At 41.4% G+C, this 57671-nt stretch carries 55 protein-coding genes and 1 tRNA gene (2 of these 56 running past the window's edge); 23 read left to right on the plus strand and 33 right to left on the minus strand.

Going from position 1 to position 57671, the window contains the following annotated elements; translation table 11 throughout:
• Positions 1-1511: the 3' portion of a PD-(D/E)XK nuclease family protein gene (locus tag AAHJ11_RS00725; RefSeq protein ID WP_413578916.1), read on the plus strand. It extends 1369 nt beyond the left edge of the window; 1511 of the gene's 2880 nt are visible here — the last part of the coding sequence; the start codon falls outside the window, past its left edge; the stop codon is at positions 1509-1511.
• 97 nt (positions 1512-1608) lie between these two features.
• Here AAHJ11_RS00725 and AAHJ11_RS00730 read toward each other — a convergent pair whose 3' ends face one another.
• Both AAHJ11_RS00730 and AAHJ11_RS00735 read right to left on the minus strand, forming a co-directional pair.
• Entirely contained in the window at positions 1609-2742 is a 1134-nt protein-coding gene (locus tag AAHJ11_RS00730; RefSeq protein ID WP_148367175.1) for a hybrid sensor histidine kinase/response regulator, read from the minus strand.
• Positions 2743-2761: 19 nt separating this feature from the next.
• Complete coding sequence (locus AAHJ11_RS00735; protein ID WP_148367176.1) at positions 2762-3691, minus strand: UDP-glucuronic acid decarboxylase family protein; 930 nt, start codon at positions 3689-3691, stop codon at positions 2762-2764.
• 200 nt (positions 3692-3891) lie between these two features.
• On the opposite strand from AAHJ11_RS00735, the gene AAHJ11_RS00740 reads away from it, so the two are divergent.
• Together AAHJ11_RS00740 and AAHJ11_RS00745 are read left to right on the plus strand one after the other, a co-directional pair.
• Positions 3892-4851 (plus strand): hypothetical protein, encoded by a 960-nt coding sequence (locus AAHJ11_RS00740; RefSeq protein ID WP_148367177.1) that lies wholly within the window; start codon positions 3892-3894, stop codon positions 4849-4851.
• 237 nt (positions 4852-5088) lie between these two features.
• The gene (locus AAHJ11_RS00745) at positions 5089-6048 is read left to right on the plus strand and encodes a hypothetical protein (RefSeq protein WP_320978484.1); all 960 of its coding nucleotides are present in this window, start codon (positions 5089-5091) and stop codon (positions 6046-6048) included.
• Positions 6049-6145: 97 nt separating this feature from the next.
• Here AAHJ11_RS00745 and AAHJ11_RS00750 read toward each other — a convergent pair whose 3' ends face one another.
• The 9 genes from AAHJ11_RS00750 to AAHJ11_RS00790 form a co-directional block, all read right to left on the minus strand.
• Positions 6146-7102 carry a FimB/Mfa2 family fimbrial subunit gene (locus tag AAHJ11_RS00750; RefSeq protein ID WP_413578919.1) on the minus strand — a complete coding sequence of 319 codons (957 nt, stop codon included), beginning with the start codon at positions 7100-7102 and terminating at the stop codon, positions 6146-6148.
• Between the two features lie 132 nt (positions 7103-7234).
• Complete coding sequence (locus AAHJ11_RS00755; protein ID WP_148367181.1) at positions 7235-8881, minus strand: Mfa1 family fimbria major subunit; 1647 nt, start codon at positions 8879-8881, stop codon at positions 7235-7237.
• Positions 8882-8919: 38 nt separating this feature from the next.
• Positions 8920-10437, minus strand: a complete 1518-nt coding sequence (locus AAHJ11_RS00760) for a DUF3868 domain-containing protein (RefSeq protein ID WP_367745412.1) — start codon at positions 10435-10437, stop codon at positions 8920-8922.
• A 4-nt stretch (positions 10438-10441) separates the two neighbouring features.
• Entirely contained in the window at positions 10442-11014 is a 573-nt protein-coding gene (locus tag AAHJ11_RS00765) for a DUF3575 domain-containing protein (RefSeq protein ID WP_148367183.1), read from the minus strand.
• A gap of 11 nt (positions 11015-11025) precedes the next feature.
• Entirely contained in the window at positions 11026-12840 is a 1815-nt protein-coding gene (locus tag AAHJ11_RS00770) for a DUF4906 domain-containing protein (protein ID WP_367742863.1), read from the minus strand.
• Between the two features lie 425 nt (positions 12841-13265).
• Positions 13266-13808 carry an IbrB-like domain-containing protein gene (locus AAHJ11_RS00775; protein WP_148367187.1) on the minus strand — a complete coding sequence of 181 codons (543 nt, stop codon included), beginning with the start codon at positions 13806-13808 and terminating at the stop codon, positions 13266-13268.
• Positions 13805-15109 (minus strand): DUF3440 domain-containing protein, encoded by a 1305-nt coding sequence (locus AAHJ11_RS00780; RefSeq protein WP_148367189.1) that lies wholly within the window; start codon positions 15107-15109, stop codon positions 13805-13807. The genes AAHJ11_RS00775 and AAHJ11_RS00780 overlap by 4 nt, the downstream gene beginning before the upstream one ends.
• Positions 15110-15112: 3 nt before the next feature.
• Positions 15113-15520: a hypothetical protein gene (locus AAHJ11_RS00785; protein ID WP_148367191.1), complete on the minus strand. Its 408-nt coding sequence runs from the start codon at positions 15518-15520 to the stop codon at positions 15113-15115.
• Between the two features lie 112 nt (positions 15521-15632).
• Entirely contained in the window at positions 15633-16040 is a 408-nt protein-coding gene (locus tag AAHJ11_RS00790) for a hypothetical protein (protein WP_148367194.1), read from the minus strand.
• Positions 16041-16272: 232 nt separating this feature from the next.
• Here AAHJ11_RS00790 and AAHJ11_RS00795 point away from each other — a divergent pair, with 232 nt between their 5' ends.
• The 3 genes from AAHJ11_RS00795 (at position 16273) to dnaB (ending at position 18856) form a co-directional block, all read left to right on the plus strand.
• Positions 16273-16575 carry a DUF4248 domain-containing protein gene (locus AAHJ11_RS00795; RefSeq protein ID WP_148367195.1) on the plus strand — a complete coding sequence of 101 codons (303 nt, stop codon included), beginning with the start codon at positions 16273-16275 and terminating at the stop codon, positions 16573-16575.
• A 263-nt stretch (positions 16576-16838) separates the two neighbouring features.
• The gene (locus AAHJ11_RS00800; protein WP_148367197.1) at positions 16839-17456 is read left to right on the plus strand and encodes a hypothetical protein; all 618 of its coding nucleotides are present in this window, start codon (positions 16839-16841) and stop codon (positions 17454-17456) included.
• An 8-nt stretch (positions 17457-17464) separates the two neighbouring features.
• Positions 17465-18856 carry a replicative DNA helicase gene (gene dnaB, locus AAHJ11_RS00805; RefSeq protein WP_148367199.1) on the plus strand — a complete coding sequence of 464 codons (1392 nt, stop codon included), beginning with the start codon at positions 17465-17467 and terminating at the stop codon, positions 18854-18856.
• A 123-nt stretch (positions 18857-18979) separates the two neighbouring features.
• On the opposite strand, the gene AAHJ11_RS00810 is transcribed toward dnaB, so the two are convergent.
• Positions 18980-19198 (minus strand): DUF4248 domain-containing protein, encoded by a 219-nt coding sequence (locus AAHJ11_RS00810; RefSeq protein WP_148367201.1) that lies wholly within the window; start codon positions 19196-19198, stop codon positions 18980-18982.
• A 283-nt stretch (positions 19199-19481) separates the two neighbouring features.
• Here AAHJ11_RS00810 and AAHJ11_RS00815 point away from each other — a divergent pair, with 283 nt between their 5' ends.
• A complete protein-coding gene (locus AAHJ11_RS00815) occupies positions 19482-20486 on the plus strand; it encodes a beta-ketoacyl-ACP synthase III (protein WP_195649731.1) in 1005 nt (334 codons plus the stop codon).
• A gap of 74 nt (positions 20487-20560) precedes the next feature.
• Here the strand turns inward: AAHJ11_RS00815 and AAHJ11_RS00820 are convergent.
• Positions 20561-20634: transfer RNA gene (locus AAHJ11_RS00820), tRNA-Asp, on the minus strand.
• 152 nt (positions 20635-20786) lie between these two features.
• On the opposite strand from AAHJ11_RS00820, the gene AAHJ11_RS00825 reads away from it, so the two are divergent.
• Together AAHJ11_RS00825 and AAHJ11_RS00830 are read left to right on the plus strand one after the other, a co-directional pair.
• The gene (locus AAHJ11_RS00825; protein WP_320978472.1) at positions 20787-22103 is read left to right on the plus strand and encodes a pyridoxal phosphate-dependent aminotransferase; all 1317 of its coding nucleotides are present in this window, start codon (positions 20787-20789) and stop codon (positions 22101-22103) included.
• A gap of 94 nt (positions 22104-22197) precedes the next feature.
• The gene (locus AAHJ11_RS00830) at positions 22198-22788 is read left to right on the plus strand and encodes a YqgE/AlgH family protein (protein WP_234132232.1); all 591 of its coding nucleotides are present in this window, start codon (positions 22198-22200) and stop codon (positions 22786-22788) included.
• Positions 22789-22792: 4 nt separating this feature from the next.
• Here the strand turns inward: AAHJ11_RS00830 and AAHJ11_RS00835 are convergent, their stop codons facing one another.
• The 3 genes from AAHJ11_RS00835 to recR are packed head-to-tail and all read right to left on the minus strand — an operon-like array spanning position 22793 to position 24428.
• Positions 22793-23329 carry a GNAT family N-acetyltransferase gene (locus AAHJ11_RS00835; protein WP_195358045.1) on the minus strand — a complete coding sequence of 179 codons (537 nt, stop codon included), beginning with the start codon at positions 23327-23329 and terminating at the stop codon, positions 22793-22795.
• The gene (locus AAHJ11_RS00840; RefSeq protein ID WP_413578926.1) at positions 23326-23784 is read right to left on the minus strand and encodes a hypothetical protein; all 459 of its coding nucleotides are present in this window, start codon (positions 23782-23784) and stop codon (positions 23326-23328) included. Before AAHJ11_RS00840 ends, AAHJ11_RS00835 begins: the two co-directional genes overlap by 4 nt.
• Positions 23785-23810: 26 nt before the next feature.
• Positions 23811-24428 carry a recombination mediator RecR gene (gene recR, locus AAHJ11_RS00845; RefSeq protein WP_195649733.1) on the minus strand — a complete coding sequence of 206 codons (618 nt, stop codon included), beginning with the start codon at positions 24426-24428 and terminating at the stop codon, positions 23811-23813.
• 91 nt (positions 24429-24519) lie between these two features.
• Here recR and AAHJ11_RS00850 point away from each other — a divergent pair, with 91 nt between their 5' ends.
• From AAHJ11_RS00850 to AAHJ11_RS00880, 7 genes are all read left to right on the plus strand, one after another.
• Positions 24520-25971, plus strand: coding sequence for a sodium:solute symporter (locus AAHJ11_RS00850; protein WP_234132233.1), 1452 nt, complete (start codon positions 24520-24522; stop codon positions 25969-25971).
• 7 nt (positions 25972-25978) lie between these two features.
• Positions 25979-26584: a ribosome biogenesis GTP-binding protein YihA/YsxC gene (yihA, locus tag AAHJ11_RS00855; RefSeq protein WP_148367218.1), complete on the plus strand. Its 606-nt coding sequence runs from the start codon at positions 25979-25981 to the stop codon at positions 26582-26584.
• A gap of 15 nt (positions 26585-26599) precedes the next feature.
• The gene (locus tag AAHJ11_RS00860; protein ID WP_148367220.1) at positions 26600-27199 is read left to right on the plus strand and encodes a DUF4923 family protein; all 600 of its coding nucleotides are present in this window, start codon (positions 26600-26602) and stop codon (positions 27197-27199) included.
• A 98-nt stretch (positions 27200-27297) separates the two neighbouring features.
• Positions 27298-27693, plus strand: coding sequence for a DUF1573 domain-containing protein (locus AAHJ11_RS00865; protein WP_004300420.1), 396 nt, complete (start codon positions 27298-27300; stop codon positions 27691-27693).
• Between the two features lie 105 nt (positions 27694-27798).
• Positions 27799-29787, plus strand: a complete 1989-nt coding sequence (locus AAHJ11_RS00870) for an OPT family oligopeptide transporter (protein ID WP_004300419.1) — start codon at positions 27799-27801, stop codon at positions 29785-29787.
• 6 nt (positions 29788-29793) lie between these two features.
• Positions 29794-31350 (plus strand): N-acetylmuramoyl-L-alanine amidase-like domain-containing protein, encoded by a 1557-nt coding sequence (locus AAHJ11_RS00875; protein ID WP_322019735.1) that lies wholly within the window; start codon positions 29794-29796, stop codon positions 31348-31350.
• 2 nt (positions 31351-31352) lie between these two features.
• Positions 31353-32270, plus strand: a complete 918-nt coding sequence (locus AAHJ11_RS00880; RefSeq protein WP_148367224.1) for a PorV/PorQ family protein — start codon at positions 31353-31355, stop codon at positions 32268-32270.
• Here the strand turns inward: AAHJ11_RS00880 and lipB are convergent.
• The gene (gene lipB / locus AAHJ11_RS00885) at positions 32227-32910 is read right to left on the minus strand and encodes a lipoyl(octanoyl) transferase LipB (protein WP_074557218.1); all 684 of its coding nucleotides are present in this window, start codon (positions 32908-32910) and stop codon (positions 32227-32229) included. The two genes, AAHJ11_RS00880 and lipB, sit on opposite strands and share 44 nt — an antisense overlap.
• A gap of 66 nt (positions 32911-32976) precedes the next feature.
• Here lipB and AAHJ11_RS00890 point away from each other — a divergent pair, with 66 nt between their 5' ends.
• Positions 32977-33816: a helix-turn-helix domain-containing protein gene (locus AAHJ11_RS00890; RefSeq protein WP_074636520.1), complete on the plus strand. Its 840-nt coding sequence runs from the start codon at positions 32977-32979 to the stop codon at positions 33814-33816.
• 140 nt (positions 33817-33956) lie between these two features.
• Here the strand turns inward: AAHJ11_RS00890 and AAHJ11_RS00895 are convergent, their stop codons facing one another.
• From AAHJ11_RS00895 to AAHJ11_RS00910, 4 genes are all read right to left on the minus strand, one after another.
• On the minus strand, positions 33957-36167 hold the full coding sequence (locus AAHJ11_RS00895) for a heavy metal translocating P-type ATPase (protein WP_320974670.1): 2211 nt from the start codon (positions 36165-36167) through the stop codon (positions 33957-33959).
• A gap of 97 nt (positions 36168-36264) precedes the next feature.
• Positions 36265-36588, minus strand: coding sequence for a heavy-metal-associated domain-containing protein (locus tag AAHJ11_RS00900; RefSeq protein ID WP_074557212.1), 324 nt, complete (start codon positions 36586-36588; stop codon positions 36265-36267).
• Between the two features lie 73 nt (positions 36589-36661).
• The gene (locus tag AAHJ11_RS00905) at positions 36662-38884 is read right to left on the minus strand and encodes a TonB-dependent receptor (protein ID WP_195649738.1); all 2223 of its coding nucleotides are present in this window, start codon (positions 38882-38884) and stop codon (positions 36662-36664) included.
• Positions 38885-39008: 124 nt separating this feature from the next.
• A complete protein-coding gene (locus tag AAHJ11_RS00910) occupies positions 39009-39407 on the minus strand; it encodes a hypothetical protein (RefSeq protein WP_320978467.1) in 399 nt (132 codons plus the stop codon).
• 197 nt (positions 39408-39604) lie between these two features.
• Between AAHJ11_RS00910 and AAHJ11_RS00915 the strand changes: the two genes are divergently transcribed.
• The 6 genes from AAHJ11_RS00915 (at position 39605) to gcvP (ending at position 46368) form a co-directional block, all read left to right on the plus strand.
• Complete coding sequence (locus AAHJ11_RS00915; protein ID WP_234132235.1) at positions 39605-40690, plus strand: metallophosphoesterase; 1086 nt, start codon at positions 39605-39607, stop codon at positions 40688-40690.
• 74 nt (positions 40691-40764) lie between these two features.
• Entirely contained in the window at positions 40765-40998 is a 234-nt protein-coding gene (locus AAHJ11_RS00920) for a YecH family metal-binding protein (RefSeq protein WP_074557207.1), read from the plus strand.
• Between the two features lie 144 nt (positions 40999-41142).
• Positions 41143-41994: an RsiV family protein gene (locus tag AAHJ11_RS00925; protein ID WP_074557205.1), complete on the plus strand. Its 852-nt coding sequence runs from the start codon at positions 41143-41145 to the stop codon at positions 41992-41994.
• A 112-nt stretch (positions 41995-42106) separates the two neighbouring features.
• Complete coding sequence (gene rsmG / locus AAHJ11_RS00930; RefSeq protein ID WP_217722242.1) at positions 42107-42727, plus strand: 16S rRNA (guanine(527)-N(7))-methyltransferase RsmG; 621 nt, start codon at positions 42107-42109, stop codon at positions 42725-42727.
• 43 nt (positions 42728-42770) lie between these two features.
• On the plus strand, positions 42771-43409 hold the full coding sequence (locus AAHJ11_RS00935) for an MBL fold metallo-hydrolase (protein ID WP_004311627.1): 639 nt from the start codon (positions 42771-42773) through the stop codon (positions 43407-43409).
• 109 nt (positions 43410-43518) lie between these two features.
• Positions 43519-46368, plus strand: a complete 2850-nt coding sequence (gcvP, locus tag AAHJ11_RS00940) for an aminomethyl-transferring glycine dehydrogenase (protein ID WP_217722244.1) — start codon at positions 43519-43521, stop codon at positions 46366-46368.
• A 226-nt stretch (positions 46369-46594) separates the two neighbouring features.
• Here gcvP and AAHJ11_RS00945 read toward each other — a convergent pair whose 3' ends face one another.
• The 12 genes from AAHJ11_RS00945 to AAHJ11_RS01000 form a co-directional block, all read right to left on the minus strand.
• Positions 46595-47164: a nitroreductase family protein gene (locus tag AAHJ11_RS00945; RefSeq protein ID WP_413578929.1), complete on the minus strand. Its 570-nt coding sequence runs from the start codon at positions 47162-47164 to the stop codon at positions 46595-46597.
• Between the two features lie 67 nt (positions 47165-47231).
• Positions 47232-48317, minus strand: a complete 1086-nt coding sequence (locus tag AAHJ11_RS00950) for an HpaII family restriction endonuclease (protein ID WP_099145777.1) — start codon at positions 48315-48317, stop codon at positions 47232-47234.
• Between the two features lie 79 nt (positions 48318-48396).
• Positions 48397-49200, minus strand: a complete 804-nt coding sequence (locus tag AAHJ11_RS00955; RefSeq protein WP_254883833.1) for a C39 family peptidase — start codon at positions 49198-49200, stop codon at positions 48397-48399.
• A 41-nt stretch (positions 49201-49241) separates the two neighbouring features.
• A complete protein-coding gene (locus AAHJ11_RS00960) occupies positions 49242-49859 on the minus strand; it encodes an IMPACT family protein (protein ID WP_074636540.1) in 618 nt (205 codons plus the stop codon).
• Positions 49860-50109: 250 nt separating this feature from the next.
• Positions 50110-51357 (minus strand): DUF1015 domain-containing protein, encoded by a 1248-nt coding sequence (locus AAHJ11_RS00965; RefSeq protein WP_148367242.1) that lies wholly within the window; start codon positions 51355-51357, stop codon positions 50110-50112.
• A gap of 162 nt (positions 51358-51519) precedes the next feature.
• On the minus strand, positions 51520-52440 hold the full coding sequence (locus AAHJ11_RS00970; protein ID WP_099145779.1) for an NAD(P)-dependent oxidoreductase: 921 nt from the start codon (positions 52438-52440) through the stop codon (positions 51520-51522).
• A 98-nt stretch (positions 52441-52538) separates the two neighbouring features.
• Positions 52539-53606: a 3-phosphoserine/phosphohydroxythreonine transaminase gene (serC, locus tag AAHJ11_RS00975; RefSeq protein ID WP_099145780.1), complete on the minus strand. Its 1068-nt coding sequence runs from the start codon at positions 53604-53606 to the stop codon at positions 52539-52541.
• A 205-nt stretch (positions 53607-53811) separates the two neighbouring features.
• The gene (locus AAHJ11_RS00980; protein ID WP_320979365.1) at positions 53812-55140 is read right to left on the minus strand and encodes a DEAD/DEAH box helicase; all 1329 of its coding nucleotides are present in this window, start codon (positions 55138-55140) and stop codon (positions 53812-53814) included.
• Between the two features lie 4 nt (positions 55141-55144).
• Positions 55145-55324: a hypothetical protein gene (locus tag AAHJ11_RS00985; RefSeq protein ID WP_148367246.1), complete on the minus strand. Its 180-nt coding sequence runs from the start codon at positions 55322-55324 to the stop codon at positions 55145-55147.
• Positions 55325-55571: 247 nt separating this feature from the next.
• Positions 55572-56846, minus strand: coding sequence for an NADH:ubiquinone reductase (Na(+)-transporting) subunit F (nqrF, locus tag AAHJ11_RS00990; protein ID WP_148367248.1), 1275 nt, complete (start codon positions 56844-56846; stop codon positions 55572-55574).
• An 18-nt stretch (positions 56847-56864) separates the two neighbouring features.
• Positions 56865-57491 (minus strand): NADH:ubiquinone reductase (Na(+)-transporting) subunit E, encoded by a 627-nt coding sequence (nqrE, locus tag AAHJ11_RS00995; protein ID WP_148367250.1) that lies wholly within the window; start codon positions 57489-57491, stop codon positions 56865-56867.
• A gap of 30 nt (positions 57492-57521) precedes the next feature.
• Positions 57522-57671, minus strand: partial view of an NADH:ubiquinone reductase (Na(+)-transporting) subunit D gene (locus tag AAHJ11_RS01000; protein WP_148367252.1) — the 3' portion only. Its footprint extends 492 nt past the window's final position; only the last 150 of its 642 coding nucleotides appear in the window; its start codon lies beyond the right edge, outside the window — the gene reads right to left on this strand; the stop codon is at positions 57522-57524.

The following is a 57671-nucleotide window of genomic DNA, read 5'->3' on the forward strand; positions in this document are numbered from 1 at the left end:
AAGGAGAATACAGTGATATTTTCAATCAACTATATAGAGAATCGCTCTTTCAAAGCCATACCAAAATCAACCGTCTCTACAGTTTGATTGAAAGTGGAGAGTTAAATATACGCACCGATACTCTGAAACGACTGATTACCAAAGTACTGACATCTTCCAATATTCCTTTCCACGGAGAACCGGCTATCGGAATGCAAGTCATGGGAGTATTGGAAACACGTAATCTGGACTTCCGGAATCTCATTATATTGTCTCTCAACGAAGGACAACTTCCAAAATCCGGAGGAGATTCCTCTTTTATTCCCTATAATCTCCGGAAAGCATTCGGCATGACCACTATCGAACACAAAAATGCAGTGTATGCCTACTACTTTTATCGACTGATACAACGGGCAGAGAATATCACGCTACTCTACAATACTTCTTCGGACGGTCTCAACCGTGGAGAAGAATCCCGTTTCATGCTGCAATTACTTGTAGAAGGTCCGCATGATATCACTCGCGAGTATCTGGAAGCCGGACAATCTCCGCAAAGTACCCAAGAGATACGAGTAGAAAAAACACCTGAAGTACTAAGACGACTCTATCGTGCTTACGATAGCACTAATCCAAATTCAGTGATTCTCTCTCCTTCCGCCCTTAATGCTTATCTGGATTGCCGGTTGAGATTCTACTACCGCTATGTAGCGGGCTTGAAAACACCGGACGAAGTTAGTGCAGAAATTGATTCCGCCCTATTCGGAACCATTTTCCACCTCTCCGCCCAATTGGCATACACCGATCTGACCGCAGCCGGAAAAACGATACATAAAGAAGATATCGAACGCTTATTACGCAATGAGGTGAAACTACAAAGCTACGTTGACCAAGCCTTCAAAGAAGAATTATTCAAGGTCTCTCCCGAAGAAAAACCGGAATATAACGGCATACAACTTATCAACTCCAAAGTAATTGTTTCCTATCTGAAACAATTGCTGCGCAACGACCTTTTATATACTCCTTTCGAAATGGTCGCTATGGAAAAGAAAGTTTCAGAAGAGATAACTATACAAACAGGACAAGGACCGTTCACTCTCCGTCTGGGTGGCACAATAGACCGTATGGATGCAAAAGAAAGTACCCTGCGGATTGTTGACTACAAAACAGGAGGAAGTCCTAAAATACCTGCTAATATCGGGCAACTGTTCACCCCATCGGAAACACGCCCGAACTATATCTTCCAGACTTTTCTGTATGCCGCTATCATGAGCCGGAAACAATCATTAATGGTAGCTCCTGCCCTACTCTACATTCACCGGGCAGCATCGGAAAGCTATTCGCCTGTTATCGAAATGGGAGAACCCCGTAAACCGAAAATACCGGTAAACAACTTTGCTTTCTTTGAAGATGAATTCCGCGAACGCCTGCAAGCATTATTAGAAGAAATATTCAACGAAGAAGAGCCTTTCACGCAGACAGAAGATACTAAAAAATGTTCATATTGCGATTTTAAGGCTATCTGCAAACGATAGGCCGAAAACAGAGTATACCCAATAATAAGGGCACGGTTTACATATTCATGCAAACCGTGCCCTTATTAATTCTAATCCGTATTATCTATAGTTATTCTTATTTCTCCAACAATGGGATTGAGAAACTAAATGTAGACCCGTCTCCCTTTTTTGAAGTAAACCACAGTTTACCGCCATTCTTGACAACAAAGTCCTGGCACAATAATAATCCGAGTCCCGAACCTTCCTCATTGTTTGTACCAAAGGTACTGAAATGAGTATCGGTATGCAACAACTTCTTCTGATTTTCATCATCGATACCGCAACCGCTGTCTTTCACACTTACGATTGCCATACCGTCTTCTTCTGCCAATGACACCACTACTTCCGAACCTTCATTGCTAAACTTAATCGCATTACTGATTAAATTACGGATCACAGTCTTAATCATGTCAATATCAGCACGGACAGCCATATTTTCCACAGTCACATCCTGTACAATCTTAATATTCTTCAGACTGGCCACCATCGTAAAGATTTCGCTTACGCCCTCTACCACTTCTACCATATCAATATCCTGATAAACCACTTTCAGTTTACCAATCTGGCTCTTCGTCCATTTCAGCAGGTTATCAAGCAATGAGAATACATCTTCAGTTGTCTGATTGGCCATCGTTAGCAATTCATACATCTCCTCACCAATCGTTTCGCTTGGCAGATTCAGAATCAGCATATTCAATACCATCTTGATAGATCCCATAGGCGAACGCAAGTCATGCGCAATCACAGAGTAGAGCTTGTCACGTCCCATAATAGTCTTACGCAACTCTTCCGTTTGTGCAACAATGATTCTTTTCGCTGCGACTAACGAAATCTGGTGTGTCACACGAATAATCAGCTCTTCTTTGTTGAATGGCTTTGAGATAAAGTCGTTACCACCCACCTGAAATCCTTTGACGATATCCGCCGTACTGTTAAGAGCAGTCAGGAAGATAATGGGAATTTCAGCCATTTCGGGATCCGCTTTCATTTGTTGAGCCACCTCAAATCCACTGATATCCGGCATCATCACATCCAGCAATACTAGATCCGGATTTTCCTTCTTCACTTGTTCCAACGCCTGTGTCCCATTACCGGCAGTCACAATTTTGAATTTCTCGTTGGTCAAAAGTACCTTTAATAAAAGGACATTTGATATTACATCGTCCACAATAAGGACTTTATATTCGGAAGGATTAATTTCCATATTCATAATTTTCTTTTTTTATGCTTCAGACATTTTTAAAATATTCAATCATACGCTTCAGCCCCTCTTCCAGTTCAATGGTAGGCTGCCAACCCAGTTTCTCTTTAGCCAATGTAATATCCGGTTGTCGCTGTTTCGGATCATCATCCGGCAAAGACTTAAATACAATTTTCGAAGATGAGCCAGTCAGACTAATGATCCTTTCCGCCAGTCCCAACACCGGGAACTCATTCGGATTCCCCAAATTCACAGGTCCTGTAAACCCATCCTCCGTATTCATCATTCTTATCATTCCCTCAATCAAATCATCAATATATTGGAAACTACGTGTTTGTTTTCCATCACCATATATAGTTATATCCTCATTATTCAACGCTTGAAGAATAAAATTAGAAACAACCCGGCCGTCGTTCGGTAACATTCGCGGACCATATGTATTAAAAATACGGATAATCTTCACACGCACACTGTTCTGACGGTGATAATCCATAAATAACGTTTCTGCGCAACGCTTCCCCTCATCATAACAAGACCGGTAACCTACCGGATTCACATTCCCCCAGTAGCTTTCCGGTTGCGGATGAACGATCGGGTCTCCATATACCTCGCTCGTGGAAGCTTGCAAAATCTTGGCATCCAGCCTCATTGCTAATCCCAACATATTAATAGCCCCCATCACAGATGTTTTAGCTGTTTGAATCGGGTCATGTTGGTAATGGATAGGAGATGCGGGACATGCCAAATTATAGATTTCATCTACTTCTGCCGAATAAGGATAAGTGACATCATGCCTCACCACCTCAAAATGATGATTATCCATCAAATGAATGATATTATCTTTCGAACCCGTAAAAAAATTATCCAGGCATATCACGTCGTGACCTTCGTTTATAAGCCGAGTACAAAGATGAGAGCCTATAAAACCGGCTCCGCCACTTACCAATATTCTTTTCATTCTAAGTTTTTCTATTGTTTACTAAAGAGACGCTGTCTCTTCGTTTTGTTTATGGACACAAATGTAACCGATTTGCTTAAAATAAACAATTTTCGGAGAGGATATTTTAAAAAAAAGAAGATTTAAATAGTTTCAAATTCCGAAACAACTTGCCACAGTGAAATGTTTATAATACAAAAGTACATTTTATTTAGACTATTATGACGATAAATGACCCTAATACAAACCTGATAGAGGCGATGAAAGAAAAGCTTCCGGCAAAAGGTAAACTGGCAGATATACTAATGGATACACTATACATAGGCAAAGAAGCCGTATATAGAAGATTACGCGGCGAGGTACCTTTCACACTACAGGAAGCAGCCCTTGTTTCAAGGAAACTTGGCATATCGTTGGATAAGATTATAGGAACCAGCTTCAAATCGAATGCAATGTTCGACATAAACATCGTAGATTATGATGATCCGTTTGAAAGTTACTATAATATCTTATATAAATATGCATCATTGATCAATACGATGCAGGATGATCCGGAGTCTACCATGGGGACTTCTTCTAATATTATCCCCCAGACTTTCTATCTGAAATATGACCTTTTGGCAAAATTCCGTTTTTTCAAATGGATGTATCAAAACAAATATATTCAGTGCAACAATTTCGATGAACTGGAGATTCCGGTAAAATTACTCAATATCCAGAAAGACTATGTGGATATGACCCGTCATATTCATTCCATAGATTATATCTGGGACAGCATGATTTTCCAGCATCTTATCAATGATATCCAATACTTCTCTGATGTTCATCTCATTTCGGATGAAGCGAAAATGCAGATTAAAGAAGAGTTGTTTCTACTTACAGACGAATTGGAAGAACTCGCTATGCGAGGAAAAACCAAAGATGGCAATACAGTCCGTATCTATGTGTCTCACATCAATTTTGAGGCAACATACAGTTACGTGGAAACCAATTCGCTACAGCTTAGTCTGATACGCATTTATTCCATCAATTCTTTGACTACCCTGGACCATGAGATATTCCATAGTTTAAAAGAATGGATTCAGTCATTAAAGAAATTCTCTACCCTGATATCCGAAAGTGGTGAAATGCAACGTATCCATTTCTTTAAACAACAACGGGAAATCATTGATACTCTTTAATTTCCATTTTTTCGTAAAACAGAAGCAAATAAATTATAGAATTACAATAAATGAAAGTAGATAACCTCATTATCTACTTTTTTTCATTATATGCCCCCGCTCTTTTATTTTCTTTCCAATCAGAAAATAAGCATATAACTCATAGCCGTTTTTCCACACTAATCTTTCACTTACAAGCCTTAATTTTGCATAAAATGTATCACAGTGATTATTAATATTAAATGCGAGGAACAGACAATGAAAAATGGTATTCTAAATGAATTAATAACAGTTATGAAAGAGAGGGTTCCCAAAGGGCAAAATCTTGCCAGTAATTTGGCGGATATCCTATGTATGGGCAAAGAAGCTGTATACCGCAGACTTCGAGGTGAGGTGTCTTTTTCGATAGAAGAAGTAGCCATCATATCTCACAAATTGGGAATTTCTATCGATCAGGTAGTCGGCGATCACCATTCTAACAAGGTGACTTTCGACCTCAACCTGCATCATTCTTCTAATGCGATAGATAGCTATTACGAAATACTTAATCGTTATCTACAGATATTTGATTTTGTAAAAGAAGATAATAGCACGGAAATATATACAGCTTCCAACCTTTTACCTTTTACACTTTATTCTTCCTTCGAGAATCTGTCTAAGTTTCGTCTTAGCCGATGGATCTATCAGCACGGACAAATCAAGACTCCACACTCTTTGGCGGATATGCAGGTAGAGAAGAAAATCGTGCAGGCGCATAAGAAGTTGAGTGAAAGCGTGAAGCAATGTCCTAAAACCTTTTTTATCTGGGACACCAGTATTTTCCATTCTTTCGTCAATGAGATCAAGTACTTTGCCAGTTTGCATATGATTACCCCAAATGATGTAGCGAACCTGAAAGAAGAACTATATCAACTACTGACGTATATAGAAACGTTATCAAGTAAAGGTGAATTCAGCGAAGGACGGAAAGTGTATTTCTATTTATCCAATATAAACTTCGAAGCGACTTATAGCTACATCGAAAAACTGAACTACCAGATTAGTCTATTGCGGATATATTCGATCAATTCTATGGATTCACAAAGCCCGCATATCTGTCAGATGCAACGTGACTGGATTCTATCTTTGAAACGTCACTCCACTCTGATCTCGGAAAGCGGAGAATCACAGCGTATCATATTTCTACAAAATCAAGAAAGTATAATTGATACCTTGTAAAAAAGAACCGGCTAAGTTAATTAACTTAGCCGGTTCTTTTTTTTATCCCTTACTATACTTATGCATTCTTTCAGGGGTTTCTCTCTATTTGTTGATATTACAATTCTCCTTCTGTCTGCGAATAAACAGTCCATCCGTTAATCACGATTCTCATGGCAAGCCATGAATCAGAGATGAAGAAAACGATATGATAGTTACTTTGGCGATCAAAATATTCCTGCATTCCGATTTTCTTATCCTCCATATTAGTCATAGCAAGATAATCAATCAGATTAATATCGAATACCTTTTTTGCAGAAGATTTCTCCGTCACCACTAACCGGGTTTTCCGGTCCTTCATCAATCGCATCGTATTAAGGTCTACTGAAGCAGCAGCAGAATTCACCTGATCTCTGCGATAAGGCTGGAAGCTAAGCATATCATCCTCCAACAAAGAGTTATCATGCCCCAGATACCCATTGGATTCCCGAATCTCATAATCATAATCATCCACGTTGAGTTCCCAGTTATTGGTATAACCCTGGAATATAAAACGTACCCGTTTTGTATCCCTTATCAGGTTAACCGTCTCTGTCTGATGACTTTTTCCTGTAAAGTTTACATCGATAATCTCACCATACCAAAGCGTTTCCAACTCTTTATTGATGATAAGAGACTCTTCGCGTTTCAATTGCAATCTTAGATCGGAAATTGTAGAAACACCGGGAGTTAACGAAGTAATATCGTATGAATCACGTGCACCTGCCCATGCCATAAACTGATACTCGCCTACAGGCAATGCTACCCCCATCAGATAATTTCCCGTCGATAATGAACTTCCTTCTTCTGCCTGTTTAAATAAAAACTTTCCGTCCTTATTAAACACATAAAGCTCTACTTTATCAACCTGTGTATGGAAAGCGTCTGCAAATTCCATATTATAGTCATATTTGAACTTTACAAACAAACGGCATTCCGGCAAGTCTTCATTAAAGTTATCACAAGAAGTCATTATCCAGGAGCTAATGATGAGAATCCCGAAGGTGACATGGCGTACAAGGCTTTTTAGGTTCATATTTCTATTCTTCTAATTCTATCAAACTATAAAGTTTTCTATTGTTTGTTTTCTATTTTTTATTGTTTGTTTTGAAGGTAAAGAGAGTGTCCCCTCTTTACCTCAAATTATATTAAAACAATGAATTTCATATTATAGTGGTTCAACTTGACTGTACCAAGTCCATGGATTAACCTCAATCTTGATAGACAAGTAACGGTCTTCTTCTTCATCCGGTGCACTAGGATCCGGATCGGGGATGATTGGATATCCCGGATTATTTATTTTATTTACAGTAATATCATAAACAGAGTTACGAACGACACCAAACTCACCCAACTTATTCATGATGGTAGGACTATCATCATGCTTAATCATGACTTTATAGTAACAAATACCTTCTGAATAGTATTCAACACCTTTCAGATTCTTGCCCCCTTTACTTGCTGTTGAAATTTGGGTAGCAAGATTGCTAAACTCCAGTGTAAGTTCCTCTGCCATTTCTTCTGCTGTTTTAGCATCATCCTTATCAGCAGGAATCGTTACTTGGGTATTAAGAAGTGCGTTTATATACTCATTATAAGAATCTGTGATATCCGTAGCATATTCAGACGGTTTACCATGTTTATATTTACCGACCAATTCTTTTTCAATATAAGTCAATATCGAAGCTTGAGTATAGAATATACCATTCATGTTAAACCAATCCGTTCCGTTAGCTAAAGTCACCTTTGAACCATCCTCGTTAGTAATAGTAGTAGGAGCATAACCTACTTTCAGTAATACCTGCGTTGTATAGGCATGTACATTGAAGTTTACAGCATCAGTTTGATTCTGTGTATTTTCAAGACAGTATTTAACAGACGTATTTACTTTATTCCAATCTATATCCTCTTTTTTAGTAGCAGATGACACATAAAAATAGTTGCCAGCATACACCGTTTGATCATCATCATCCCATGCGCCAATGTCATTGACTACCCCAAAATTCGGATCTATTCTGTACGAACCGAGACTATACTGGTCATAAGGAGTCCATGTATTCATGGCTGTCTTCATTCTTTTTGATGCAGGATAGAATTTCTTGTTCGTCACGTTCAAATACCACTCTGTTTCATCCGAGTCTATAGTTGCCGTTTCACTAAGTTCTTCACCACTGTCAGGTTTCACATATACCCGCACTTTTGCCGATATACGGTCAATTCTAATTGCCAGAGGAGAGCTTGTTGCTGCTGTTGGCGTATTATACAAAGTCAATACTTCCGGATCTCCATTCGTTTTTGAAGGTTCCAGGTCACCTTTAGCATTTGTCATAACAAATCCGCCTGATTTTGCTACCCCAGTAGTCACCTCGGTTTCTGCCGTAAGCGTTATTACCTTATTTACATTCTCATAAGTATCACCTTCCTGAATGGTCCGACCCAGATTCTGCGGATTAGCAATAATCAATACAGCCTCCGAGCTAGAAGGTATTTTAAATGCATTTGTTCTGTTAGGCAGGTTATTGATGTCCTCTGTTCCAAAATCTATAATTTTCGTTACGATACTTGCATCAGTATGTCCATCAAAGAAAACCGCATAAACCTTAGTAATCGTACTTTCATCGGGCGTACCATTTTCTTGATTGGGGTTGTTCAGTGCACGTGTTTTGGTTGATTGTACACTTAAAGCCACCCATGCATCTCCATCAGAGTTAGTTACATCAGTCCCGTTTTCCCCATCAGGAACGATGTCCTCATTACTACATGCTGCAAATGCAATAGCAGCAAGTGCCAGCATAAAAAAGTTTTTTTTCTTCATTGTTTTTTTACAATTTAATAAAAGCGTTTGTAATTAATTTATTTATCCCTATTTTTATTTTCAATTTCAGCTGCATTTGTTCTCTTCCTAGCCAATTCTTCCAAATTATGTCCGGCAGCTTCCAGACCCGATCCGGCAGCTATTTTTAAATACTTTTCTCCTTTCTCATATTCTCCTTTTAATAACATTAGTACCCCGATGGCATTATTATATTCTGATAAATTAGTATTCGAGTATACCATACCCAGATAACGTTCTGCCGAAGACAGGTCATTACGCGACAAGGCGGCAGCAGCGGCATTCATATTAGCAATCTCATCTTTCGGATAGAGCCGGACAGCCGTCTCGAATATATCAATGAAATCTTGCGAACCAACCGGATAGGTATTAGCTACCAAAAACATCTCATTCAGACTTAAATTCTGCGGACGGCTTTTAATGACCTCTTTCGCTTCATCTATATTAAAATTCTTAACCTCATAATTCACTTTACAGATAGCTACACGAAGACTCGGAAAAATATATTTCAGCATATACCGGTAAGGCACTCCCCCATGAAGTTGCATCAACTTGGTCTCTCTTCCTTTCTCTATAGGTATATTCCTTATAATGTCCAGCACTTCATCTTTATATTCCATTTCCATTGTATTCAGCGCTTCTTCCAAACCTTCCCAGTTCTCACCGCCAAAGATGATATAATATTGGTTTCTTGGGAAGTCATATCTGGACGCCAGATACTCCCGGAGTGCCATGGCACGTCCTTCAGACAAGCGTTTGTTAGTTGCCAATGTCCCTTCCGGAGAAGCATAGCCTATGATGTCCAAACGATTAACCTTCACACTAGGATCAGACTTCAATTCGTCAATCATCTTACGAATTTTAGCCAACTCTTGAGGATTGTTCATATATTCGGGACGTATGTTCACCTTATTCACTTCAAAATCAAGGAAACACTCTGCCTGTATATCACGACGTTTGATCTCTTCAGCCTTTGGTTGCAAATATGCCAATTGAGGTGATACCACGTATGGCAACAATACACGTTCCAACGTAACCTTATCAAACTGCTCCACATCCATCAATGCTGTTTCACCACAACCACACTCATCACGCTGCACATCCAGACGCGCATCTTCCATCCAAGGTTCAAAACGCACCACATATCGATAGTGAATCGTATCATTTCTCAATTTGCTTCCTTTTTCCACCACATAAGGCTTCTCATAGGTCTTCTTCTCTTTGGCACTCATCACAGCAAGTTCACGTTCATAAGCCAGATATTCATCACGACCTTTAATAGATACCTTCGGAAGATTCAAAGTACGTCCCGGAGATACCAGTTGAGGAATAAAATCCACTCCGCGCGCCGATTTAACCTTCACATTATTCAAGCTAAAGTCTATATTGATATGAAGAAAGTTTCCTTTTTGTTCCAGTTGAACCGGCTTCACTGCAATGTTGCCCTCATAAGAGCGGGATTGTGCCATGACATTCTTTATATTCAGGCTGCAAACCACTAACATACATACGATAAAACCTATATTTCTTTTCATCATCATTCTATTTAATTATATAAATAAGCGACACACTTGCTTTAGTAGGTCCAAAGTAATTCTTACTACTTTCTTTCTCCTTCGTACCGCAAGTGGTACAGGGATATTTATCATATACAATATGGGCATATCCCACTCCAACAGATGCTTCAATACTCCATCGTTTTTTCAAGATCCAAGAGTGTCCCACTGAAAAACCGCCTCCATATAAATGTCCCTGATAGCGATTCTCTTGCATATTTTTGCTGATGAAAGACCAATTAGGCCACCCTCCCACATTGAAATCCGCATAATGCCCGTGTATTCCGATAAACGTACGGCGGAAGCGTTCGCAAAACCAATAACGAACTTCGGGTTGTATTCCCCAATGACGCAACCGTTTGCCATCGGAAGGTTTCCATGGATTATAGTTGACCGGGATATCCAGCGTCCATTTACGTGCCAATCCCAACTCCAGCCCTAAGTTCATGGTAGCGGTAGCGTCATACAAAAGGTTGCTTTTAAGAGCAACTTTTTGTGCCTTACTCTCGGAAAGAATACATCCGAGCATGAATAAAATGAGTAAACTTACTTTCTTCATTAACACCATGTTTACTTCCCTAATTGAGTAATATCTAATTTTATACGTTGCACGGAGTTTACACTAACACCACCAACAGACGCCATGGTAGTTAGATGCACAATGCCGGATCTGGGAGTTGCGCTTGTATTAGGTAACACTTCAACATATATTCTCCCGTCTTCTACGATAATATGATCTTCTCCTGTATGTCCTTCCGGCATTGCAGAAGAGTATAAACGAATCCACTCCTTAGGATTGTCAGTCCCCTCTTCTACCTGGCCAGTAAGACAGAAATAGTTTATTTCGCTTACTACCGGATCGGTATTATTAGTAGGCATAAACTTAAGCGTGCTTCCTCCTGCGGAAATCGCTTTTCTTTGTCTGATATGAACTTTTTTTTCCAAGTTTCCAAGTTTTAATGTTATATACGCATTTTTCTTATCATCAATTCCCTCTTCATAACCCATCAACTGGTTAGTGACTCCAACTGTTACCGGTGTTATTACCGGATTTGTTCCATTGGAAGTTACTATCGGCACTTTAAATGGTCCGCTTAGCTGAAAGGCTCCTGATACTTCCTGTTTATTATCTGTTATTGTCCGAGCATCCGGAAAATCCTTCGTACAGTCAGTAATCACACTAAAGGCATCATAATCCTTCACATTTTCACCACTGTAATAGGCTATAAAAACCGAGTTGCTCACACCCAGATAATAGTCATTATTGGCCAGGATCTCATAAGATTCACTATCATCTACCATAATCTCAAAATCAAGACCAGTATTAGACGGCTTCGCAATCTTCGCATCACTTACCGTATCGTAGCCGGGTCCTTTAGCTCTGTTAATCGTAAATGTGTATGAATGATTACGCTCTATATCCATCGCCTGCAGGCTACTATTGAGCAGTGACATCTTATAATAATAGTCTTTATTGTCATAAGTACCCTGAATAATAAGATATGTATTATTCTGCACATCGGACTCGTACATATATATGGGGAATTTCTCTGTACTCTGCACGTCAGTTGCAATCGTTTCCGCTTTTATCAAAGGAAGTGAGTAAGCAGCATCATATTGGTACTCTGTCAGATTGGCTGTATTATTCATTAATGCTCCATCAGCATCATGCAATTCACCCTGCCGGGGTACATTCATGACAGCAGTCACTCCTTTCAAAATAAAGTTAGATGCTTTATTGACAATGACAATCTTAGCAACCACACGGGTAAGCAATAATGAACTTCCATCAGTATTGGCTATCTTCGTGGTATTGTCTATTTGATCCACTTCCAATCGGTAACTCATCGGAATCGTCTCTTCATCACCACTATACGGTATAGTAGTAAGCGGATTACTATCCAATGGTTTAGTCAGTAACTTGCTACAAGCTTCCCCATAAGTAGTCACTCCCGGAGTTAACTTGGAAAGCAAAGCTGCCTGGTTAAAATCATATCCCGTAGATGCATTTCCATAATAGAACTGATCCAACGGATTAGCAAGTATTAGTAATTGGTATTTGTTACCAGCAGGCTGTCCAGTCAATAACACATATCGCTTGCTTATCATTTCAAAAGCCTGTACAGCTTCTATAAAGGTGGCTCCTGTCCCCTGTCCCTTAAAGACCAGTATCCATGGAGTTTTACCGACCTCACTTTCCAAAGCTCTGGTTGGAGGCAAAGAGTACGATTTTGCCCTGGCAAAAATCTCTATTTGCACTTTTTCTTTCAGTACTTCCTCTTCATTCTCTTGGCCCATTGTGCTTACATCATGCTCACACCCAACCATAAATAGAAGAAGAATCAAATAGAAAAAAACAGTTATATATCTCTTACTCTCTCTCATTACCTTATTAAACACCTCTTAAACACCTCATTCTTGGCGATATCAAATTTTATCCAAATCTCATATTGCAAATTTCGGAATATTAAAGGAGATACAAAATTGTATTCATTTCTGATACAGATAATCAGATTCCAGAAGTAAGACTATTAATGCTATTTACAGTCGAAGGGGTTACGCATTATAAAAGAAGAATGTTGATGGAAAGTATTTTTTGCGATATGCGTACCTTTTTAAAGAAAACAGTTTCGCTTATTGAAACTGCACTAACAAGATATGCTAATAGTTTTTTATGTCATTTAGATATAATTCAGGCACAAATTAAGCAAGATAAACGACCATTTTATACAATAAAACAGCTTAATAACTTGTATAATTTGTGCCTAAATGACAAAATGTCCAATTTCTGTATATATATAGCTATCAGATTATAAGCTTTTGCGTTCTGTTTCCGTAGGAGCCACCTCATCAGGAATACTGAATTCGCGATTGGCAAACAGATCGGCAAGTCCTGAAATTTGTTTCAGGCGCAACAATTCATCACGATCCATACCGATATTTTTCATAATCCATTGATCGGACATACCTGCCTTGTCAAGCTCTGCAACGATGTTGCACATCAATTCAATGTTATGCATTCCGCGGGCACGGTTGTGCCGGATTGTCGAACTCATACGGTTAGACAGGTCCTTGTCTATCACCACAATCGGCAATAAACCGTTTTCACGCTTATAGATTCGTTGGGAAGTTTTCAATACCGTATAACGATGGTAACCATCTACCAGGATATAATTGTCCGCCTCCTTATCATAATAACATACACAAGGCATCGTAAAACCATCTTCCCAAATAGAAAGTTCCAGCAACTTCATTTCGGGTGGTGCTACGACATTCGGATTATAATCGTTCGCACATACTTTTTCTACGGGTACCGCTTTTACCTCGTAAACAGGGCTTTTATCTACACTCATGATACTATGATTCTATATTGTTCCATAACTTGACTTCTTTTACTCATCTCCTCTTTTGTCGGTGAGAATCCCATGTATTTGCAAGCATGGTCATTCTTGAGGATACAGACACACATCCGCTTATACGTGGGTATTTCCTTGAACTCCGGAATATCAATATCATCCTGATATTCCATACGCACCGGTTTCTTCAATGTTTTGTAGTTGCTATTGTCCATAACGATGATCGGCACTTTCGCATCAATCAGCTTTTGGATAGTGGCATCACTTAGACATCCGCCTTTTGTCCGCCAGAAATTCACACTCACCGAAAGTTTCCGGAGATAATTCTTCCTCGCCCGCTCCGGCAGAGTGGACAACAAAAAATACATAAACTCGCGCCATGTATATCCTTCGGGAAGTTTCACCGACTGCCATCCCATTGCATGAGTACCACCATACATACCGGTAAAGTTCACACCGTTCACCCTTCCCACCATTTTCCCCCAGGTATTGGGATCAAGCACCCGGTAAAGCTGTAAACTCTCTTGTGCCTCATTAATAAAGGGACTTGCTACACGCTGACGCTCCAGATTGACTCCGGCACGATAATAAAGATCGTATAAAACATTATAATCCCACTGGAATTTTCCATTGGCAGTCCATACATCCGTTGTCTTCCAGTCATAAATAGGGTAGGCATTGTAAATATCATTCCCCACTTTTGAAGTCCATTTGTATTTATGATACATCTGGAATTTACGGCTCATATAGATACATCTCCACCGATTGAAACTTTCCTGTGTACGAATCCCGATCAGACAACAAGTGCGCACTGCATCATTTTTATTATGTATCCATTGCGCAAAACGCATCTGAAATTCATAATCCCACATGGTTGTATTATAAAAAGGAAAATCTTCTTTGGTCATTGCTTTTTTAGGCATGGAACGAACCCATATATTCTTTTTGCTGTCCTCCCACGGACGCCAAAAAGATTGATACATCGAGGTGCAGGTAGCCACACGGAAAGGGATGCATACCCGGTATACATCCAAAATATCCTTATTGGCCTCCAGCATCCGGTCTACATAGTCAATAGTCATTTTATACTGGATTTCATAATCCATGTGAAAAACTCCCAAACGTATCTTCAAATTATTCTTCCGGATATAATCGATGCACATATTCAGCAATACCCCACTATCCTTACCTCCGGAAAATGACACATATATATTATCGAATTCATTAAATATAACTTTCAGTCGTTCTTGTGCTAGTTCATATACATTCTTTGTGCCTAATATTTTCTTTTTCGCCATAAGTCATCTATACATTTTAACATACCGTGTCCACTTCTTGTCCATGGATACAAATTCAAACTTTTCAAATGTTTCTTTATCTTGTACCAGTGTGACCGAATTGAGTAACCAACTCTGGGGTCCGAACTCCGCAACAATGGCAGGCAACAGATGCGACAGGATTTCCTCCCGTACGGTGCCTTCTGCCTTCACGTAATAATTATTGATTACAGCTTTCTTCCGGTTTTTCTGTTCCACGGGGACAAAGCCCACCACTTCTTTATCTTCAATCGCAATGAACCACACATACTCTTCGCCCGTCTTGAAAGGGTAATTATTGTTTGCGCGTATCACTTCGGGATCCATCACCATCGGCGCTAAAAGCCGATATAAATGTTTGTCTTTTCCTTTTAATCGTATTATCTGTATCATATCATTCAAAAATGGACACACAAAAATAAGGAAAAAATATCAAATCCGTCATTTCTGTTCCTAAAACATTTGTTTTTCACACTATTATCTCTATATTTCAATATTTTTGAAATCACCCATACGCCATTCCTCTTTCACGTTTAAAGTAAGTCAGTATAGTGGCAAAGCTTAAATATTCCCGTCCGGGAGTATGCAACCGACTTTTAAACTGATAGCGGGCAAAGATGACTTCGCATGCCAATTTATATTTGAAATGCAGTTTTAAACGGTGCTGCAAAAACTCAAACACCCGGCATAGATATGCAAACACCTCTTCCACCCGGGCATTGGGAATCACTCGTGGCGCACGATTTGCATCCGCTATATGCTCCATCTCACTAAGCACATATTCCAGTTGCTCAATTTCCTCACTGGTGTTTTGCATTGTACACTTCATTTGTTCCATTTTCTCTCTCTGATGGATGTATTGCTCCCGCTTTCGTTGTAAACGATCTTTTATTAGACCTATTCCTTTCAACATTATAAAATTTAGTTATATATAAATGGTTTTACATTACTGATTATTAATCGACAAAATCGCCATATAAAATCTAATTTCGAATGCAAATATAGAGAAGATTGTTTAAATAATTAGATTTTTATTTAAAAATATTCGTACTTATTTCACATTTAAATTACCAGTGTCAGAAAAACGGTTTTTCCATCCAATGAAATGAGTTGTATTTTTGCGGCGTACTAAAATATTTTAAACAATGGATAATCAATCTTTTGACTGGCTGCTTCACGGTTGCCACGTACTGTCCGAGGTGGCAGTAGCTTATTTCCCCAACTATCAGTATAATTGTTCAGCGGTGAAAGCATTCCGCCGGACCATCAAAGAACATGCGGTATTACTGTCCCAACTCACGGAAGCGGGATTCACCCCGCATACTACGACACTCACTCCGCAGCAAATTGCCATTATTGTAAGGTTCTGGGGAATGCCTTCATTAGTATCTGAAATGATAAAAAAGAATTCATATCTCGCTGTCCCGAAAATGAAGAAAAAGATATAATGTATTTTAATACATTCTTTTCTTATTTATATATTAATGGACTAAGGGGTGGTCGAAGTGCAGAAATAGCAAGTCGGCTTCCCCCTTTAGCAGGGCGTTTAAAGAGAATGCAGGAGGGCGTTCTGGAAGGTTCAAAATATTGGCACACAATCAGAGCAATCGTTACATGAGCCAAAATTACAATATTTAGCCATTTATAACCTGAAAATTGTACAACTCAACCGACCAGGCTACCTTCGCAGCGAATTAAAATAATATGAAGCATGATTAAATCTACAGCAGAAATGCTAAAAAAGGGATATCTCCTCTTCCCTAAAGTCTTATTCGAGGAGCAAATAAAAGTGACTAAAGGTGCAACGGGTTATTTTGACGCGTTTATTCTGGTATTAACCCATGTCAATTATAGCACTGTAGAGTGCCACATCCACCATTACACCTTTCAATGCCGGCGGGGTGAATCTGTAATCTCCATTGCCCACTGGGCAGAACTATTTGGGTGGAAACGTAGCCGCACACGGTATTTTTTTAATAAGATGTATGATGAAGGTATTATTGAAAGGGTGGTTAATCCGTATATCACTCATATCCGTATACCCGACTACGATCTGCTGGTCGGGCAGAAACGCCGCGAGAGCATCCGTGCCGAAGCTGACGGCATCACTTTCGATGCGTTTTGGGAAAAATTTCATGAGATTACCCGGAAGCCTAAAACCAATATCGGCCGTGCCCGCCGGGAATGGAAAAAGTTATCTGTCAACGAACGTTGTCTTAGCCTGAATCATATTGATGAGTATTATGATAATCTAACAGATATCAAGTATTGTATGCAGGCGGCTTCCTATCTGTCAAATAAAGCATTTATGAATGAATATGATTATTAGAAAAGAAAATGAGTGAAATAACAAACCCGCAGGACGTCGAACTCGAGGAAATCGTACTCGGCGCCTGCTTGCTGGAAAGTAAAGCCATCACACTGGTTGTGAGCATATTGCGACCGGAAGTGTTTTATACTGAAACGAATCGTGAGATTTATGCTGCCCTGCAGAGTCTGTATCATGCCGGTCAGGCAATTGACATCATGACTGTAAAAGAAGAACTTGCCCGACGTGGCAAGCTCGAATTGATAGGAGGACTTTATACACTGGTGCGCATCAGTTCACGTGTAGTGTCAAGTGCACACTTGGAATATCACGCACGGATTCTCAAACAGAAATATATCCGTCGTGAAGCAATTTTGGGATTCCACAAACTGCTCGCACTGGCAGCCGATGAAACAACTGATATAGACGATACGCTGACAGATGCCCATACCCTCCTCGACCGATTAGAAAATGAATGTGGTACTGCCGAACATCTCCGTTCCATGTTGCAACTTATGGAGGATACCATAAAATTGATAGAGGTCCGCATGGCCAATAACAAGAACGGTGTTACAGGACTGCCTACAGGATTTGCCGACCTTGACCGGCTGACATGCGGCTGGCAACCCGGTGAGGAGATCGTTATTGCTGCCCGTCCTGCAGTAGGTAAAACGGCATTCGCGCTGCATCTGGCACGTACCGCTGCTTCTGCCGGTTATCATATCGCTGTGTATAGTCTTGAAATGTTAGGTGAGCGTTTGGGAGATCGCTGGTTATTGGCTGCTACTACAGGAGTGAACCCCGACCATCTCCGCAGCGGACAACTGACTCCCAGTGAACTACGACAAGTACACGAGGCATCCACCGAACTTTCCCGTCTACCCATCCATATTGACGACAATCCGTCTGTAAGCATGGATTACGTTCGTTCTTCTGCAAAACTGCTGCAAAGCAAAGGTAAATGCGATGGTGTCATTATCGATTACTTGCAACTCTGTGACATGAAAAGCGACCAGCACAATCGCAATCGTGAACAAGAAGTGGCACAAGCCAGTCGCAAGGCCAAAATGCTGGCAAAGGAGTTGAATATACCTGTGATACTACTCAGTCAATTAAACCGTAATGTAGAAGGACATCCCGACAACCGCCCCAACTTAAGCGATCTTCGCGAGAGTGGAGCTATCGAACAGGATGCTGACGTCGTATTGATGCTTTCCCGTCCTGCCCTCTCCGGACGTACTACAGACCGTAAGAGTACGTACCCTACCGAAGGGCTGGGTGTAATGGATATTGTCAAACACCGTAATGGGACAACACGTGAGCTTTATTTCAGACATGACCCGAGTATGACGAAGTTGGAAGATTACGTGCCCGGAATAGATTGGATGAAAAAGAACACGACTGCTGAACCCGTAAAATAGCATAGTGCTTTGTAAGGTCTAAAGCTTAGCTTTAGAGGTCGTAAAGCTATGCTTTAGGCCATGCAAAGCGCCGCTTTACGATCTCTTCATTTTTCATGTTTCAACTGTCCTTTTTTACAGGTCTCATGGTTCTCCCAATGCATCTATAATGACTCTTACTTCCAGTGGTGTGTAAGAGCGGCAGTTAGGCTGGTAGCCCAAGTCATACAGGCGTTGTAAAAGCCCCGGACATAATTGGATCCATTTTTTCATTTTTCGGTAAGCAGCGATGTCGGTAAGTTCGGGAGAATAAAGTAATGCCAGTTCCATACGGCCATAGGCACGTATTGTGAATTCTTTCATGATGAATATGCTTTGATTTATATCTACAAAATTAACAAAATATTTTCACATATACAATGCTTTTCCCGATGAATAACTGACTATTACTGCACATTACTTTTAACAAAAATCGCCTGCTAAAAATAAAACGAAATTTGGTCAAATATTCCTTTTTATTAATTAAAAAGGCTACAGTTTCACAAACTACTATTGGAATTCGGTCTCTTTTCCATATATTTGCGCCCGCATTTTTATTCTCAGAACAAACCTCCTTTTTTCAATTTACCAAAACTAGATAAAACGAATGGAAAAAATAAACGCAGTAATTACAGGAGTCGGAGGATATGTACCCGATTACATTTTGACCAACGATGAGATTTCCAAAATGGTAGATACTACCGACGAATGGATTATGGGGCGTATCGGCATTAAGGAAAGACATATTTTGAAAGAGGAAGGACTGGGAACTTCTTACATAGCTCGTAAAGCTGTCAAACAGTTAATAGAACGCACCCAAACAAATCCGGATGATATTGATCTGATAATTGTAGCCACAACAACCCCTGACTATCGTTTTCCTTCCACGGCTTCTATTTTATGTGAAAGACTGGAGCTGAAAAGAGCTTTTGCTTTTGACATGCAAGCTGTTTGCAGCGGTTTCTTATATGCACTGGAGACTGGAGCTAATTTTATCCGTTCCGGAAATTATAAGAAAGTGGTAGTTGTAGGCGCTGAAAAGATGTCGTCAATAATAAACTATACCGACCGTGCAACTTGTCCGATTTTCGGTGATGGCGGAGCAGCTGTCATGCTTGAACCTACCACTGAAGATTTAGGTATTATGGATGCTGTGTTAAGAACAGATGGTAAGGGATTGCCTTTTTTGCACATTAAAGCGGGTGGCTCTGTATGTACTCCTTCTTATTATACATTGGATAATCAAATGCATTATATCTATCAGGAAGGGCGTACTGTATTCAAATATGCAGTATCCAACATGGCTGATGCCTGTGAATCTATCATTGCAAGAAACCATCTTAGCAAAGACAACATCGACTGGGTAATTCCCCATCAGGCTAATCAACGTATTATCGCTGCCGTAACACAACGTTTGGAAGTTCCTGTCGAAAAGGTCATGGTCAACATTGAACAATATGGTAACACTAGCGCCGGTACTCTCCCACTCTGCCTCTGGGATTTCGAAGAGAAACTCAAAAAAGGAGATAATCTAATTCTTACAGCATTTGGAGCAGGATTTGCATGGGGAGCCATCTATGTGAAATGGGGATATGATGGAAAAAAGGGATAGCGATATTCGCTATCTTCAAAATAAAGAATCCTCTGATTTCTAGTAAAATCAGAGGATTCTTTTATTTCCTAATGCGGTGCGTACGGGACTCGAACCCGTGACCCCATGCGTGACAGGCATGTATTCTAACCAACTGAACTAACGCACCAAAATATTCACTTTAGCATCTCTCTCGATTGCGGATGCAAAGGTAGATATTTTTTTGAAACCTGCAATAGCTTCAGTATCTTTTTTCTGAAAAAGTGGGTTTATTAAGAATTATCGTGTACATTTGCAGCTACTAATAAAATAGAAAATAGAATGAAAAATACACCAATTGAGCGACATCTGATTGATGAAACCATCAATGAGTTTCAAATTGTCGATTTTTCCAGAGCTACCATTCGTGAAGTGAAAGCTATTGCTTCAAAAGCAGAAGCAGCATCGGGAGTTGAATTTATAAAAATGGAAATGGGTGTTCCGGGACTTCCCCCTTCCGCAGTAGGCGTGAAAGCGGAAATTGAAGCGTTACAAAATGGCATTGCCAGCCTATATCCCGATATCAACGGATTGCCGGAACTAAAAAAAGAGGCATCCAACTTTATCAAAGCATTCATCAATGTTGATTTAAGTCCGGAAGGTTGTGTGCCTGTCACCGGTTCCATGCAAGGTACATTCGCTTCATTTCTTACTTGCAGCCAATGTGACGAAAAGAAAGATACGATTTTGTTTATCGATCCGGGGTTTCCGGTACAGAAACAGCAGTTGGTTGTAATGGGACAAAAGTTTGAAACATTTGATGTGTATGACTACCGTGGAGAAAAACTGAAAGAGAAACTGGAAAGCTATCTGAAAAAAGGAAATATATCAGCCATCATTTATTCAAATCCCAATAATCCCAGCTGGATTTGCCTGAAAGAAGAAGAATTGAGGATTATCGGTGAATTGGCAACACAGTATGATGTGATTGTTCTGGAGGATTTGGCTTATTTTGCCATGGACTTCCGCCAAGATTTAAGCAAGCCGTATCAACCTCCTTTCCAGCCATCGGTTGCCCATTATACGGACAATTACGTATTGCTGATTTCCGGCTCGAAAGCATTCAGCTACGCCGGGCAACGTATCGGTGTAAGCTGCATCTCTGATAAACTATACCACCGAAGCTATCCGGGACTGACCCAACGATATGGTGGCGGAACTTTCGGAACGGTTTTCATTCACCGTGTGCTTTATGCGCTTTCTTCAGGAACCAGCCATTCTGCACAGTTCGCCATGGCCGCCATGCTGAAAGCCGCCAATGAAGGACAATATAATTTCCTCAACGAAGTGAAGATATATGGTGAAAGAGCACAGAAATTAAAAGAAATCTTCCTCCGTCACGGTTTTCATCTGGTATATGACAACGATCTGGGCGACCCGATTGCAGACGGATTTTATTTCACCATCGGATATCCCGGAATGACCAGTGGCGAACTGGCGAAAGAATTGATGTACTACGGAGTAAGCGCTATCTCATTAGTGACTACAGGAAGCCATCAGGAAGGATTACGCGCGTGTACCTCTTTTATTAAAGAACACCAATATGCTCAACTGGATGAAAGAATGAAACTATTTGCTGAAAATCATCCGATAGCCTGATTATTTGATATGAGATATTCATAAAAGCCATTCTTAAAATGAAAAAAAACGGAAAGAACGATTGTTATTCCGTTTTTTTTCTTACATTAGTGGCATGAATATCGACTCTGACATATTTAAGATTCAATCGAATAATGTGTTGCCATCGAGAGGAAAGATTTTAATATCGGAACCTTTTCTGCGTGACGCAACGTTTGGCAGATCCGTAATTTTACTGGTCGATCATACGGATGAAGGAAGTATGGGATTGGTGATCAACAAGCAACTGCCATTACTCCTTAATGATATCATCATGGAATTTAAATATTTGGATGAGATTCCTCTATACAAAGGTGGACCTATTGCCACTGACACCTTATTTTATCTCCACACATTATCTGATATACCAGGATCCATTTCTATCAGTAAAGGGCTTTATCTGAATGGAGATTTTGATGAAATAAAGAAATATATATTACAAGGGAATAAAATCAGTGAATGCATTCGTTTCTTCTTGGGATATTCCGGCTGGGATAGCGAACAATTGAGTAACGAAATCAGAGAAAACACTTGGCTGGTGTCCGAGGAAGAAAAATCATATCTGATGAAAAACAATATTAAAGATATGTGGCGGAAAGCTTTAGAGAAATTGGGCAGCAAGTATGAAACGTGGTCACGTTTCCCACAAGTGCCCACTCTCAATTAGTATCTCATTTCTTAGGATTCAAACATTGGAGAAGCAATGCGTCTTTGTAACAGCCCTCCACCTGCAACCAGTTTTTTAAGATTCCGCATTGAACGAAACCACAAGAGGTGAACAGTTTTACACATACTTCATTATCCGTCATGACATGTGCATAGAGCTGACTTAAAGACAGAAAATCAAAAGCGTATTCACAAAGTAATTTCAATGCGTCAGTAGCATAACCTTGTTGCCGATAATCCTTATGGACGGCAATCCCTACTTCTCCCCGCGAATGAAGAGGTACAAAGTCTGTAATATCAATTGTACCGAGTATGCACTGGTCAGATTTGCGTACAATCATCAGCCGCAATTGCTTATCGGCAAACACATCGCACTGTGAGCCTTCGATGTATTGACGAAGCACATAACGGGAATAAGGAACCGTAAAATTGCTAATGTCCCACATGGAAGGGTCATTTTCCATCTCGTACATAATATCCATATCTTCCGGTTCCACTGCACGAAGATAAATACGTTCGTTCATTAAGAAAGAGTGTCTCATCGTTTTTCGTCTTTTGCTATGTGAAGCTCGTTACGTAATCTTTTCTCACTGGGAAGACAAAAAAGTGATGCCGTCAAACCAATCAGCATACAGAGATTGCCCGTACTGCTTAATGTCAGATAGTAACACAAAAGATTCACTACAATAGCTACTTCAAGCACTCCCAAACGAACAATATTCCATTGCACATATCGCTTCAAAGCAAGCGTGATAGTCATATAATCTATCTCCTTTTTAAGCACCAAGCTAAACAATTTGAGAGAAAGAGGCACACACAAAGCTGTGAGCAAAATGCCGATTGTCTCAAAATAGTAGATAGCTTGTGCATTATCTGCCAAACCTCCTACGGGAAAGAGTTCAAACTCTCCTGCTCCAAGCAAAAAAGCCGGGAGCACCCAAAAGAAAACATAACTAATATTCAAATTTCTAACAGCTCGTTTTATCTGTTCTTCCATGTTCGTTCTTAAATAATTAATAATGATTATACTGTTCCGGTAAAAAGTGTCCGGTTCACAATGCTGCGTCCCAGAGTTACTTCATCGGCATATTCAAGTTCATCGCCAACAGATATACCACGGGCAATTACACTTAGTTTCACGCCCAGCTTATCCAACTTGCGATAGATGTAGAAGTTGGTAGTATCACCCTCCATCGTGGTACTTAAAGCCAGAATGACCTCTTTGATTCCACCTTCAGTTACCCGCTGCACCAGACTTTCAATCTGAAGATCACTCGGTCCGACTCCATCCATTGGAGAGATAACTCCTCCCAAGACATGATAAAGTCCGCGATACTGCTGGGTTGCTTCCACTGCCATTACATCACGAATATTTTCCACCACACAGACAGTGGAAGCATCCCGTTGTGGATTGGCACAAATCTGGCAAGTTTCAGTATCGGATATATTATGACATACTTTGCAATACTTCACCTCACGTTTCAAAGTAATGATAGAATTTCCGAAAGCTTCCACAGTAGCCGTATCCTGACGGAGCAGATGCAGGACAAGCCTCATGGCTGTCTTACGCCCGATACCCGGAAGTTTGGAAAATTCGCCGACTGCCTTTTCAAGCAGTATAGAAGGATATTGTTGATTCATAGATAATAATTGCTGTTCTATCGATAAAACCTTGCAAAGATACAGATTATTGTTTTTAATACCTACAAAAATTACTACCTTTGCATCTGTTATGATGATACTTGTCACTATTATTTGCTACTTTGCGGCATTACTACTAATAGCCCGTATCACCGGACGCAGGGGCGGATCGAATGCAGCGTTCTTCAAGGGAGAGAACCAGTCACCTTGGTATATAGTCTCTTTCGGAATGATTGGCGCCTCTATCTCCGGAGTCACTTTTGTCTCTGTACCGGGAATGGTGCGCGGAATGGATATGACTTACATGCAAACGGTACTCGGATTTTTTTTCGGGTACATGGTTGTGGCTCACGTCTTACTCCCTTTATATTATAAACTAAATCTGACAAGCATCTACGGGTATATCGGCAACCGTATCGGATTGCGTGCTTATCGCACAAGCTCTTTTTTCTTTCTATTATCGCGCATGCTGGGAACCGCAGCCAAACTTTATCTGGTCTGCCTCATTCTACATACTTATGTATTTCAAGAAATGCATGTCCCTTTTTGGCTGATTGCTGTCGGCTCTGTTACACTGGTTTGGATATATACTCATAAAAGCGGAATAAAGACCATCGTGTGGACAGATACCTTACAAACATGTTGCCTGATTGCCGCCCTGATCTTTATCATCTATTTTACGATCCAAAGATTAGACCTTGACTTTAACAGTATTGTCCAAACAATCCAAAGTAGTGAACATAGCCGTATTTTTGTATTTGACGACTGGGTATCGCGGCAAAACTTCTTCAAACAGTTTTTCAGCGGTATCTTCATCGTTATCGTGATGACCGGACTGGATCAGGATATGATGCAAAAGAATCTTTCTTGCCGGAACCTTCGGGAAGCACAAAAAAACATGTATTGCTACGGCTTCTCATTCATCCCACTAAATTTCCTTTTTCTATGTCTGGGAATTCTATTGATAGCACTAGCTGGACAAATGCAGCTCGAGCTACCGGCAATGAATGATGATATACTACCCATGTTTGCAGCACAAGGTTATCTGGGGCAACCCGTATTAATACTCTTCACAATCGGTATTATCGCAGCAGCTTTCAGTAACTCGGACTCCGCTCTGACAGCAATGACAACCAGCGTATGTGTAGACCTGCTGAATACGGAAAAAGACACAGAAGAAGTGGCACGTCGCAAAAGGGATAAGGTACATTTACTGCTATCAATCTTATTGGCATTCTTCATTTGCCTGGTAGAAATGCTCAATAACAAAAGTGTAATTGACGCTATATATATCATCGCCTCCTACACGTACGGTCCCCTACTCGGAATGTTTGCCTTCGGACTCTTTACCCGAAGACAAACAAATGACCGATGGGTCCCTCTGATAGCCATCCTTTCACCACTACTCTGTTATCTTGCCGACTGGTGGATTGGAAAAGAAACCGGATATAAATTTGGTTATGAATTGCTAATGTTAAATGGAACGCTTACCTTTGCGGGCTTAGTGTTTATGTCTAAAAAGGAGCTACAAAGAAATAAATGACAAGAAGATGGAAATAACAAGTGCTGAATTTGTGATTAGCAATACGGACGTGAAGAAATGCCCGGCCGGAATTTTCCCGGAATATGCCTTTATAGGCCGTTCAAATGTGGGAAAATCAAGTCTTATCAATATGCTGACTAACCGTAAAGGACTGGCTATGACTTCCGCCACTCCGGGAAAAACAATGTTAATCAACCACTTCTTTATCAATAAGAACTGGTACCTCGTTGACCTTCCTGGATATGGCTATGCCCGACGCGGACAAAAAGGAAAAGACCAGATACGTACCATAATCGAAGATTATATCCTGGAACGGGAGCAAATGACCAATCTTTTCGTCCTGATAGACAGTCGGCTGGAACCTCAAAAAATAGACCTGGAATTTATGGAATGGCTGGGCGAGAACGGTATCCCTTTCTCCATCATCTTCACCAAAGCCGACAAACTCAAAGGTGGACGCTTAAAAATGAATATCAATGCCTACTTACGTGAGTTGAGTAAGCAATGGGAAGAACTCCCTCCTCACTTCATTTCTTCCTCGGAAGACCGTTTGGGGCGTACAGACATACTCAACTACATCGAAAACATAAACAAGAATCTCAACACTAAATGAAAAAAAAGAATGAAAATGAAAAAGAGTTTTTTATCGATTGCCTTAATGGCAGTATTTATGCTAATGGCGACTAACAGCCAAGCACAATCATGGTCAGACTTATTGAATAAGGACAACATCTCAAAGGTAGTGAATGCCATAACTGGAAATACCGAGTCTATCGATATGACCGGAACATGGAACTACAAAGGTTCGGCTGTAGAATTCGAATCGGACAACTTGCTGATGAAAGCAGGAGGAGCAGCCGCAGCTACTATGGCTGAAAGCAAACTGAATGAGCAATTAAGCAAAATAGGTATTAAAGACGGTCAGATGAGCTTCACCTTCAATGCCGACAGCACTTTCACCAGCACAGTGGGTAAGAAAACATTGAAAGGAACTTATTCTTACAATGCTTCAACCAAACAAGTAGACCTGAAATATCTGAAACTGCTGAATCTGCATGCAAAAGTGAATTGCAGCTCCAGTTCACTGGAGTTACTGTTCAACTCGGACAAGCTACTGAAGCTGATGACTTTCATCGGCAGCAAAAGCAACAGTACCGCACTGAAAACAGTTAGTTCACTCGCTGAAAATTACGACGGAATGATGCTGGGATTCCAACTCTCAAAATAGCAAAAGAGAACCGTTTAATACTATTTCGCACTCTATAAAGTATATTTTAGGGGAAAAAGCATTATCTTTGGCATTCGTAATCAAAAAGAGAAGGAAAAATGAAAAAGATACTTTTTTTAATGACCCTGTTAGTAATGGGTGTAAGCTTTGCATTTGCGCAAACAAATGCAGATATCAAGTTTGACAAAACAACTCACGATTTCGGTAAGTTTTCTGAAAACAGTCCGGTTGTCAGTTGCACATTTACCTTTACTAATATCGGTGATGCTCCTTTGGTAATCCATCAAGCTGTAGCCTCATGCGGATGTACAGTACCCGAATATACAAAAGAGCCCATCATGCCGGGCAAAAAGGGAACAATCAAGGTGACTTATAACGGAACAGGCAAATATCCGGGACATTTCAAAAAATCAATCACCTTGCGTACCAATGCCAAAACAGAGATGGTAAGATTGTATATCGAGGGCGATATGACAGCAAAAGATGCAAAGTAGGAAAAAATAGACTATTACATAAAGGAGAATCTTTCGGTTCTCCTTTTTTTTTGTTTACTTTGAGGACGGAAATGTAAATTGACACATTAGCAAATTATAAAAACTATGAAACAAGAAGAAGACAAATTCACCGGGTTACCCGAGAATGCGTTCAGAGAGTTGAAACCCGGGGAAGTGTACAACCCGTTGATGGGTCCCTCAAAAAATTATCCGGAAGTTAATATCTGGTCAGTTGCATGGGGCATTGCCATGGCAATCCTTTTTTCAGCCGCCGCTGCCTATCTGGGGTTGAAGGTCGGACAAGTATTTGAAGCCGCTATTCCGATTGCCATCATTGCCGTAGGAGTTTCCGGAGCCGCAAAAAGAAAAAATGCGCTGGGAGAAAATGTAATTATCCAGTCTATCGGAGCTTGCTCCGGTGTCATTGTTGCCGGAGCGATCTTTACCCTCCCCGCTCTTTATATTCTTCAAGCCAAATATCCAGAAATGACGGTTACTTTCATGCAGGTATTCATCAGCTCCTTACTGGGTGGCGTATTGGGTATCTTGTTCCTGATTCCTTTCCGAAAATACTTTGTTAGTGATATGCATGGAAAATATCCTTTTCCGGAAGCAACAGCCACTACACAAGTGCTGATCTCCGGAGAAAAAGGGGGCAGTCAGGCTAAACCATTGTTGATGGCAGGTATGATCGGTGGACTATATGACTTCATCGTAGCTACCTTCGGATGGTGGAACGAGAACTTTACCACCCGTGTTTGCAGTGCCGGAGAAATGCTCGCAGAAAAAGCGAAGTTAGTATTCAAAGTAAATACCGGTGCTGCTGTACTCGGTTTGGGATATATCGTCGGACTGAAATATGCTTCCATCATTTGTGCCGGTTCATTGGCTGTATGGTGGATTATCATTCCGGGAATGTCTGCTATCTGGGGAGACAGTGTATTGAATGCCTGGAACCCGGAAATTACATCTACCGTAGGAATGATGAGTCCGGAAGAGATATTCAAATATTATGCCAAGAGCATCGGTATCGGTGGTATCGCTATGGCAGGTGTGATTGGTATTATCCGTTCCTGGAGTATCATCAAAAGTGCTGTCGGACTAGCTGCTAAAGAGATGGGTGGTAAAGGAAATGTAGAGAAAAGCATTATCCGTACGCAGCGGGATCTTTCAATGAAGATTATCGCTATCGGTTCGATCATCACATTGATACTAATCGTATTATTCTTCTACCTCGACGTTATGCAAGGGAATCTGTTGCATACGTTGGTAGCTATCGTTTTAGTTGCAGGCATCTCTTTCCTGTTTACTACAGTAGCCGCTAATGCCATTGCCATTGTAGGTACTAACCCGGTTTCGGGAATGACGTTGATGACACTGATTTTGGCCTCCGTAGTAATGGTAGCTGTCGGTCTGAAAGGTCCTTCGGGTATGGTTGCCGCATTGGTGATGGGTGGTGTGGTATGTACTGCACTGTCAATGGCAGGAGGTTTCATCACCGACTTGAAGATTGGGTACTGGCTCGGAAGTACACCCGCCAAACAGGAAACATGGAAGTTTCTGGGAACGATCGTATCAGCTGCAACAGTGGGTGGTGTAATGATTATCTTGAATAAGACATACGGATTTACAAGTGGTGCACTGGCTGCTCCACAAGCCAATGCAATGGCAGCCGTTATCGAACCGTTGATGAGTGGTGTAGGCGCACCCTGGTTGTTATACGGCATCGGTGCTGTCTTAGCGATTATTCTGACTCTTTGTAAAATTCCTGCATTAGCTTTCGCACTGGGTATGTTTATTCCATTGGAACTGAACGTACCGTTGGTAGTGGGTGGAGCTGTTAATTGGTTTGTGACCACCCGTAGCAAAGATGCAAGCCTGAATACGGAAAGAGGGGAAAAAGGAACCTTGTTGGCATCCGGTTTCATTGCCGGAGGTGCATTGATGGGAGTAATCAGTGCTGCAATGCGCTTTGGCGGAATCAATCTGGTCAATGAAGCATGGTTGAACAATACTTGGTCTGAAGTGTTGGCATTAGGAGCATATGCATTATTGATTCTTTACTTTATAAAGGCTTCAATGAAAGTTAAATAATTAATTATGAGGAGACTCTTATCCATCATAGTATCGCTTATAACTGCAATAACATTTGCACAACAGCCCGTCGAGCTACCTTTGTGGCCCGACGGTGCTCCCAACTCCAGTGGGTTAACCGGAGAAGAGCAGGAAGTACGTCCTCATTTTATCACAAATGTCACATACCCCACTATGACAGTCTACCATCCGGAAAAACCAAATGGGATGGCCATTATCATGTGTCCCGGAGGCGGTTATCGTGGACTCGGTATGGATGGAGAAGGGTATGATATGGCCCCTTGGTTTTGCGGACAAGGTATCACCTATATTGTATTAAAATACCGGATGCCGAACGGACATAGCGAAGTCCCCATATCAGACGCTGAACAAGCAATTCGCATGGTACGGCAACATGCCAAGGAATGGAATGTCAATCCTCATAAGGTAGGAATAATGGGAGCCTCTGCAGGGGGACATTTAGCTTCTACAATCGCCACTCATTATAATTCGGAAACACGTCCGGATTTTCAGATATTACTTTATCCGGTGGTCACGATGATGCAAGTCACCCGGGGAAATACAAGAGAGGCATTGCTCGGCAAGAATCCCACGATGGAACAGATACAGAAATTCTCGGCCGAACTGCAAGTAACTCCCGATACTCCTCAAGCATTTATAGCTCTTACCTCCGACGATCCTTCCGTACCGCCTTACCATGGAGTAAACTATTACCTTGCTTTACAAAAAAACAAAGTTCCGGCCACTCTCCACGTCTATCCTACCGGAGGACATGGCTGGGGATTTCAGGACAGTTTTAAATATAAGCAACAATGGACACAAGAATTAGAGAAATGGTTGCGCGACGGTGTTGTATTCCCGGAAGATTCGGAACCTATGTTACGGATCGGGAAATCTTACCTGGGAACCAAATATGTGGCCAACACATTAGACCAAGACGAAAAAGAAACGCTAGTGATTCGGACTGATGCGGTAGATTGCCTCACTTTTGTAGAATATACACTTGCACAAGCACTCGGCTCTTCCTTTGCTGACAATCTGCAGAAAATACGCTATCGGGATGGCATCATCAACGGATATCCTTCCCGGTTGCATTACACTTCTGAATGGATTGAAAACGGCGTTCGCCACGGATTCCTCACAGATATTACTGCCAAGAACAGTCTACATACAAATAAATTAGCTCTTTCATATATGTCCGCTCACCCCTGGCAATACAAAAAAATGGCTGATTCGCCGGAAAATGTACTACAAATGGCCGAACATGAAAAAGCTATTTCCGGAAAAGTGGTACATTGGCTGCCGAAAAACGAATTGCCGGAAGCCGGATTGCCTTGGATTATGAATGGAGATATTATTGCTATTACAACGAAAATGTCCGGATTGGATATAGCTCATGTGGGAATAGCAGCATATAGACATGGAAAACTACATCTGCTACACGCTTCTTCTACATTGGGAAAAGTAGTTGTCAGCGATGAACCTCTCAATCACATGCTAAACAACAATAAATCATGGACAGGCATACGTGTTGTCCGGATGTCTCACTCTAAAAATAACTGATTATGAAACGAGTAAAACATTTCCTTCTCGTCTCGTGCTTATTCCCCACTTTGCTGGGAGCACAAGAAATGGCAAACGCCTACTTTCTGGAACTTACTCCGGACGCCCAATCGGCAGGTATGGCAGGTACAGGATTAGCTACCACCGATAACGGTAGTACAGCTATCTTTCATAATGCTTCTACCATCGCCTTCTCACAGGAAGTGATGGGGGCGAGTTATTCATACGCCAATATCAACAAAGACTATGCGCTACATAGTGCCTCCCTTTTCTATCGGATCGGCAGGGAAGGCATACATGGATTTGCTATAGGTTTCCGGCATTTCAAAGATCCCAAAGTATTTGATTACCGTCCGCATATATGGGATCTGGAAGCTGCCTATTTCAGAAATGTAGCCAAGAATCTATCTATGTCATTAACGTTCAGATACCTGCAAGCCAAAGCCGCAGAAGGTGCAGACACCAAGAATAGTGTTTGCCTGGACTTCGGTGCGACTTACTATCGCAGCATGGCTCTGTTGGACGAAATGGCTTCCTGGAGCATTGGTTTCCAAGCTGCCAACTTAGGCAAAAAACTGGATGGACAGAAGTTACCTGCCAGATTAGGCTTAGGAGGTACGATCGACCTGCCATTCAGTATAGAAAATCGTTTGCAGGTTGCGCTCGACTTTAATTACCTGCTTCCTTCTGAAATCCGTCATTTACAGGCCGGTATAGGAGCCGAATATAATTTCCTGAAATATGGTGTTGTCCGTGCAGGATACCATTTTGGAGACAAAGACAAAGGAATAGGTAACTACGGCACTTTAGGCTGCGGAATCAACTTCTGGCCGATACGTGCAGACTTCTCTTATGCCTTGGCTGACAAGGATTGCTTTATGCACCGCACTTGGCAGCTGGGAGTTGGAATAGTTTTCTAAGCTCATCTTCGAGGCGTTGCTTCACTTCGTCCATCGGCACATCGTGCTTTAATTCCTGACGAAGAGAAGTGACGCCTTTATCTATAAACCCACAAGGGTGAATATAGCTGAAATAACGTAAATCCGTATTCACATTCAAAGCCAGTCCGTGCATAGTGACAAAGTGACTGCTCCTCACTCCGATAGCACAAATCTTACGTGCACGGGGCGTATCACCCTCCAGCCACACTCCTGTTGCTTTCTCTAAACGGCCGGCTTCAATGCCATAAGAAGCACATACACGAATCACCGCTTCTTCCAACAGATGGACGTATTCTTTCAATCCTAACTGAAATTCTTCAAGATTCAGTATCGGATAGCATACCAGTTGTCCGGGGCCATGATAGGTAATATCCCCTCCCCGATCAATATGATAAAGAGTAGCGTCAATAGCTTTCAGCTGTTCACCACTCAACAGCATATTATTTTCTTTCCCGCTACGCCCTAATGTATAAACATGGGGATGCTCGCACATTACAACACGATTTTCATAACTCCCGCCCTGAACTTTTGCCCGGACAATCTCATCAAACCATTCTGTCTGCCGTTGCCATGCTTCGGCATATGGGATAAAATTCCAATCAATAAAAACTGTTTTCATGAAAACAAAGGTAAGAAATAAAAAGAAAATGTGTACATTTGTTGGCCTAATATAACAAACACAACTATGAAAATGGACTTTCCACAGGTAGACTTGCCTACCGAAGTATTAGCATGGACGAATGTTACGGAAGACATTCTCAATATTTATAAGCAATCGTGCCGGTTGCAGGCATGTATTGTTGCCATCTGTACCGAAGGTTCGATGAAAGCCTCCATCAATCTGCTTGATTATGAAATTCGTCCTAATGACCTGATAACATTGTTACCGGGAACAATCATCCAGTTTCGGGAAAGAACAGAAAAAGTATGTCTTTGCTTTGCCGGCTTCTCTGCCCATTGTGCCGGACGAATCAATCTGATGAAGAATATCGGTAATGCATATCCCAAACTGATAGAGCAACCGGTGGTTCCTCTTAATGAAGAAGTAGCCAGTTATCTGAAAGACTATTTTGCTCTATTATCACGGGCCAGTTGCAATGAGAACTTCGAAATGGATTCCGAATTGGTTGAGTTATCCCTTCAGACTATCCTGACAAGCATACGACTGATATATCATAAATTTCCGGGTGAGAACAGCAGCTCAAACCGCAAAAAGGAAATCTGCCGGGAATTGATTCAAGCCATCACCGAGAATTATAAGAATGAACGTCGTGCACAATTCTACGCAGACAAACTGGGAATCTCGCTTCAGCATCTAAGCACAACCGTGAGACAAGTGACAGGTAAAAGTGTATTGGACACCATTGCTTATATTGTAATCATGGATGCCAAAGCGAAACTGAAAGGCACTAATATGACTATCCAAGAAATAGCTTATTCCTTAAACTTCCCCAGCGCCTCATTCTTTGGTAAGTATTTTAGGCGGTACGTAGGAATGACGCCATTGGAATTCAGAAACAGATAATTCTTATGAAGAGCGATAGAGGATAAAATTATAAACAACGAATTACAAAAAAACGAACGGTGAACAAATTGCGCATGATCCGCAAAGTATTCACCGTTTATTATTTACTTACAGTTTGTTTTCTTTTTACAGTCGCTTACTCATTTTCTTCTCAAGCTCAATGAATTGAGCACTACACTCACACTGGAGAAGGCCATTGCAGCACTTGCCAACATCGGATTCAATAACAAACCGTTCAATGGAAATAAGATACCGGCAGCAATAGGAATCCCGATCAGATTATAAATAAACGCCCAGAAAAGATTCTGATGAATCAGTTTGACCGTCTGCTTTGACAGCTGAAAAGCTTTAGGAAGCAGCAATAAATCCGATGTCATCAAAGTTACCATAGCTACGTCCATAGCAATATCAGTTCCTTTCCCCATGGCAATGCTAACGTCAGCCAGTGCCAGAGCCTGCGAATCATTGATACCATCTCCTACCATAGCGACTTTCTTTCCCTGCATTTGAAGCTCACGCACAAATTCGGCCTTATCGTCCGGCAGAGCGTCAGCAACAAAACGTTCAATTCCTAAACGGGAAGAAACAGCTAATGCCGTCCGCTGCCCGTCACCCGTCAACATACAGATGTCAATACCTTGACGTTTCAGTTCTTTTACCGCTTCGGCAGAAGTAGCCTTTATCGGGTCAGAAACAGCAATGATAGCCAATAACTCGTTTTCGCGTCCAAAGTAGATAATACCATTGCCATCCGATTCATAGCGAACCAGCATTTCAGCCATCACATCATTTACTGTCGCACTGAAATCTTTTAGGAGTTTATGACTACCTACCCAGTAGGTATGTCCTTCATAAGAGACTTTGATTCCTTTTCCCGTAATACTTTCGAAACTATCCAACGTAGCAGGTTTTATTTTCTCTTCATCCTGAAGTGCAGAAACGATAGCACCGGCAAGCGGATGCTCCGATTTCATTTCTGCGGCTAAAAGCACATCTTTGAAATGAGGTTCCTGCGATTGTGCCCATAACCATCCGGTAGCAGTAGGGTGTCCTTCAGTCAATGTCCCGGTTTTATCCAGTACAACGACATCCACTTTACGCATTTGTTCCAAAGCTACTGCATCTTTAATCAGAATATGCTGGCTGGCAGCTTTACCTATTCCCACCATCAATGCAGTAGGCGTAGCAAGTCCCAAAGCACACGGACAAGCAATGACAAGAACAGAAACAGCCGACAGAATACCATAAGAGAGATATTCACTACCACCGATGGCAATCCATAAAACAAATGTCAGGATGGCAATACCCAATACGACAGGTACGAAAATTCCAGTAATACGGTCGACGATACGTTGCACGGGAGCTTTGCTACCCTGTGCTTCCTGCACCATGGAAATGATGCGGGCAAGCACCGTTTCACTACCTACCTGTGTGGCGTGTATGATAAATGAGCCACGCTGGTTGATCGTTCCTGCCAAGACTTTATCGCCTTTCTTCTTTTCTACCGGAACCGGTTCACCACTAATCATGCTTTCGTCAACATACGAATCGCCTTCGGAGAGTTGACCGTCCACAGGTATCTGTTCTCCCGGACGTACAACAACCATATCACCTATCTGGAGGTTCTCGATCAAAATCTCCTCTTCCACTCCATTGCGCAGAACCCGGGCAACTTTAGGCTGCATTCCCATCAACTTGCGAATAGCAGTCGAGGTATTGCCTTTAGCACGCTCCTCCATCAATTTTCCGGTAAGAACGAAAGCGATAATCACTGCAGAAGCCTCATAATAGACGTGCGGTTCCAATCCGCGAGCATACCAAAATTCGGGGAAAAAAGTATTGAACAGACTGAACAGAAAAGCAATGGAAGTACTAAGTGCAACCAGTGTATCCATATTGCTCCGTCCCAGTTTAGCCTGTTTCCAAGCCCCGGTAAAGAAACCACCTCCAAAAAAGACCATGACAGGGATAGCAAGTAGCATTTGAATCTCATTAGAGTATGGTACATGCATCAGTATCATGGAAAATACCAACAACGGTACTACCAAAATCCAAGCCCCAATCACTTTCCACTTCAAACGAGTGTAACGCATCTGCTGCTCCTCTTCCCGGCGTTCCTCTTTGTGGGCTTCTTCCACAATCAGATCATAACCTGCCGCAAGCACAGCCGCACGGATTTCTCCGGGAGTCAGCTGGTCTTTCTCATAAGAAACGGTCAATGTATTGGTAGCAAAATTAACGGAAGCCTCAATGACTCCCGGCAATTTTTTCACTGTTTTTTCTACATTATTGGCACATCCTGCACAATGCATATTAAGCACAGGAAATGCCTTTTTTATTGTGTTACCCATATAATTATTATTTATGGTCTTCCCTTCCTCCCGGAAAGAAGTCGGGGAAGAACCATTGTTTGTTTATAGAAACAAGCTAATACAGGTATTTGTTCAATTACTTCTTATCAGTCTTCTGATCGTCTTTCTTTGTTTCTTTTACAAATTCAGCTTCATAATTAAACTTGTTAAATCCTGCTTGCAAGTTCTTTACATTCGTTTTTTCAGCATCATACGTGATAGTCACCAATTTAGTTTTTACTTCGGTCGCAATATCCTTCAATCCTTTTTCAAAACGCATATTGTCTTTTACTTTCTTTTCGCATTTCTCACAATGCATCTGGGACACTTTAAATACGACTACACGAATATCTTTTGCCAATACAGCTGCTACACTCAAAAGAGCCACCACGCAAGTGGCCATCCATCTTTTTGTTTTCATTTTTCCTATCAGTTTAAAATTAGTATTCTTTATTTTCTATGCGATCGTTTCGCTACTCACTATTCTTCTGTTTTTACTCACTATTCCTAGCTAAATTAAAACGTATTCCGATATATCCTTTTGCCCCGTGTACCGGTCCCCATATCATCGTGGAATCAAAGTTGCTTCCCCAAGGATTTGCCGCATCGATAATCGGATTCTTTTGTTTGAAATTGGTCAGGTTCTCGCCTCCTACATAGATAGACCAGCGGCGGAAGTAACGTGTCACCTGTAAGCTCAACTGCTCAAAACTACCATAACGGCGTTCCCAAGACAACTGTCCATCTCCCAATTCATAAGGAGTAGGCATCCTACCTCCACCATTCAGTTGCAGTGTTGCATCAAACTGCCAAATTCCCAGCGGAGTCTGGTAGGAAGCAGTGAGCAAGCCTTTGTATTTGCTGGTTAGAGGTTTCTCCATTCGCACTCCCTTGTAAGTCGTTTTTGCATCCGTGAGTCGGTAAGCTCCTGTCAAGGTAAATCCTTTAAAGAAAGGATAACTTGCTTCCACCTGAAATACATGCGAGTAAGAACGTCCATCCAAATTATAGAAAGCCACTTCATGAGGGTTGCTATCCATATCCACGATTACTTGTTTCAAGAAATCCGTGTAATAGTATTCCGCATTTACATTCAGCGTCTTGCCGAATATAGGAATATAAGTAGATACACTAGCACCGTAATTCCATGCTTCTTCCATATCCAGATTCTTAGCTATTTCTACCCTACGACTACTGGAAAGCAGATAATTGTTTTCTGCCAGTACATGATTGGTACGATACCCTTTTCCGGCAGAAAGACGGAAGTTCACATAATCATTCGGATTGTATTTAAGATGTGCACGCGGAGTCACAAAGAAACCATGTTCGTTACTGTAGTCTCCACGCAAACCCGCCATCACCATCCATTTATCATTCAGGTTCAACGTATATTGCACGTATGCACCGGGAACAGCTTCCTTTTCAAAAGCTTTGAGAGGATTATCCGTATTATTCTCCAAACGATAATGCTGGTCGTAAGCGTCATAATTGAAGCTTAATCCTGCGGAAAAGCTGTTCTGCGGATTAAATTCCGTTTCAAACATCAGCGAAGCATAAACGTTGGTTTGATCCACATTATACAGTTTGCGCCCATACGTAGCATCCTGATTGTGCAAAGTAGCGGAAAGAATCAAAGCCAGATTCGTATTCTTCTCCTTATTAAATATGTACGCATTCTTGGTGAAGAATTCATAACGTTCCGTATCAATCCCCACTTTATATAAATCACCGGAGTGTATTGCCCCTCCATGATTGGCTTGTCCGCTGGTACGTGTTTCGGAAAGAGCTTTGATACCTGCCTGAAAAACATAATGGTCGCCCATATATGCCCATCGGTTCCACACGTTATACTGCTCTACTTGAGGAATATCCACAAATCCGTCATCATTACCATCATGTGCCTTAGTCTCATTTTCATAATGCGCCAGCAGAGAAGTGCTCCACCGTTTGGAAAGTTTCAATGTAGCATCTGCATTGGCTTCATACCGGTTGGTAGTGCTTGCAAAAAGATTGGCAGATACCCAGTCGGCTTCCGGCAACTGCGGCTTCTTAAATTCCACGTTAATCTGTCCCGTGATGGCTTCATAACCATTTTTTACTGAAGATGTTCCTTTGGAAACTTGTATACTCTGCATCCACGGACCCGGGACATACCCTAGTCCATAAGGAGAAGCCGCTCCACGATAATTCGGAATATTTTCCGTCAACATCTGCACATAAGTGCCGGACAGTCCCAACAATTTAATCTGCTTGGCCCCTGTTGCTGCATCAGAATAGCTCACATCTACCGAAGGATTGGTCACAAAACTTTCACCCAGATTACAACAAGCAGCTCTACTCAGTTCAGCACTGCTTATCATATCTTCGTTCATCACGCTACTGCGTAATTTCATCGTTCCTAATTTGCGAGTGACAATATTCACCTCATTCAATTCCACTCCATCACGAAGCACAATATCCAACTGCTGATTTTTACTGCTCACATGAATGGTATCATTCTGGAAACCAATAAAACTGATTATTAACATGTGGCTTTTGGAAGGTTTTACAATAGAAAAACTACCATCTTCCTTAGTTGTCACTCCTTGTCCTGTATTCATCCAAAACACATTTGCACCCGGAATAGCCTCCCCAGCACTATCTTTCACTGTTCCCCGTACTTGCGCATATATATTACCGGCAAATAACAGGAACAGTCCTATTATCATATATTTCATTCTTTCTAAAGTTACTTTCGAGATACAAAATTAATTCATTTCTCATGCAACTTAGTTGCATTCAGTTTTGCTTTACTTTCATATTCAATAGAAAGCAAAGGAATAAATAAGAAAGAAATAGTGGCTAAATAATATAAGTGGAATATAACGCCAGCTTCTGCCTCGAACAGAGAGGTGGCGGAGAGGTCAGACTATCATATTCTACCGGTTTATCCGCATAGGCCGGAGTCAACAGATAGCAAAAATGCTCACACAAAAGATCGACTACTAAAGCAGATGTTGTCAGTTCAGTAGCATGTTTCATCAAATCGAGCTTATAGATAGTAGCTGTACAACCTTTATCTTTACAACCTTTTTTTGAATCACAAGTATGAGCCTTTTTACACTTCGGACAGCCTGTATCACAACAGCTCTGCACCGTTTCACAACGGGCGCAGCAATAACGCACAATAGAGACTCCGCCTCCTGAATAGATAATCAGGAGAGAGAGGATGAGTGCTGTTATGTAGGCTAGTCTTTTCATTTCAGAGGACAAAGATAAGAATAAAAACAGATTTTCCTATAATTTTTCGTAATTAAGATTCAATCAATCCGTTACAGACACCATTCCCTTTCCTTTATTTGGCTATTTTAGAGTCATATCAGCACTATTAACTCTTTTTACTCAACAATAAAACCTATCTTTGCCCCAATAATTCCTCTGATTTTTAAGTAAACACTATGCTTACATATTTACTGATTATTATCACTCTTTATCTGGTAGGTAATGCCTACATATTTATCAGAGCAAAACAAGCTCTGAAGGTTAAATCTCTCGGAGTAAAAATATTCCTGACCGTTTTATTCTGGATATGTGCTTTATCCTTTTTCGGCACGATGCTGGCTCGTAACCTTGAGATACCTGTCTTTATCTCCCATTCGATGTACACCATTGGAACAAGTTGGCTGATATTTACTTTATACATGGCATTATTCCTACTTTTGTTTGATATCTTGAAATTATTCAAAGTTGTCTGCAAATATAGGTTCTATCTGTCTTTAGTGTTCACGTTGGGACTGCTGGGATATGGGGTATATAACTATCATCATCCGGAAACCAATGTAGTCAGCATTTTAACCAATAAACAATATGAAGATACTCCCCAAGCAATTAAAATCGTTGCAATCAGCGATGTTCACTTGGGAAATGGTACAGGGAAAGCCGCATTAAAAAAATATGTGGAAATGATAAATGCGCAGCATCCCGACTTGATTCTGATTAGTGGTGACTTGATTGATAATAGCGTCGTACCTCTTTATACAGAGAATATGGCGGAAGAATTGGGCGACTTGAAAGCTCCTATGGGTATCTATATGGTTCTCGGCAATCACGAATACATTAGTGGTATCGATGAAAGTATCCGATATATAAAAAGCACTCCAATACAATTATTGCGCGATTCAGTAGTCACACTTCCTAATGGCATACAACTGATAGGACGTGATGACCGCCATAACCGAAAGCGTCGTTCCCTGCAAGAATTAATGGTGAATGTCGATAAAAGCAAACCTATCATTTTATTGGATCATCAACCTTTTGATTTAGAAGAAACAGAAGCTGCCGGCATCGACCTGCAATTCAGCGGGCATACACACCACGGACAAATATGGCCTATTAGTTGGGTGACCGAATCTATATTCGAGCAAAGCCACGGTTATCGCCAATGGGGAAACAGTCACGTGTATGTATCTTCCGGATTATCTCTTTGGGGACCACCTTTCAGAATAGGAACGTATAGTGAAATGGTTATTTTCAATTTTCAATGAATATTATGCAGTTTTGTCACATATGTTACAGTTTCTGAGTAATCTCTGCCCTATCTTTGCAGAAAAAAAAGATTATGGAACAATTACATGCTCATGAAGTCCTCCACATGATGGAAGGAAATAGCTACTCGGAATCATCATTGCGGGAAGCAATCATTAAGAAGTTTGGCTCACAGCAACGTTTTTATACTTGCTCGGCAGAAAACATGGATGTAGATACCCTTATCGAATTTCTCAAAATGAAAGGGAAGTTTATGCCTGCTGAAGATGGATTCACAGTAGATATCACTAAAGTTTGCAAGCATTGATTGGCGGATAATATCCGCCAATCCCATTTTAGGGGATAAATAGCTGCAAATTTTTCTGTTTTTATTAGCCCGATTCACGAATTTCATCTATATTTGTCAATAGTGAATGATAAAACAAATGTTGAATTTACAGAAAAAACGGGTATGAAAAAACAATATGTCAGTCTGCTTGCAATTATACTTTCGGTAAGCGGCTTTTTGTTTTCTTGTCATGACAAGATGAACAAAAACACAGGTGCGTTACAGTTTGATAGCATTCAAGTGAATAAGACAGCGCACCTCTTCAATGATACAGCCAAACCGGCCTGCAATATTATTATTAATTTTGCTTATCCGGTAAAATCATCGGATGATATGCTGAAAGACAGTCTGAATACTTATTTCATTTCGGCCTGTTTCGGTGATAAATACATCGGTGAAAAACCGGAAGAAGTTGTAAAGCAATATACCGAGAATTATATCAGCGAATACCGACGCGATCTCGAGCCTATGTATACCGAGGATGAGAAAGACAAGGAAGACGAATCTTCCATCGGTGCCTGGTATTCTTATTATAAAGGTATAGAGAGCCATGTGCAACTGTATGATAAAGACCTGCTTGTATACCGCATCGACTATAACGAATATACCGGAGGTGCACATGGTATTTACATGGCAACTTATTTAAATATGGACCTCACCCTGATGCGTCCGCTCCGTCTCGATGATATTTTTGTCGGAGACTACAAAGATGCATTGACCGACCTGATCTGGAATCAGCTCATGGCGGACAACAAAGTGACCACTCACGAAGCATTGGAAGACATGGGATATGCTTCAACCGGTGACATCACTCCGACAGAGAATTTCTACCTAAGCAAAGAAGGAGTCACCTTCTATTATAATGTATATGATATCACTCCTTATTCTATGGGACCTGTAAAGGTAACAATCCCATTTGCTATGATGGAACATCTATTAGGCAGTAACCCGATTCTGGGAGAGCTGAAAAATTAAAATTCATAAAAAGCTGAACACCAATGAATACCCTGTTGTTATCACTTCCATGTGACAAAATAGGATATTCATCCACATCTATCATTCAAAACTTATAATTCAAAATTCAAAAGTGGAAATCATACTGAAATATTTTCCTGATCTGACGGAAGAGCAGCGCAAACAATTCGCAGCTCTATACGCCCTCTACACTGACTGGAATTCAAAAATCAACGTTATCTCCCGCAAAGACATTGAGAATCTATATGAGCATCACGTGCTCCATTCATTAGGCATTGCCAAAGTCATCCAATTCCGCCCCGGAACCAGCATCATGGACCTGGGTACAGGAGGAGGTTTTCCCGGCATTCCTTTAGCAATCCTGTTTCCCGAGGTAAAATTCCACCTCGTAGACAGCATCGGCAAGAAAGTACGTGTAGCAACCGAAGTGGCAAATGCCATCGGACTGAAAAATGTGACTTTCCGCCATGCCCGTGCAGAAGAGGAGAAACAAACGTTCGACTTTGTTGTCAGCCGTGCCGTAATGCCTTTGGCGGATTTGATTAAGATTATCAAAAAGAATATCTCTTCGAAACAACAGAATGCATTGCCCAACGGACTTATCTGTCTCAAAGGCGGTGAACTGGAGCACGAAACAATGCCGTTCAAACATAAAACGGTCATTCATAGCTTGAGCGACAACTTCGAGGAAGAGTTCTTTAAAACAAAAAAAGTGGTATATGTTCCGATTTAAACAAGACTATATGTTCTGATAGATGATAAATCATAGAGAAACCATGAAAATAAAAAGATTTGAATTTAATATGTTTCCCGTAAATTGCTACGTATTATGGGATGACACTAAAGAAGCAGTCGTAATTGATCCGGGCTGTTTCTATGAAGAAGAAAAGCAGGCACTGAAAAAGTTCATTCTTACCAATGAACTGAATGTAAAGCATCTGCTGAATACTCATTTACACCTGGATCATATCTTCGGAAATCCGTTCATGCTAAAAGAATTCGGATTATCGGCAGAAGCAAACAAAGCAGACGAGTACTGGATTGACGAAGCACCGAAACAAAGCAGAATGTTTGGTTTTCAGTTGCAGGAAGAACCTGTACCACTGGGCAAATACCTGCATGACGGAGATATCATCACTTTCGGACATACCAAACTGGAAGCGATACACGTGCCCGGACATTCACCCGGCAGCTTGGTGTACTATTGCAAAGAAGACAACTGCATGTTCTCCGGCGACGTCCTGTTCCAAGGCAGCATCGGCCGCGCTGATCTCACAGGAGGTAACTTCGATGAACTGATAGAGCATATTTGCAGCCGTTTATTTGTTCTCCCCAACGAAACAGTCGTTTATCCGGGGCACGGTGCTCCCACGACTATCGGAATGGAGAAAGCTGAAAACCCATTTTTTAGATAATAAAAAAAGAATAAGTATCAAGTATTAGGTATTAACAAGGTGAATCGCCCATTAACTGCGGTAATACTTAATACTTGATACTTAACACTTAATTTAATACTTGATTATTATGAAAACCGATTTGTTAGCTAGCCGTCACATCGGCATCAATGAACAAGATACAGCCATAATGCTCCGCAAAATTGGCGTGAACTCACTGGACGAACTGATTAATCAGACAATTCCCGCCAATATACGGCTGAAAGAGCCACTAGCATTGACTAGTCCGCTGACGGAATACGAATTTGGAAAACACATCGCTGAACTGGCAGCTAAAAACAAACTATATACTACATATATCGGTTTGGGATGGTACAACACGATCACTCCGGCCGTTATCCAGCGGAATGTATTCGAAAATCCGGTATGGTATACTTCTTACACTCCGTACCAGACAGAGGTATCGCAAGGACGTCTGGAAGCATTGATGAATTTCCAGACAGCCGTATGTGACCTTACTGCCATGCCACTCGCCAACTGCTCACTTCTGGACGAAGCAACTGCCGCCGCCGAAGCCGTAAGCATGATGTATGCCTTACGCTCCCGCGCGCAACAGAAAGCCAATGCGAACGTAGTCTTCGTAGACGAGAATATTTTTCCACAGACATTAGCTGTTATGACTACACGTGCCGTACCCCAAGGCATCGAACTACATGTAGGTAAATATAAAGATTTTGAACCTTCACCGGAAGTGTTTGCCTGTATTCTGCAATATCCGAACTCACATGGAAACGTAGAGGACTATTCTGAATTTACCGAAAAGGCACATGCTGCAGACTGCAAAGTAGCTGTTGCCGCTGATATTTTAAGTCTCGCCCTGCTAACTCCTCCGGGAGAATGGGGAGCAGATATTGTATTCGGAACCACACAACGCCTAGGTACTCCAATGTTCTATGGCGGTCCATCGGCTGCTTTCTTTGCTACCAAAGATGAATATAAACGGAATATGCCGGGACGAATCATCGGATGGTCCAAAGACAAATATGGCAAGCTCTGCTACCGAATGGCTTTACAGACACGTGAACAACATATCAAACGGGAAAAAGCAACTTCAAATATCTGTACCGCACAGGCACTATTAGCTACTATGGCAGGCTTTTATGCTGTTTATCACGGTCAGGAGGGTATCACTACAATTGCATCGCGTATACACAGCATTACTGTATTTCTTGAAAAGCAATTAAAGAAATGCGGATATACACAAGTCAACGCTCAATACTTTGACACCTTACGTTTCGAATTGCCCGAACACGTTTCGGCACAGCAAATCCGTACGATAGCACTTACCAAAGAAGTTAATCTGCGCTATTATGAAAATGGCAATGTCGGTTTCAGCATTGACGAAACAACAGACGTGGCAGCTGCCAATGTGTTGCTCTCGATTTTTGCCATTGCCGCCGGAAAAGATTATCAGAAAGTGGACGATATTCCGGAAAGAAGCAATATCGACAAGGCTTTGAAACGTACAACGCCTTTCCTGACACACGAAGTATTCAGCAAGTATCACACGGAAACAGAGATGATGCGTTACATCAAACGTCTGAACCGCAAAGATATTTCTCTTGCACAATCTATGATTTCCCTCGGTTCATGTACAATGAAGCTGAATGCAGCCGCGGAAATGTTGCCTTTAAGCCGTCCCGAGTTTATGGGTATGCACCCGCTGGTCCCGGAAGACCAGGCAGAAGGTTATCGTGAATTAATCAAGAACCTAAGTGAAGATTTGAAAGTTATCACCGGATTTGCAGGAGTCAGCCTACAACCCAATTCGGGTGCCGCGGGAGAATATGCAGGCCTTCGTGTGATTCGTGCCTATCTCGAAAGTATCGGTCAGGGACACCGGAACAAAGTCTTGATTCCGGCTTCGGCTCACGGAACAAATCCTGCGTCAGCTATACAGGCAGGCTTTGTGACTGTTACCTGTGCATGCGACGAGCAAGGGAATGTAGAAATGGCCGACTTGCGTGCAAAAGCAGAAGAGAATAAAGATGATTTGGCTGCACTGATGATTACTTATCCTTCTACACATGGTATCTTCGAAACCGAGATAAAAGAGATTTGCGACATCATTCACGCCTGTGGTGCACAAGTATATATGGATGGAGCCAACATGAATGCACAAGTAGGATTAACCAATCCGGGATTCATCGGTGCGGATGTCTGCCACTTGAATCTTCATAAAACATTCGCTTCCCCTCATGGTGGCGGAGGTCCGGGAGTCGGTCCTATCTGCGTAGCCGAACATCTGGTTTCTTTCCTTCCCGGACACGGAATCTTCGGCAACTCACAAAATCAAGTATCAGCAGCTCCATTCGGCAGTGCAGGTATTCTGCCTATCACATATGGATATATCCGTATGATGGGTGCGGAAGGACTGACACAGGCAACTAAAATTGCGATCCTGAATGCCAATTATCTGGCTAGTTGTCTGAAAGATACCTATGGAGTTGTTTATCGGGGAGCCAACGGTTTCGTAGGACACGAAATGATTCTGGAATGCCGGAAAGTACATGAGGAAGCAGGTATCTCGGAGAATGATATTGCCAAACGTCTGATGGATTATGGTTATCATGCTCCTACCCTCTCTTTCCCTGTCCACGGTACGTTGATGATTGAACCGACAGAAAGTGAAAGTCTGGCAGAACTAGACAATTTCGTAGATGTCATGCTGAATATCTGGAAAGAAATTCAAGAAGTAAAGAATGGCGAAGCGGATAAAGATGATAATGTATTGATTAATGCTCCTCATCCGGAATACGAAATTGTAAGTGATCGTTGGGAACACTCATATACACGCGAGAAAGCAGCCTATCCTATAGAAAGCGTACGTGATAATAAATTCTGGATAAATGTAGCTCGCGTAGATAATACCTTGGGAGACCGCAAACTGTTGCCAACCCGATATGGATCTTTTGACTGATATGTCCTTTTGAAACAGGGCAGACAGTCTACCTAAATCAGGAAAGATAGTATAAAAATAAAGCGGCGTTTTAGGAGTCCTAAAGTGCCGCTTTACAATGTGTTAAGCACCACTTTAAGTATCGTAAGACACCGCTTTAAGCGTATTGAGGTGTCGGACCAAGAACATCAAGGTACCGCTTCAAGAATAATGAAATGTCGTTTCACAAATAGAGTGCCGGGTATTTCTATTCCACGATGGTTATCGCACCGGCTTTTATCTTTTTCTCTTTCATCGGAATCTTAGGATCGGCATATCCCAGAGCTACACAACCGTAGACTTTATGATTGGCAGGAACACCTAAAGCAGCAATAAATTCACGAACCTCCGGATCGTCACATGTTGTTCCCAACTGATTGATCCAACAAGAGCCGATACCTAAAGACTGGGCAGCCAGAAACATATTTTCTATAGCACAGGCACAATCCATACCAGCCCACCATTGAGTAGGCTCATTAGATACAATCACTAAAGTCGGAGCATGATAATAGCAACAATAAGTCTTGCTATGTCCACGTTCCTGCAAACGAGAATCGTCGCTTTTTGCAAAAGCTCCTTTAATCCGTTCATTCAGTTCTGTCAACTTATCCATATTTTGAATAGCTGTAAAATGCCATGTTTCCAAATGCATTCCACTCGGTGCATAAGTTGCAGCTTCCAAAATGGCCTGCAAATCCTCTTCTGAAACTTGCTGGCCTGTATAAGCCCGTACGCTACGGCGTGCTTTCATGTTCTCTAAAACTTCATTTATTTTCATGGATAACAAGTATTTTATATAAGTATGTCATCATTATTAGTTTGACTCATCAATGCTTCGTACTTTTCTACCGTTTGACCAGCCCAATCTTTGCATTCAGTTTGAAATAATAGACTCCATTCTCCCTCTCCAAAAATCCGTATTTGTCTTTCTCTAAAGATCCTTTTTCTAAACGAGTATTTAGAAACAAGAAATCCTCCATTATTTGCTTTTCCGATTTATGATAACAGAGCACTTCTCCACTTCCATCCACCAACAGAATACCTTCCACAGCCGAATCCAATCCATTGTAAATCTTTGCAGGACGCATTCCCAATGCTAATGCCATCAAGAACTGCTTCATCTTGAATTCATAGAACTTATGCTTATTGATTAGTTCATCTTTAATCTTCAACGGATTCATTTGTTTGATAATTTCTGTCAACTCACCAATACGGGAGATGCCATCCAAATGCATGATACGAACCATTTCTGTCAGTACACGTGGAAAATGCAGATCAATCATCAACAGATTACTGCGGAACACACGGTCGGCTACATCAGCGTATTTAAGTACGCCACCCAAACGTTCGATCATCATCATCCGTTCGGCAACCTCATTCGGAGATTCAGGCAAAGCATTGATTTTATTCACTGTTGGAGTAGCAAATTTGATTCCGCTCTGTTCCAATTTAAGATTCGCTGCACGTCCTCCGTCCAGCAACGGATTCATTGCGCCCAATCGTGAGCGGACATTGAACCCTCTTAACGGAGCTTTCGGATGCCAAAATGCAACGGAAAAATCTGTGCGATCTTCTGTTTTTGCTTCCAAATCGAAAATGGCAGCTTCGTCTAAAAACTCTTCTACTCCTTCCGGAGAAGCAACATCATTTTCCGAAGAAGATTTCACTGCCTGCAATATCAGATCAGCTACAATACCAAAATCTTCACGAGGCATGGACTTACTCCCATTCTCTCCTTCTATACGAATCGTATCTTCTTCAATATAATATTGACGTGTTCCATCATGTTCTTCCCGTTGAATCATTGCAACAGGCCAAAATGTATCTCCCGCCTTTGCTTCTGCCGTGCCTAACACTACTTTTCCGTCTGCTAAGAGACGAAAGAAAGAATAGAGTTCGCACCATTCTTTTTTGGTTGCTTCAAATGCCATATATTTTTGTTCTTCTTTATTTTACTACAAATGTTTTATCTTAATCCTACTACTGAATTTTCCTAACTATGAGTTGCTTCTACTGATTGATAACCTGCGGTAAGGCTACAGACGACACAACCGGAGGAACTATATGAGTCACCTCCTCCAATGGAGGGAGCTTGCCTACTTGTGCAAACAGGGAATTTCGTATCCATTCTCTAGGAGTGACTATGATAAATCGTCCCGTCCAACAACCATCAAAATAGGAAGGGTTACCCGGCTGTTTCTTAATAGGATAACAGATGTTTTCTCCTTTAGTCCGCATCTCCGGCGAACGTCCGGGATCATTCACCCACACATGTTTATCATCAATGCCGCGAAGTACCATCCAATGCCCTCTCGGACCGGGACGCAAACCACGAACTGCGCCTGTATATCTCACATTCACAAGCACAGGAATGCCACGATCAATATAATCTTTCAATATCCGGTAATCTTTCTGCTGGAAATGTTCGGCACTTATCATGTTTTCATAATAACGTGTCAACGAATCAATTTCAAAAGAATAATATCCTCCCTGCCCTATCGAAGTACGGCGACGGAAAGGAGCACGTTTTTTCAGAAAGTAATTCCGCTGATATTCAATTAGTTTCTTTTCTGCATCCTGGGCTGTACGTTGTGTATCAGCCGTCATTCCCTTAAAATAATCAAAGACCATTAACGAAGAAGCCAGAGAGCAATGCGAGTAAGGACATCCCGCGATTTTCTGCGAATACCACGGAACAGGAATATTATTAGGAGCCAGTTTTTGAGCTTCCTGTACTTGTGCCTGCGCCTGAACGCTTATCCATACAAAGGAACTTAAAAACAGACTAAAAATTATGTGACATTTATTTATCATGCGATCCACTCTCTATCTCTATTACCACTCTAATACTTTACCTACAACATATTCTCATCATCAAGGATCCGCGCTGTCTCCACCTTCTCCAAACGTGCACGCAACTTAGACATCATCGAACGACGAATCCGCAATGTCATGCTACAATCCATATCATACGACTGATTAAGAATCTCCGGTTCTTCTTCTTTCACAATGCGCATAACATCGTTCATAAAAGGATATTCAAACATTACCGTCACCTCCTCATCTACCGTCTTTTCTATAATGGTAGCGGCAGCAATAGCTTCAGCAGCAGCAGCCTTGTAAGCAACGATCAATCCGCTCGTTCCCAATTTGATTCCTCCAAAATAACGGACTACTATAATCAGTATATCCGTCAGTTCATTCGAGTTTATCTGTCCGAGAATGGGTTTACCCGCTGTTCCGGAAGGTTCTCCATTATCATTGGCACGGAAATCCTTTCGTGCAGCTCCCAACATATAAGCATAGCATACATGCCGTGCATCATAATACTTTTTCTGATACGTTTCAAGATGCATCTTTATCTCATCGAGAGTACGCACAGGAAGGGCTATAGCAATGAACTTGCTTCGTTTTTCCGTATAAATACCTTCGGAAGGCTCAATGATGGTTTTATAAGTATCTTCAGCAGTCATGTTGCAAAGATACGGCTTTAATAAGAAAAGTCAATCTATCGTTTGGAAATATTAATGTTCCACTTATCAATGATAGGTAGTTGGAGGGATTGAAAATAGTGACGCTATCCAATAAAAATAGTGACGGTATACCACAACGATACCGTCACTATCCCGGGCATATCCCGTCACTATTTTTTCTACATCAATCAAGCGTCACATCTATTGATATAATTCCCGTCAACAATGATTTTCGCATAACAGATATTTCTTAATCTAACTTATGAATCACCAGCCCTGAACGGAGTTTCGGTTCAAACCAAGTAGTCTTCGGCGGCATAATATTGCCTGTATCTGCAATATCCATCAACTGTTTCATAGATACAGGATAGAGAGCCAAAGCCACTTTCATTTCACCACTATCCACACGTTTCTTGAGCTCTCCCAATCCACGGATACCACCTACAAAATCAATACGTTTATCAGAACGCAGATCCTTTATGCCTAAAATTTCATCCAAAATCAGGTTGGAAGAGATTGTAACATCAAGCACCCCAATAGGGTCGTTATCATTATACGTACCGGCCTTAGCGGTCAAGCTATACCATTTACCACCCAAATAGAGTGAAAAATTATGCAAGCCGGACGGTTTATAGATGTCCGCGCCTTTTTCTTCTACTACAAAGTTTTTATCAAGTGCAGCCAAGAATTGTTCAGGAGTCAAACCATTAAGATCTTTCACCACACGGTTGTAATCAATGATGGTCAACTGATTTGCCGGGAAGCAAACAGCCATAAAGTAATTATATTCTTCATCACCGCGATGATTTGGATTCAGTTTTGCTTTCTCTGCTCCCACCAATGCAGCAGCGGCAGAACGGTGATGGCCGTCAGCAATATAAAGGGCAGGCATTTTAGCAAATTCGGCAGTAATTGCAGCAATATCTGCCTCCTGGTCGACAATCCAGAAAGTATGTCCAAAACCATCACCCGGAGCGATAAAGTCATAAACCGGCTTATTTGCTGTATATTTCTTTATTATAACATCCAACTTCTCATTGTCAGGATAAGCAAAGAAAACAGGTTCAATATTAGCGTTGTTCACACGTACATGTTTCATACGATCCTCTTCCTTGTCACGACGGGTAAGCTCATGCTTCTTGATAACCCCGTTCATATAATCCGGGACATAAGCACCGACTACCAACCCATATTGTGTTTTCCCGTTCATCGTCTGGGCATAGATATAATAGTTTTCCATCTTATCCTGCACCAACCAGCCTTTGTCCTGAAACAGTTGGAAATTCTCGGCAGCTTTAGCATACACCTGTTCGTCATGTTCATCCGTACCAACAGGGAAATCTATTTCCGGTTTAATAATATGATAAAGAGACTTCTCGTTACCTTCCGCTTCTGCGCGGGCTTCTTCAGAATTCAATACATCATAAGGACGTGAAGCGACCTGTTCTACAAGGTCTTGCGGAGGACGAATGCCCTTGAAAGGTTTGATTATTGCCATGATATTAGTATTTTATATGTAAAAAATTAAAGCCACAGACTTCTTGAAAATCTGTGGCTCAAATATACTACTTATTTCTAAAAAAGACATTCTGCAACGGATTGTTTTTATTCAGATACTACCATAGTTATCCTAAAAAATCCGGCTGACTTATTCAGAATCTTATTTGTTTACTCTAAATTTCTCGCAACCATCTTTCAAGAAGCCAACAATTTGTTGAGCGGCAGCAATACCGGCATTGATATTTGCTTCAGCAGTTTGAGCCCCCATCTTCTTGGGAGTTGAGAAATAACGTCCGGCAAACTTTTCTGCAAACTCTGCGTTAGCAGCAGGCATGATATCTGTGATATATTTGAAGTCTGCACGATCTTCCATCAATTTAATCAGTTCTGCTTCATTAATCACTTCCTTACGGGCAGTGTTTACCAACATAGCACCTTTCGGCATATCTTTCAACAGAGCATAATTGATAGAGTTCTTTGTTTCGGCAGTTGCCGGAATATGAAGAGATACCACCTGGCAAGTCTTATACAATTCTTCTGCAGAATCAAGTGCTTTCACACCATCTTTTTCAATTACTTCTTTCGGACAAAATGCATCATAAGCATACACTTCCATTCCGAAACCTTTGGCAACACGAGCTACATTGCGACCTACGTTTCCATAAGCATGAATACCCAATTTCTTGCCCATCAATTCCGTACCGGAAGTTCCGTTATAGAAGTTACGGACAGCATATACCATCATACCCAAAGCAAGTTCGGCAACAGCATTAGAGTTCTGTCCCGGAGTATTCATCACACATACATTGTGAGCAGTGGCAGCAGCCAGGTCAACGTTGTCATATCCTGCACCGGCACGGACTACGATTTTCAATTCTTTAGCAGCATCCAGCACCTCTGCATCAACAATATCGCTACGGATAATGATAGCATTAGCATCTTTTACTGCATCCAGCAATTGAGCCTTATCAGTATATTTCTCAAGTAAAGCAAGCTCAAATCCGGCTGCTTCTATTTCTTTACGGATACCATCTACTGCAACTTTAGCAAACGGTTTTTCAGTAGCTACAAGTACTTTCATAATCTAATTCTGTTTATAAAGACTCACCACAGATTACCCAGATTCTCACAGAATTAAAAAATCTGCGTCCGTCTGTGTAATCTGTGGTGAAAATATTATTAATGAAGTTTTTCAAATTCCTGCATGCAGTCGATCAAAGCCTGTACGCTTTCTTTCGGCAGAGCATTGTAGCAAGATGCACGGAAACCACCTACAGAACGGTGTCCTTTGATACCTACCATGCCTCTTTCAGTAGCAAACTTTAAGAAGTCCGCTTCAAATTCCTTGTATTCAGGAGCCATTACGAAACAGATATTCATGCGTGAACGGTCTTCTTTGGCAGCAGTACCAACAAACATTTTGTTACGATCGATTTCAGCATACAGCATATCAGCCTTTTCGATGGCACGACGTTCCATTTCTTTCACACCACCCTGTGCTTTGATCCAGCGCAGGTTCAACAATGCAGCATAGATAGGCACTACCGGAGGAGTATTGAACATAGAACCGTTATCAATGTGTGTCTGATAGTTCAGCATTGACGGGATGTAACGGGAAACCTTACCTACAGCGTCATTCTTAACGATAACGAATGTAACACCTGCAGGAGCCAGATTCTTTTGTGCACCACCATAAATACAGATATATTTAGAAACGTCGATCGGACGTGAGAAAATATCAGAAGACATATCGGCAATCATCGGAACTGGAGAATCGAGGTCTTTCTTCAATTCTGTACCGTAAATTGTGTTGTTAGTCGTGATGTGGAAATAATCTGCGTCTGTTGGGATTGTATAATCTTTGGGGATATAAGTATATGTAGCTTCAGCAGAGGAAGCAACTTCTACAACTTCACCAAACCCTTTAGCTTCTTTCATTGCTTTCTTTGCCCATACACCAGTGTTCAGGTATGCAGCCTTTTTTTCGAGGAAGTTATAAGGAACCATGCAGAACTCCATACTAGCACCTCCGCCCAAGAACAGTACCGAATAGCCTTCGGGGATATTGAGTAATTCCTTGAATAATGCCTCTGCTTCGTCAACCACAGGTTGGAAGTCTTTGGCGCGGTGGCTGATTTCCATCAAAGAGAGACCAGAGCCGTTGAAATCTAAAATAGCCTTCGCTGTATCCTCTATCACCTCACGCGGAAGAATGGAAGGTCCTGCATTGAAATTATGCTTTTTCATTTGAAGTTTGTTTTTGGTTTAACAATTTCGTTACTTTTGTCTTTTGACCTTGCGAATTTACGAATTTATTTCCGCTGCACAAATCTTTCCTTATAAAAATACTGTTTTAAAGCAGATTTCCCTTTCTTTTTATTGGTTTATACAGGATATATACACCATTTTGTTATCCATAGATGTCAAGTAAGGTATCTTACAGAAAAGATCTTTACTTCGCTTCTTCTATAATAGTCTTCATTCCTTTGATTTTCTCCCCCTGAATCAGATTCAAGAGCTGCTTCACCTTAGCCCGGCGAATAGCAACGAAAGCATAATGCTCTTTGACGTCAATCGCTCCGACATCTTCGCGGGTCAGATTTCCTTTTTTATATAAGAATCCGGCAATATCCATCCGGCTAAGTTTCTCCTTTTTTCCTTTACCTATATAAATGGTAGCCCAAACCGATTTCGGAGGACGGGGAGGATTTTCAGGTAACACTACTGTTTCCATATCTTCCGGAATATAAGGAGGAAGTTTCTCTTCGGCATGCAAAATCAGATAGGACGTTCCGGTAGCATCCCAACGTGCTGTTCGTCCATTGCGGTGCGTAAAAGCTTCTTCATTCACCGGCAAATGATAATGAACAATATGTCCTACCTCCGGAATATCCAGTCCACGGGCAGCCAAATCGGTAGAAATCAACACATGACAACTGCCGTTACGGAATTTGTAGAGCGCACGTTCGCGGTCCGGCTGTTCCATACCACCATGGAAACGTTCTGCAGACAGTTTTTTATCCGCCAATAACTGATGCACACGATCCACTGCATCCCGATGATTACAGAATACGATGCTCGAACTGCTTCCCAATGTACAAAGCAGATTATATAAAGTATCAATCTTATCTTTGGAAGGAGAAAGCACCTTCATCAGTTTCAAACGGGCCCCCTGTTCTTCAGAAGCGTCCGAAAGAAAATCCAACTTCACCGTGCGGTTCAATCCTGTAAATTCAGGAATCTCTTCAGCATCGGTAGCCGAAAGTAATATACGTTTTTTTAATCCCGGAAGCTGCGTGATAATCTCTGCCATTTCATCATGGAAACCAAACTCCAAAGATTTGTCAAATTCATCGATAATTAAAGTCTCAATGGTTTCAGGATTGAAATTTCCTTTCGACAGATGGTCGGTGATACGTCCCGGAGTACCGATGATGATAGCAGGATGATTACCCACTATACTCTTCTTTTCTTCAGCGATAGGATGTCCACCATAACAACAACAGGTGTTCCAGGGAGTCCCCATTGCTTTGAACACAGAGTCAATTTGTAATGCCAACTCACGTGAAGGAACCAGAATCAGCACCTGCACGCTGTCATCATTCGGTTTTAGGGTAAGAAGCAAAGGCAACAGATAGGCCAATGTCTTGCCCGATCCTGTCGGTGACAACAGTATAACGTCTTTTCTTCCGGCAGCTTGTTCAAGTGATGCTTCCTGCATCGGATTCAGCTCTTTAATCTTCAAATTGCGGAGAGCCGACTGTATAATTTCATTTTTCATACAATTAAACTTTAGCCATGCCGGTCAATATATAATAACCTTTCAGGTTGTTCTCTTTCATGTAAATGGTTACTTCTGTCCTACAAGCTGTTACTAATGCATATCCCGTTAAGTTCGAACTCATTGCTTTAACAAATGAATACTCTGTATCATTGTGGATGAAAGATATACGATGATATTCCATGACCTATTGTGTTTAAAAATTCTATTGTGTAGCCAAATATACGAATATAATAGATAAGTACAGATAAAAAAGGAGAACTATCTTTTAAACAGACATAAAATAGATAGAAAACATAGCGGAAAGACATCATGGAATACCCTAAAAAAGAAGCGGGAAATCCAAGAAGCACTACTGCTTTTCAGATTTCCCGCTCTGTTTTATATATTCTTTCCGGTCATTTTACCGACCGATTGTTCTCTTCCGCGAATTATCCTCCGAAGTTATCGAACATCAGGTTCTGTGCCGGAACGCCAAGATCGTCAAGCATCTTCTCAACAGCTTTCGACATCGGGCCAGGACCACACATATAGTATTCAATATCTTCAGGAGCTTCGTGATTCTTCAGGTAAGTTTCGTAGATTACGTTGTGAACGAATCCCGGAGTATACTTCACGCCTGCAGCATCAGCAGCAGGATCCGGACGGTCGAGTGCCAGATGGAAAGTAAAGTTCGGGAAATCCTTTTCGATCTGCAGGAAATCTTCCAGATAGAACACTTCATTCAATGCACGAGCACCGTAGAAGTATGACATCTTACGATCAGTAACGTGCAGCGTCTTGGTCAAGTGCATGATTTGTGCACGCAACGGAGCCATACCGGCACCACCACCAATCCACATCATTTCCTTGTTAGAATCCAGAATCGGGTGGAAGTCTCCGTAAGGACCGCTCATTATTACCTTATCACCTGGTTTCAGGGTAAAAATATAAGAAGAAGCGATACCCGGCATTACGTCCATAAATCCAGGACCCTGTTCTTTCGGTTTGAACGGCGGAGTAGCGATACGTACTGTCAACATGATACGGTCACCTTCGGCAGGATAGTTGGCCATAGAGTAAGCACGAATTGTTTCTTCGTCATTCTTACATTTCAGTCCCATCAAACCGAATTTCTCCCATGCAGGCAGATATTCGTCACCGATCAATTTTTTATCAATGTCCTTGTCATAATCCATTGAGAATTTAGGAATCTTGATTTGTGCGTAAGAGCCCGGGATAAAGTCCATGTGTTCGCCTTTAGGCAAAGCAACGATAAACTCTTTGATAAACGTAGCCACGTTCTTGTTGGAGATTACTTCGCACTCCCACTCCTTCACACCCAAGATAGATTCGTCGATCTTGATAGCCATATCACTTTTCACTTTCACCTGACAGCCCAGACGCCAGTGGTCTTGTTGCTGTTTACGGCTGAAGTGAGGAACTTCAGAAGGCAGGATTTCTCCACCACCTTCGAGTACCTGGCATTTGCACTGTCCGCAAGAACCCTTACCACCACAAGCAGATGACAGGAATACTCCGTTTACAGACAGCGTATTGAGCAAAGTAGAACCGGAAGCCACTTCCAATTCCTTTTCGCCGTTGATTGTCAGTTTCACGTCTCCTGATGGCACCAAGAAATTCTTGGCAACCAACAAGATTACAACAAGCAACAGAATAACCACAAGGAATACCCCAATGCTCGCTAATATTAAATTCATATCCATTGTCTTATTCCTTTCTTTTTAGATGTTCAAACCAGAGAAACACATAAATGCGATTGCCATCAGACCTACTGTGATAAATGTGATCCCCAATCCTTTCAACGGAGCAGGTACGTCAGAGTAAGCCATTTTCTCGCGGATAGCAGCCAGACCTACGATAGCCAGTAACCAACCGATACCGGAACCCAATGCATAAGAGAGAGCATCCCAGATATCTCCAATGTATTTCGGATCGCTTGGAGCGAGATTGATACGTTGCTGCATAAACAGAGAAGCACCCATGATAGCACAGTTAACGGCAATCAACGGCAGGAAGATACCCAGTGAAGCATACAGCGACGGACTGAAGCGCTCTACCACCATCTCCACCAACTGCACGATACCGGCAATAACGGCAATGAAAAGAATAAAGCTCAAGAAACTAAGGTCGACACCTTCAATGATAGCATTAGCAGCCAGCACTTTGGTTTGCAACAAGTAGTTCACCGGAAGCGTTACCAGTAACACGAAAGTCACAGCAATACCCAGTCCTACGGCAGTCTTCACATTCTTCGAAACAGCCAGGTATGAGCACATACCCAGGAAGAATGCGAATATCATATTGTCCACAAAGATAGAGCGGACGAATAAACTTAATAAATGTTCCATATCTTTTAATTAAGAATTAAGAATGAAGAATTAATTACTTTCTTCTTGCAGTTCTTTGTGACGTGCACGTTGATACCATATAATGCAAGCTACGATAATCAATGCCATCGGCGGCATCAACATCAAACCGTTATTTACGTATCCGATATTCCGGATAGGCTCATAGTTCAGGATATTGAA

Source organism: Bacteroides sp. 90-K9/2, assembly GCF_047310725.1.
In the GTDB taxonomy this organism is placed as follows: domain Bacteria; phylum Bacteroidota; class Bacteroidia; order Bacteroidales; family Bacteroidaceae; genus Bacteroides; species Bacteroides vicugnae.

What these genes read in the sequence shown, in the direction of transcription:
- AAHJ11_RS00730 (WP_148367175.1), bottom strand. Translation starts at nt 2,742, where the DNA reads ATGAATATGGAAATTAATCCTTCCGAATATAAAGTCCTTATTGTGGAC.
- AAHJ11_RS00735 (WP_148367176.1), bottom strand. Translation starts at nt 3,691, where the DNA reads ATGAAAAGAATATTGGTAAGTGGCGGAGCCGGTTTTATAGGCTCTCAT.
- AAHJ11_RS00740 (WP_148367177.1), top strand. Translation starts at nt 3,892, where the DNA reads ATGACGATAAATGACCCTAATACAAACCTGATAGAGGCGATGAAAGAA.
- AAHJ11_RS00745 (WP_320978484.1), top strand. Translation starts at nt 5,089, where the DNA reads ATGAAAAATGGTATTCTAAATGAATTAATAACAGTTATGAAAGAGAGG.
- AAHJ11_RS00750 (WP_413578919.1), bottom strand. Translation starts at nt 7,102, where the DNA reads ATGAACCTAAAAAGCCTTGTACGCCATGTCACCTTCGGGATTCTCATC.
- AAHJ11_RS00755 (WP_148367181.1), bottom strand. Translation starts at nt 8,881, where the DNA reads ATGAAGAAAAAAAACTTTTTTATGCTGGCACTTGCTGCTATTGCATTT.
- AAHJ11_RS00760 (WP_367745412.1), bottom strand. Translation starts at nt 10,437, where the DNA reads ATGATGAAAAGAAATATAGGTTTTATCGTATGTATGTTAGTGGTTTGC.
- AAHJ11_RS00765 (WP_148367183.1), bottom strand. Translation starts at nt 11,014, where the DNA reads ATGAAGAAAGTAAGTTTACTCATTTTATTCATGCTCGGATGTATTCTT.
- AAHJ11_RS00770 (WP_367742863.1), bottom strand. Translation starts at nt 12,840, where the DNA reads ATGAGAGAGAGTAAGAGATATATAACTGTTTTTTTCTATTTGATTCTT.
- AAHJ11_RS00775 (WP_148367187.1), bottom strand. Translation starts at nt 13,808, where the DNA reads ATGAGTGTAGATAAAAGCCCTGTTTACGAGGTAAAAGCGGTACCCGTA.
- AAHJ11_RS00780 (WP_148367189.1), bottom strand. Translation starts at nt 15,109, where the DNA reads ATGGCGAAAAAGAAAATATTAGGCACAAAGAATGTATATGAACTAGCA.
- AAHJ11_RS00785 (WP_148367191.1), bottom strand. Translation starts at nt 15,520, where the DNA reads ATGATACAGATAATACGATTAAAAGGAAAAGACAAACATTTATATCGG.
- AAHJ11_RS00790 (WP_148367194.1), bottom strand. Translation starts at nt 16,040, where the DNA reads ATGTTGAAAGGAATAGGTCTAATAAAAGATCGTTTACAACGAAAGCGG.
- AAHJ11_RS00795 (WP_148367195.1), top strand. Translation starts at nt 16,273, where the DNA reads ATGGATAATCAATCTTTTGACTGGCTGCTTCACGGTTGCCACGTACTG.
- AAHJ11_RS00800 (WP_148367197.1), top strand. Translation starts at nt 16,839, where the DNA reads ATGATTAAATCTACAGCAGAAATGCTAAAAAAGGGATATCTCCTCTTC.
- dnaB (WP_148367199.1), top strand. Translation starts at nt 17,465, where the DNA reads ATGAGTGAAATAACAAACCCGCAGGACGTCGAACTCGAGGAAATCGTA.
- AAHJ11_RS00810 (WP_148367201.1), bottom strand. Translation starts at nt 19,198, where the DNA reads ATGAAAGAATTCACAATACGTGCCTATGGCCGTATGGAACTGGCATTA.
- AAHJ11_RS00815 (WP_195649731.1), top strand. Translation starts at nt 19,482, where the DNA reads ATGGAAAAAATAAACGCAGTAATTACAGGAGTCGGAGGATATGTACCC.
- AAHJ11_RS00825 (WP_320978472.1), top strand. Translation starts at nt 20,787, where the DNA reads ATGAAAAATACACCAATTGAGCGACATCTGATTGATGAAACCATCAAT.
- AAHJ11_RS00830 (WP_234132232.1), top strand. Translation starts at nt 22,198, where the DNA reads ATGAATATCGACTCTGACATATTTAAGATTCAATCGAATAATGTGTTG.
- AAHJ11_RS00835 (WP_195358045.1), bottom strand. Translation starts at nt 23,329, where the DNA reads ATGAGACACTCTTTCTTAATGAACGAACGTATTTATCTTCGTGCAGTG.
- AAHJ11_RS00840 (WP_413578926.1), bottom strand. Translation starts at nt 23,784, where the DNA reads ATGGAAGAACAGATAAAACGAGCTGTTAGAAATTTGAATATTAGTTAT.
- recR (WP_195649733.1), bottom strand. Translation starts at nt 24,428, where the DNA reads ATGAATCAACAATATCCTTCTATACTGCTTGAAAAGGCAGTCGGCGAA.
- AAHJ11_RS00850 (WP_234132233.1), top strand. Translation starts at nt 24,520, where the DNA reads ATGATGATACTTGTCACTATTATTTGCTACTTTGCGGCATTACTACTA.
- yihA (WP_148367218.1), top strand. Translation starts at nt 25,979, where the DNA reads ATGGAAATAACAAGTGCTGAATTTGTGATTAGCAATACGGACGTGAAG.
- AAHJ11_RS00860 (WP_148367220.1), top strand. Translation starts at nt 26,600, where the DNA reads ATGAAAAAGAGTTTTTTATCGATTGCCTTAATGGCAGTATTTATGCTA.
- AAHJ11_RS00865 (WP_004300420.1), top strand. Translation starts at nt 27,298, where the DNA reads ATGAAAAAGATACTTTTTTTAATGACCCTGTTAGTAATGGGTGTAAGC.
- AAHJ11_RS00870 (WP_004300419.1), top strand. Translation starts at nt 27,799, where the DNA reads ATGAAACAAGAAGAAGACAAATTCACCGGGTTACCCGAGAATGCGTTC.
- AAHJ11_RS00875 (WP_322019735.1), top strand. Translation starts at nt 29,794, where the DNA reads ATGAGGAGACTCTTATCCATCATAGTATCGCTTATAACTGCAATAACA.
- AAHJ11_RS00880 (WP_148367224.1), top strand. Translation starts at nt 31,353, where the DNA reads ATGAAACGAGTAAAACATTTCCTTCTCGTCTCGTGCTTATTCCCCACT.
- lipB (WP_074557218.1), bottom strand. Translation starts at nt 32,910, where the DNA reads ATGAAAACAGTTTTTATTGATTGGAATTTTATCCCATATGCCGAAGCA.
- AAHJ11_RS00890 (WP_074636520.1), top strand. Translation starts at nt 32,977, where the DNA reads ATGAAAATGGACTTTCCACAGGTAGACTTGCCTACCGAAGTATTAGCA.
- AAHJ11_RS00895 (WP_320974670.1), bottom strand. Translation starts at nt 36,167, where the DNA reads ATGGGTAACACAATAAAAAAGGCATTTCCTGTGCTTAATATGCATTGT.
- AAHJ11_RS00900 (WP_074557212.1), bottom strand. Translation starts at nt 36,588, where the DNA reads ATGAAAACAAAAAGATGGATGGCCACTTGCGTGGTGGCTCTTTTGAGT.
- AAHJ11_RS00905 (WP_195649738.1), bottom strand. Translation starts at nt 38,884, where the DNA reads ATGAAATATATGATAATAGGACTGTTCCTGTTATTTGCCGGTAATATA.
- AAHJ11_RS00910 (WP_320978467.1), bottom strand. Translation starts at nt 39,407, where the DNA reads ATGAAAAGACTAGCCTACATAACAGCACTCATCCTCTCTCTCCTGATT.
- AAHJ11_RS00915 (WP_234132235.1), top strand. Translation starts at nt 39,605, where the DNA reads ATGCTTACATATTTACTGATTATTATCACTCTTTATCTGGTAGGTAAT.
- AAHJ11_RS00920 (WP_074557207.1), top strand. Translation starts at nt 40,765, where the DNA reads ATGGAACAATTACATGCTCATGAAGTCCTCCACATGATGGAAGGAAAT.
- AAHJ11_RS00925 (WP_074557205.1), top strand. Translation starts at nt 41,143, where the DNA reads ATGAAAAAACAATATGTCAGTCTGCTTGCAATTATACTTTCGGTAAGC.
- AAHJ11_RS00935 (WP_004311627.1), top strand. Translation starts at nt 42,771, where the DNA reads ATGAAAATAAAAAGATTTGAATTTAATATGTTTCCCGTAAATTGCTAC.
- gcvP (WP_217722244.1), top strand. Translation starts at nt 43,519, where the DNA reads ATGAAAACCGATTTGTTAGCTAGCCGTCACATCGGCATCAATGAACAA.
- AAHJ11_RS00945 (WP_413578929.1), bottom strand. Translation starts at nt 47,164, where the DNA reads ATGAAAATAAATGAAGTTTTAGAGAACATGAAAGCACGCCGTAGCGTA.
- AAHJ11_RS00950 (WP_099145777.1), bottom strand. Translation starts at nt 48,317, where the DNA reads ATGGCATTTGAAGCAACCAAAAAAGAATGGTGCGAACTCTATTCTTTC.
- AAHJ11_RS00955 (WP_254883833.1), bottom strand. Translation starts at nt 49,200, where the DNA reads ATGATAAATAAATGTCACATAATTTTTAGTCTGTTTTTAAGTTCCTTT.
- AAHJ11_RS00960 (WP_074636540.1), bottom strand. Translation starts at nt 49,859, where the DNA reads ATGACTGCTGAAGATACTTATAAAACCATCATTGAGCCTTCCGAAGGT.
- AAHJ11_RS00965 (WP_148367242.1), bottom strand. Translation starts at nt 51,357, where the DNA reads ATGGCAATAATCAAACCTTTCAAGGGCATTCGTCCTCCGCAAGACCTT.
- AAHJ11_RS00970 (WP_099145779.1), bottom strand. Translation starts at nt 52,440, where the DNA reads ATGAAAGTACTTGTAGCTACTGAAAAACCGTTTGCTAAAGTTGCAGTA.
- serC (WP_099145780.1), bottom strand. Translation starts at nt 53,606, where the DNA reads ATGAAAAAGCATAATTTCAATGCAGGACCTTCCATTCTTCCGCGTGAG.
- AAHJ11_RS00980 (WP_320979365.1), bottom strand. Translation starts at nt 55,140, where the DNA reads ATGAAAAATGAAATTATACAGTCGGCTCTCCGCAATTTGAAGATTAAA.
- AAHJ11_RS00985 (WP_148367246.1), bottom strand. Translation starts at nt 55,324, where the DNA reads ATGGAATATCATCGTATATCTTTCATCCACAATGATACAGAGTATTCA.
- nqrF (WP_148367248.1), bottom strand. Translation starts at nt 56,846, where the DNA reads ATGGATATGAATTTAATATTAGCGAGCATTGGGGTATTCCTTGTGGTT.
- nqrE (WP_148367250.1), bottom strand. Translation starts at nt 57,491, where the DNA reads ATGGAACATTTATTAAGTTTATTCGTCCGCTCTATCTTTGTGGACAAT.